We start from the raw sequence: 57,671 nt of genomic DNA, 5'->3' as shown, positions 1-57,671 counted from the left end.
AGTCTGAATCACGCCAGGGGAGGTGCAGCGATACACAAGATATCAGGTGATATCTGCCTGGCGAGGAATAACGGTTTTGCCTGATACCCAGAGCAGTGGATGCCCGGCAAACCCGTCACCCGGTCGGGGAAATGAAGGGGTGAACAGAGGGTGGGGGGGAAAAGCTCCGTCCCTGGAGCTTTTGGCCATTTATGATTACAGCGACTTGGTAAAGGTACGGGTAATCACGTCTTGCTGTTGCTCTTTGGTCAGCGAGTTGAAGCGAACGGCATAACCAGAAACGCGGATGGTCAGTTGCGGATATTTCTCCGGGTGTTCCATCGCATCCAGCAGCATTTCGCGGTTCATGACGTTGACGTTCAGATGCTGGCCGCCCTCAATGGAGGCTTCATGGTGGAAGTAACCATCCATCAGACCTGCCAGGTTGGCCTTGCGTACATCATCATCTTTGCCCAGCGCGTTCGGCACGATGGAGAAGGTATATGAGATCCCATCCTTCGCGTAGGCAAACGGCAGTTTAGCCACCGAGGTCAAGGACGCTACCGCACCTTTCTGGTCACGACCATGCATCGGGTTGGCACCAGGGCCAAACGGCTGGCCAGCACGGCGGCCATCCGGGGTATTGCCGGTTTTTTTGCCGTATACCACGTTGGAGGTGATGGTCAGCACTGACTGGGTCGGCACGGCATGACGATAGGTGCGCAACTTCTGAATTTTCTTCATGAAGCGCTCAACCAGATCGCAGGCGATGTCATCCACGCGCGGATCGTTGTTACCAAATTGCGGGTATTCCCCCTCAATCTTGAAGTCCACGGCCAGGCCATCTTCATCACGGATGGTTGACACCTTGGCATACTTAATCGCTGACAGGGAGTCGGCAGCCACTGACAGACCAGCGATACCACATGCCATGGTACGGTAGACGTCACGATCGTGCAGCGCCATCAATGCGGCTTCGTAGCTGTATTTGTCATGCATGTAATGGATGATGTTCAGCGCAGTAACGTACTGTTTCGCCAACCAATCCATAAAGTGATCCAGGCGCTCCATGACTTTGTCATAGTCCAGCACGTCATCCATCATCGGCGCTTCTTTCGGGCCGACCTGCATTTTCAGCTTCTCATCCATGCCGCCGTTAATTGCATACAGCATGGTTTTCGCCAGGTTGGCGCGGGCGCCAAAGAACTGCATCTGTTTGCCGACAATCATCGGGCTAACACAGCAGGCGATAGCGTAGTCATCGTTATTGAAGTCAGGACGCATCAGGTCATCGTTCTCATACTGTACGGATGAGGTGTCGATGGAGACTTTGGCCGCAAACTTCTTGAAGTTGAGAGGCAGTTTTTCCGACCACAGGATGGTCATGTTAGGTTCCGGCGACGGACCCATGGTGTAGAGCGTGTTCAGGAAGCGGAAGCTGTTTTTGGTGACTAGCGTACGCCCATCCACGCCCATCCCTGCCAGGGATTCGGTGGCCCAGATTGGGTCGCCAGAGAAGAGTTCATCGTACTCCGGCGTACGCAGGAAGCGCACCATACGCAGTTTCATCACCAGATGGTCGATCAGCTCCTGCGCCTGCTGTTCAGTCAGGGTGCCGGCTTTGATGTCACGTTCGATATAGACATCAAGGAAGGTGGAGACACGGCCAAAGGACATGGCGGCGCCGTTCTGCGATTTCACCGCAGCCAGATAGCCAAAGTAGGTCCACTGTACGGCTTCCTGCGCGTTTTTCGCCGGGACAGAGATGTCATAGCCATATTTGGCAGCCATCTCTTTCATCTGCGCCAGCGCGCGGTGTTGCTCCGCGATCTCTTCACGCAGCTGGATAGTCATCTCCAGATCTTCGCCGTTTTCCAGTTTTGCCTGCAGGGATTTGAACTGGGCGAATTTGTCCGCCATCAGGAAATCGATACCATACAGTGCCACACGACGATAATCGCCGATGATGCGGCCACGGCCATAGGCATCTGGCAGGCCAGTCAGCACACCAGATTTACGGCAGCGCAGGATGTCTGGGGTATAGACATCAAATACGCCCTGGTTGTGGGTTTTGCGGTATTCGGTGAAAACTTTTTTCAGCTGCGGATCGAGTTCACGACCATAGACCTTGCAGGAACCCTCCACCATTTTGATGCCGCCAAAGGGAATCAGCGCGCGTTTCAGCGGGGCATCCGTTTGCAGGCCAACAATTTTTTCCAGCCCTTTCTGGATGTAGCCAGCATCGTGTGAGGTGATGGTAGAGGCGACGTGGGTGTCAAAATCAACCGGCGCATGGGTGCGGTTCTCAATTTTGACGCCTTCCATTACCTGTGCCCACAGGGCAGTGGTCGCCTCGGTTGCGCCCGCCAGGAAGGACTCATCGCCTTCATAAGGGGTGTAGTTTTTCTGGATGAAGTCACGGACATTGACGGTATTCTGCCATTCGCCCTGTTGGAAGCCTTCCCATGCACTTGCCAGTTTTTCATTAAGTTCGGACATATTGCACCTACCTTAAAATATGGATTTCTTTGTAAACCCGCAGTGACGTAATCACCGGTCAGTGGTGATTACCGCCACGTAAATAGATTGCCCAGTACGTCAGTCCTACCAGCACCCCGCCGCCGATGATGTTGCCGAGCGTCACTGGGATCAGGTTGTCGACAATAAAGTTGCTGATGGTGAGGTGGGAAAACTGCTCCGGGCTGGCGCCGACGGCTTGCCAGAACTCCGGCGTGGCAAAATTCTTGATGACGATGCCAAAGGGGATGAGGAACATGTTGGCGATGCTGTGCTCAAAACCGCTGGCGACAAACATGCCTACTGGCAGCAACATCGCCAGGCACTTGTCCGTCAGGGTACGGCCAGAGTAGCTCATCCACACCGCCAGACAGACCATCAGGTTCGCCAGAGTGCCGAGACAGACGGCTTCTATGAAGGTATGGTGGACTTTGTGATCGGCCGTCTGGAGCACATTCAGGCCCCACTGCCCATTGGCAACCATATATTCTCCGGAGTACCACATCAGGGCGACGAAGAAGAGGGCGCCCACCAGGTTGCCAAGGTAAACATTGACCCAGTTACGAACCAGTTGCCCCCATGTGATGCGCCGACTGGCCTTGGCGACGACGATCAGCACCGTGGAGGTAAACAGATCCGCACCGCCGACAATCACCAGCATCAGGCCCAAGGAGAAGCAGAGGCCGCCGACCAATTTGGCGAGGCCGTAAGGTACGCCAGCGGTGCCGGTAGTGGCAGTAATATAGAAAACAAACGCAATTGAGATAAACACACCCGCGGTAATCGCTAAATAAAAAGTGGTGAGCGGATGCTTAGTCGCTTTATAGACACCCGCATCTTCGGCAACTTTTGCCATTGCGGGTGGAAGCAGTAAATTGAAAGGGTTGTCAGCGTTCACACTAACTCTCTCTGATAGGTTAAGACAGTGCAAAGAGATACTAACAAAGCCATGATCGATAAAAATTGATTTAGATCATAAACGCACTGAGCGCATCCACATCCGTCATAAGATTTTCTTTATTTTTATAATTAATTCTTTGATTTATATGTATTAAATTTATTTTAACTTTTATATATTTTTTTGATTGGTAGGGGGTGTAAATCAAAGATCAGTTTAACTCTAATAGATAAATGTATTATTTCAAGCCTCTTCCGTGCGATAAATTTAATTTATAATTAACATTTACACGTCATCATTAACGTAGCTGAAGGGTATGAGTCGGGCTGGAAATTAATTTCTCCTAAGGTGTAGAAAAGTGGGATAAATAAAAAGCCCCGGTAATGTTATGCATTACCGGGGCTTGAGAATGGCACCTTAAAGCAGGGGCATCAGCCTGACATTACGCCCAGTGGCGACGCTTAGCCTGTTGTAGCTTCTCATAAGCCGCCAGCAACGCCTGATGGGCTGGCAGGGCCTGAAGCTCAGCATCAATGGCAAACAGCCCATGGAAACGCGCTTCGCCACTCAGGGCGGCGGAAGCCTGATCCACTGCTTCCTGACCATACATCTTCACAAAGGCAGCATAGTACTGTGCTGGCTCGCGCTCTGGCTCCTGCGCCAGCAGCAGCAGGGTTTGCAGGCAACGGTAGTAGTTGCTGCGCTCTGGCGTGAAGACAGAAGCGTTGAACTCCTGTGTCCACTCCGCCCAAATCAGCGCCTGATCCAGATCGCCACCCGCCAGGGCCAGCATGGATTTCAGCTCGCCAATGCGCAGTGTGTACCAGCCATTGTCTTTGCCGGTCGCCAGACCAAGCAGTTCACGCACGCGGGTAAAGTCATCCATACCCTCGTCGTCCAGCTCTTGGATCAGCGCCAGATACTCTTCGCGGCTCCAGTCGCTGTCCGGCAGCGCCAGCAGCTTCTCACGCAGCGGGGCACCCATGCTGTTGTTAGCCAGCAACAGATCTTCTGCCGGGTAGATATCCGACATGCCCGGCACCAGAATACGGCAGGCGTACACGCCCAGGTGCTCATAATCCGCGATATATACCTCGGCATCTTCTTGCTGGAAGATGGCCATCAGGGTTGCGAACTCCTCTTCGGTCGTGCCGCTGAAGTCCCAGTCAGCGAACGCGTAGTCCGCGTCCTGCTTGAACATATCCCAAGAGATCAGGCCGCTGGAGTCGATAAAGTGGGTCTCCAGGTTGGCATGTTCCGCGACCTCTTCGTCATCGAAGGTAGGCGGCGTGAAGACATCCAGATCTTTCAGGCTGCGGCCCTGCAGCAGCTCAGTAACAGTACGCTCCAGTGCCACGCCAAAGTCCGGGTGTGCGCCAAAGGAGGCGAAGCAGGTGCCATTGGTCGGGTTGAACAGCACGACACAAATTACTGGGTACTGGCCGCCCAACGAGGCGTCATAGGCCAGGATCGGGAAACCTTCCTCTTCCAGCTTGGCGATGGCCTCAACCACGCCAGGGTAGCGCGCGAGCACGTCTTCCGGGATGGCCGGCAGGCTGATGGATTCCGCGATGATGCGGTTTTTCACATAGCGCTCGAATACTTCAGAGAGACCCTGTACGCGTGCCTCATTGGCGGTGTTACCGGCGGACATGCCGTTCGACACATAGAGGTTACCGATGATATTCATCGGGATATAAACGGTCTGCTCATCCGACTGGCGGGTGAAGGGCAGGGCGCAGATGCCACGCGCCGCATTGCCGGATTGCAGGTCAATCAGATCGCTGCCAGACAGCGCCTGATCCGGATCGTAGAAGTCATGCAGACGCGCATCCAGAATCCCTTCCGGCAGGCTGTTGTCTTCTGGGATCGGGAACCATTTCTCATTAGGGTAGTGAACGAATTCGCCCTCGGCGATCGCTTTGCCCAGATAGAAGTCGGCGAAGAAATAGTTGGTGGAGAGGCGTTCGAAATACTCGCCCAGCGCCGAGGCCAGCGCGGCTTTCTTGCTGGCGCCCTTGCCGTTAGTGAAGCAGAGCGGGCAGTCGCGATCGCGAATGTGCACCGACCAGACGTGAGGCACCGGATTCAGCCAGGAGGCCTCTTCAATGTTGAAGCCTAAATCGGTCAGCTTTTTCTGGAAACGTGCAATGGAGTCTTCCAGTGCCGCGTCTTTGCCGGGAATAAAGGTTTGGGTCATGGGGATCACTTTTTATCATCGTACTGAAAGGCGCCATGATACGGACTTTTATTCTTCAGCTCCACGGATTGATCATGGCAAAGGGGGCAATAAAAAGATTGTTTTTTCGCCATCCAATAGCCCGTGTGTGATGACGTTGGCGGGAACGGGGCAAAAGATTGCCAAGCAGCCACCGCAGACCGTAGATTGTCGGCATCTGGTCATGGCCTTTTCTAAGGAAAGCAAGATGAAAGCGTTTGATCTTCAACGGATGGCGCTGGACAAGTTCCCGCTGGAGTTCCTGGCGGAAGTCGCGGCTCGTTGCCTGTTCACCTTTGTGCTGGTGTTTCTGTTCCTTAAAGTCAGTGGCCGGCGGGGTGTCAGGCAGATGTCGCTATTTGAGGTGCTGATCATCCTGACCCTCGGCTCGGCGGCAGGAGACGTCACCTTCTATGACGATGTGCCATTACTGCCGGTGTTCATGGTGTTTGCCTCTATCATGGTGTTCTATCGTCTAGCGACCAAGCTGATGTCCTACAACCGGCATGTACAGAACTGGATGGAGGGCAAGCCGCTGATGCTGGTGCGCAACGGTCAGTTTGAGTGGAAGACCATGAAAAAGCGTAACATTACTCACGATGAGTTTTTTATGGAGCTGCGGCTGGCTGGCGTTGAGCATTTGGGGCAGGTACGACTGGCGGTGCTGGAGGTCAACGGCGGCATCAGCGTCTTCTTCTTTGAGCCAGAGGAGGTAAAGCCGGGGCTGCCCGTGATGCCCGCCGATTACATCACCTTTATGACCCGTGCGACAAAAGAGGGTGACTACGCCTGCCATCAGTGCAGCCTGATCCATCACCTGAAAGCCGGCGAGTCATATCAGTGCCCGCAATGTAAAAGTGACAAGTGGGTGGCTGCGTTGACCCACCGCCGGGTAGGCTGAAATCAGCATATCCTGCCAGATTAACGCCCTGCCACGGGGGATCATCAAACCGGGAGCCATCGTGGCAGGCAGAGTATAAGAAGAGGATCTTGTTCTGGTTTCTGCCAGGGTGCCCCGCCGGGAGCGATAACCGTTGCAGGCCGCCGATTCGGATGATAAAACCGAAGGCTGGTGGTCATACATAACAGTTATCTTATCGTGAATGGTGAAGGGAAATGACTCAGGTTTTCAATTTTAGTGCGGGTCCGGCCATGCTGCCGGTCGAAGTTTTGCGTCGTGCCGAGCAGGAGCTCTGCAACTGGCATGGGCTGGGCACCTCCGTGATGGAGATCAGCCACCGCAGTAAAGAGTTTATCCAGGTGGCGGAAGAGTCGGAGCGTGACCTGCGAGACCTGCTGAAGATCCCGGACAACTATAAGGTGCTGTTCTGCCACGGTGGCGCGCGCGCGCAGTTCGCCGCAGTGCCGCTGAACCTGCTGGGTGACCACACCACGGCCGACTATGTTGACGGTGGCTACTGGGCACACAGCGCGGTAAAAGAGGCGCAGAAATATTGCAAGCCAAATGTGCTGGACGTGAAAACGTCTGTCGATGGCCGCCACGCTATCACGCCAATGAGCGAGTGGGCGCTGCGTGATGACGCCGCCTACGTCCACTACTGCCCGAACGAAACCATTGACGGCCTGGCCATTCACGATATGCCCGATTTTGGTGACAAAGTGGTGGTAGCGGACTACTCCTCCTCTATCCTTTCACGTCCAATTGACGTCAGCCGTTTCGGTGTAATTTATGCCGGTGCGCAAAAAAACGTCGGCCCGGCTGGCCTGACGCTAGTGATTGTGCGGGAAGACCTGCTGGGCAAAGCAAAAACCGAGCTGCCCTCCATCCTTGATTACAAGGTGCTGGCTGAGAACGACTCCATGTTCAATACGCCGCCGACCTTTGCCTGGTATCTCTCCGGCATGGTATTTAAGTGGCTGAAAGAGCAGGGCGGCCTGCTGGAGATGGAAAAACGTAACAAAGCCAAGGCGGAATTGCTGTATGGTGTCATCGATCAGAGCGACTTCTACCGCAACGAAGTGGCCCAGGCGAACCGCTCTTGGATGAACGTTCCCTTCCAACTGGCTGACGCGGCGCTGGACAAAGTCTTCCTGGACGAGTCCGTGAAGGCGGGCCTCCACGCTCTGAAGGGCCACCGTGTGGTGGGCGGCATGCGCGCGTCCATCTACAACGCGATGCCGATTGAGGGCGTGAAAGCCCTGACCGAATTCATGGCGGACTTCGAGCGTCGCCACGGCTAATCGCCGGCCCGCACCTGTAAGGCTGCGGGCATGTTCTGATAACCCGTTGATTTTCAGGAACCCCGGCTCAAACCGGGGTTCTTTTATAGCAAAGTATTTGGAGAGTGTGTTTTACATGCAGGACTCGTTAACCCTACAGCCGATTGCCAAAATTGATGGCACCGTCAACCTTCCAGGCTCAAAAAGTGTGTCCAACCGTGCGCTGCTGCTGGCGGCGCTGGCGCAAGGCACCACGACCCTGACCAACCTGCTCGACAGTGATGACGTGCGCCATATGCTCAACGCCCTGGAGAAATTGGGCGTGGCGTTTCGCCTCTCGGCCGATCGCACCCGCTGTGAGGTGGAAGGGCAAGCTGGGCCACTGCGCAGCGCGCAGGCGTTGGAGCTGTTCCTGGGCAATGCGGGAACGGCCATGCGCCCACTGGCGGCGGCGCTTTGTCTCGCGGACGGCGACATCACGTTGACCGGCGAGCCGCGCATGAAAGAGCGGCCAATCGGCCACCTGGTGGAGGCCCTGCGTCAGGGCGGCGCGCAGGTTGACTATCTGGAGCAGGAAAACTATCCGCCGCTGCGACTGCGTGGTGGGTTCAACGGCGGTGATATTGCCGTTGATGGCAGTGTCTCCAGCCAGTTTCTGACGGCCCTGCTGATGACCGCGCCGCTGGCGGCACGTGATACGGCGATCCGCATCAAGGGTGAGCTGGTCTCAAAGCCCTATATCGACATCACGCTCAACATGATGAAGAGCTTTGGCATTGAAGTGGTGAATGATGAGTACCGCGTCTTCCACATCAAGGGCCAGCAGACTTATCAGGCACCCGGCGAATATCTGGTGGAGGGCGATGCCTCTTCCGCCTCCTACTTCCTCGCGGCTGCGGCGATCAAGGGCGGCACCGTGCGCGTGACCGGCATTGGCCGCCACAGTATGCAGGGAGATATCCACTTTGCCGACGTGCTGGAGAAGATGGGCGCGCGCATCACGTGGGGCGACAGCTACATTGAGTGCAGCCGCCACGAGTTACATGGCATCGACATGGATATGAATGCCATCCCGGATGCGGCAATGACCATCGCGACCACCGCGCTCTTTGCCCAAGGGGAGACCACCATCCGCAATATCTACAATTGGCGGGTGAAAGAAACTGACCGTCTGGCGGCGATGGCGACAGAGCTGCGCAAGGTGGGCGCTGAGGTGGAGGAGGGGCATGACTACATCCGCGTAGTGCCGCCGGCGGCACTGCAGTACGCGGAGATTGGCACCTACGACGATCACCGCATGGCGATGTGCTTCTCGCTGGTGGCGCTCTCTGAAACACCGGTGACTATCCTCGATCCAAAATGTACTGCCAAAACCTTCCCAGACTACTTTGACCGCCTGGCTTCACTGAGCCAACCGGCATAATATGAACAAAACGGGCAAATTATGCCCGTTTATTCTCCCTCCCCACAGATTTTGTCTATCTTCTACACTCTCTGACAGTTTATGGGGGTAATTTCAGCAACTGCGCGCGCGAAAGGTAACAGTTATGCGTCAGGCAGCGTATAATGCTGCGGCTGAAGTAGCCTACTGAGTAATAAAGCGGGTTTCCCCGATCTAAAGGAGTGAGATATGACGGTTACAGCCCCGGTGATTACCGTTGATGGGCCAAGTGGTGCCGGTAAAGGTACGCTGTGCAAAGCGCTGGCGGAGTCATTAGGCTGGCATCTGCTGGACTCTGGTGCCATCTACCGCGTGCTGGCGCTGGCTGCGCTGCACCACCAGGTCGATATCCAGTCCGAGGAGGCCTTGGTGCCGCTGGCCGCTCACCTTGACGTGCAGTTCATCTCGCGCAACGGGCAGCTTGAAGTGATCCTGGAAGGTGAGGATGTCAGCAATGAGATCCGCACGGAAACCGTGGGCAATACCGCCTCTCAGGCCGCTGCCTTCCCGCGGGTGCGTGAAGCGCTGCTGCGCCGCCAGCGCGCCTTCCGTGAGGCACCTGGCCTGATTGCCGATGGCCGCGACATGGGCACGGTGGTCTTTCCTGACGCGCCAGTAAAAATATTTTTGGACGCCAGCGCGGAAGAACGTGCACGTCGGCGCATGCTACAGTTGCAGGAAAAGGGCTTTAGTGTTAACTTTGAACGTCTTTTAGCCGAGATAAAAGAGCGTGACGACCGCGATCGCAACCGCGCGATTGCACCGCTGGTGCCTGCTTCTGATGCCCTGTTGCTGGATTCGACCAGCATGTCCATCCATGAAGTGATTGAAAAAGCGTTGGCTTACGCCCATGACGTACTGGCACTGCCACAGAAATAAGCGTCGCGCTCACTGAATTTAGTACCCTGCTGCCAGGAACGGTGGCGGGGCATGTGAAACAACCCCATCCGGCGGGATGCTAGATGGACGTTAAACTTAAGAACCTAAAGATTATCAACATGACTGAATCTTTTGCTCAACTCTTTGAAGAATCCTTAAAAGAAATCGAAACCCGTCCGGGTTCCATCGTTCGTGGCGTTGTTGTTGCTATCGATAAAGACGTAGTGCTGGTTGACGCTGGCCTGAAGTCTGAATCTGCCATCCCGGCTGAGCAATTCAAAAACGCACAGGGCGAGCTGGAAATCCAGGTTGGTGACGAAGTAGACGTGGCTCTGGACGCGGTAGAAGACGGTTTCGGTGAAACCCTGCTGTCCCGCGAGAAAGCGAAACGTCACGAAGCATGGCTGATGCTGGAAAAAGCTTACGAAGAAGCAGCGACTGTTACCGGTGTTATCAACGGTAAAGTGAAAGGCGGCTTCACCGTTGAGCTGAACGGTATCCGTGCGTTCCTGCCAGGTTCCCTGGTTGACGTGCGTCCGGTTCGCGACACGCTGCACCTTGAAGGCAAAGAGCTTGAGTTCAAAGTCATCAAGCTGGACCAGAAGCGCAACAACGTTGTTGTTTCTCGCCGTGCGGTCATCGAATCCGAGAACAGCGCAGAGCGCGATCAGCTGCTGGAAAACCTGCAGGAAGGCATGGAAGTTAAAGGTATCGTTAAGAACCTCACTGACTACGGTGCATTCGTTGATCTGGGCGGCGTTGACGGCCTGCTGCACATCACTGACATGGCGTGGAAACGCGTTAAGCATCCGAGCGAAATCGTCAACGTTGGCGACGAAATCACTGTTAAGGTGCTGAAGTTCGACCGCGAGCGTACCCGTGTCTCCCTGGGCCTGAAACAGCTGGGCGAAGATCCGTGGGTTGCTATCGCTAAGCGCTACCCGGAAGGCACCAAGCTGACCGGCCGTGTAACCAACCTGACTGACTACGGCTGCTTCGTTGAAATCGAAGAAGGCGTTGAAGGCCTGGTACACGTTTCCGAAATGGATTGGACCAACAAAAACATCCACCCGTCCAAAGTTGTTAACGTTGGCGACGTAGTGGAAGTCATGGTTCTGGACATCGACGAAGAGCGTCGTCGTATCTCCCTGGGTCTGAAACAGTGCAAAGCCAACCCGTGGCAGCAGTTTGCAGAAACCCACAACAAGGGCGACCGCGTTGAAGGTAAAATCAAGTCTATCACTGACTTCGGTATCTTCATCGGCCTGGACGGCGGCATCGACGGCCTGGTTCACCTGTCTGACATCTCCTGGAACGTTGCAGGCGAAGAAGCAGTACGTGAATACAAAAAAGGCGACGAAATCGCAGCGGTTGTTCTGCAAGTTGACGCAGAGCGCGAGCGTATCTCCCTGGGCGTTAAGCAGCTGGCGGAAGACCCGTTCAATAACTACCTGTCTATGAACAAGAAAGGTGCTATTGTTACTGGTAAAGTCACTGCAGTAGACGCTAAAGGTGCTACAGTTGAATTAGCGGGCGGCGTAGAAGGCTACCTGCGTGCATCTGAAGCTTCTCGCGACCGCGTTGAAGATGCAACTCTGGTTCTGAATGTAGGCGACGAAGTTGAAGCTAAATTCACCGGCGTTGACCGTAAGAACCGCGTTGTAAGCCTGTCCGTCCGTGCTAAGGACGAAGCTGACGAGAAAGATGCCATCGCTTCTGTTAACAACAAACAGGAAGAAGGTAACTTCTCTAACGCTATGGCTGAAGCTTTCAAAGCGGCTAAAGGCGAGTAATGACGGGGGGCGGCCTTGCCGCCCCGAAACGGTAGTTAAGCTGCAAAGCTTGGAGGAAACATGACCAAGTCTGAACTCATTGAAAGACTTGCTGGCCAGCAATCTCATATTCCGGCGAAAGCCGTTGAAGATGCAGTGAAAGAGATGCTTGAGCATATGGCCGGTACGCTGGCTGAAGGTGAACGCATTGAAATTCGCGGATTCGGCAGTTTTTCACTTCACTACCGTGCGCCGCGTATCGGGCGTAACCCTAAAACTGGTGACAAAGTGGAGTTGGACGGCAAATATGTCCCGCACTTCAAACCAGGTAAAGAGTTGCGCGACCGCGCGAACATTTATGCCTGATATGATGGCATAAAGTTATTGCCTTAGAGATTATGAAACGGCGCCCTTGGGCGCCGTTTTTTTATGTTTGAAAAAAGTATCTTTGGAAAGCCGCTCTCAAAATGAGTTGTAACGCCAGTGCGTGCTTTTTTTCTTTCCCTGCCAGATTCCACCTCTGCTTTTTTCCTCAACTTACCCTGTGCGGCTTGCTGCACACTGCTTCTCCAGTGAAGTCTTTATAGCGGGGTGGGGTATCAAGCTGTCAATTAACCAGATCTCATCAGCCGTTATTATCGGCACCCTGCCTTTGCTGCTGTGGCATACGCTGCCACCATTATGGGTCTGCCCAGCACTGCTCGTCCTGACGCTGGCAGGCAGCTATGTTGCGCCCAAGCCAGCGGTGTGTTGGCTGGGAGTGATGCTGCTGGCGTTAGTCTGGTCACTTATCCACGCCCATCTGTCGCTAAAGCAGGTAGACAGACTTTATCAGCATCAGGTGAATGTGCAGGGTAGGATCACTTCGCTGGTTCTCAATGACGTGCCGGAGGAGCGGTATGCCATCACCCTCCATCAGGTAGAGGGACAGGGGTTGTTCCCACCGATAACGGCATGGGTAGAGTGGCCACCTCAGGATACTGTAAGGTGCGGCGGACAAACCTGGCAGTTGCAGATGGCACTGCGTCCCGTGCATAGCCAGTTAAATGAGGGTGGTTTTGATCGCCAACGCTGGGCAATGGCACGCCACCAGCTGTTGGAGGGCAGGGTCATCACTGCCACGCCATTGGATTTATCATGCGGTTGGCGTCAGCGGGTGATCCAGTATGCCCAGCGTATCCTGCCAGCGACCCACCATCAGGGCATCCTACTGGCACTGGCATTTGGGGAGAGCCGCTTTCTGGATCGCGAAACCAAATTGCTGCTTCAACAGACTGGCGTTGCTCACTTGATGGCGATTTCAGGGTTGCATATTGGCATGGCGGCGCTTTTTGGCTGGGTGCTGGCGCGTGGGCTACAGATTCTGCTGCCAGGGCGCTATATCGGTCATCGCTTTCCACTGCTGTTAAGCGGGGCAGTGGCTCTACTCTATATCATGCTCTCTGGCGTCAATCCGCCGGCGATAAGGAGCGGGATTGCACTTGGCCTGTGGTTGCTATTGCGGCTGTGTGCCATCCGGTGCAGCGGCTGGCAGGTAGGGCTATGGACGATGGCGCTGATTTTGGCGGTGGACCCTTTGATGGTGCTGTCAGACAGTTTCTGGCTCTCCTGTTTTGCCGTCGGCGCGCTGCTGTTCTGGTTTCACTGGTGCCCATTGCCAGTGCGCTATGCCAGAGGTTGGCGATGGCTTGGCCTGCGCTGGCTGCATCTGCAGCTCTGCATGTTTATGTTACTGGTGCCTTTGCAAATCGCCATCTTTCATGGCCTGAGTCTGGCTTCTTTGCCGGCGAACCTATGGGCCGTGCCCTTGGTCTCTTTTCTGGTGGTGCCACTGATCCTGCTCGCCCTCTGTCTGCTGTGGCTGCCGGCCATCGCCGGTACATTGTGGCAGGGGGCGGATGGTGTTCTGGGCTGGGCATTAGCACCACTGACGTTGTTACAGTCAGGCTGGATAGAGTGGGATCAGCGCGCGCTCTACTGGAGTGGGGCAGGCTGGCTGGCCGTCGTGGTCTGGCGCCTTGGCATAGTGAAACAGGCAGTGCCAGTGATAGTGTTAACCGGGGTGATCATTATGCATCTTAATGCCCCACCTGCTGCGCAGTGGCGAGTGGACATGCTGGATATTGGCCACGGACTGGCAGTGTTAATAGAGAAGGAGGGACGGGGCGTGCTCTATGACACCGGCAACCGCTGGCCGGGTGGCAGTAGCGCCGAGCAGACTATCTTGCCTTTTCTACGCTGGCGTCACGTTACCCTTGAAGAGATCATCATCAGCCACGCCCATCTTGATCATCAGGGTGGGCTGGCAGCGCTGCAGAAAGCCTTTCCCCATGCTACCCTCCGTTCATCACAGCGCGGCCTGCCGGGCTTGCCCTGCCAGCAGGGCGAACAGTGGCAGTGGCGCGGGTTGCATTTTCAGGCGCTGTGGCCGAAAAGGCTGGCGGAACAGGCGGGCAATAATGACTCCTGCGTGGTAAAGGTTTCAGATGGCACCCACCATCTGTTGCTGACGGGTGATATTGAACGGGAGGCGGAGCAGCAGCTATTGCGCGAACAGCGCCCGGCACTGGTGGCAACCATCCTGCAAGCGCCACACCATGGCAGCAATACCTCCTCTATTGCGCCGTTCCTGCGGGCAGTCCAGCCCCAGATCGCCATCGCCTCCGCCTCACGCTATAACGCCTGGCGATTGCCCTCCATTCGGGTTCGGCGGCGCTATCAGGCGGCAGGTATTCCGTGGCGTGATACCTCACGATCGGGACAATTGTCTGTACTTTTTTCACCCGATAGTTGGGAATTACAGGGTTTCCGCGAGCAAATAGTGCCACGTTGGTATCACCAGCGGTTTGGCGTACAGAAGGATAATGAGTAGAATGAGCCGCTATTACTTTCGAAGCTGGTTAATTGCATGATGAATGATAAAGATCTCTCCACCTGGCAGACCTTTCGTCGCCTCTGGCCGATGATCGCACCGTTTAAAACAGGCCTGATCGCAGCGGCCATCGCACTGATTCTTAATGCGGCCAGTGATACCTTTATGCTGTCGCTCCTGAAGCCACTGCTCGACAATGGTTTCGGCAAGGCGGACAGCTCCATCCTGCTGTGGATGCCGTTGGCCGTTATTGGATTGATGCTGGTACGCGGCATCACCAGCTTTGTTTCAAGCTACTGTATCTCATGGGTATCGGGCAAAGTGGTCATGCATATGCGTCGTCGCCTGTTCAGCCACATGATGGGAATGCCGGTCTCCTTCTTTGACCAGCAATCCACCGGCACACTGCTCTCACGCATCACCTATGACTCCGAGCAGGTTGCCTCTTCTTCCTCCAGCGCGCTGATTACCGTAGTACGCGAGGGGGCCTCCATCATTGGTCTGTTTACCTTGATGTTCTACTACAGTTGGCAGCTTTCGCTGATCCTGATTGTGATTGCGCCGATTGTCTCAATTGCGATCCGGGTAGTCTCCAAGCGTTTCCGCAACATCAGCAAAAACATGCAGAACACGATGGGGCAGGTGACCACCAGCGCCGAACAGATGTTGAAAGGGCATAAAGAGGTGCTGATCTTTGGTGGCCAGCAAGTGGAAACCGAACGTTTTGATCAGGTAAGCAACCGCATGCGCCAACAAGGCATGAAAATGGTTTCTGCCTCTTCTATCTCCGATCCTATCATCCAGCTGATCGCCTCGCTGGCACTGGCCTTCGTGCTGTATGCCGCCAGTTTCCCGAGCGTGATGGAGACCCTGACGGCCGGCACCATTACCGTGGTCTTCTCCTCAATGATCGCCCTGATGCGCCCGCTGAAATCTTTGACTAACGTCAATGCCCAGTTCCAGCGCGGCATGGCGGCCTGCCAGACGCTGTTCTCTATCCTAGACATGGAACAGGAGAAAGACGAGGGCAGCCGTCAGGTCACGCGTGCTATTGGCGAGATTGAGTTCCGCCACGTCACCTTCAGCTACCCTGGCAAAGATATCCCGGCCCTGCGTGACATCAACCTGCACATTCCGGCTGGCAAAACGGTGGCACTGGTTGGCCGCTCTGGCTCCGGTAAATCCACCATCGCCAGCCTGATGACGCGCTTCTATGACGTCCAGGAAGGCGAGATCCTGATGGATGGGCATGACCTGCGCGAATATACCCTGGCGTCATTGCGCCGGCAGGTGGCGCTGGTGTCGCAGAATGTGCACCTGTTCAATGACACCATTGCCAATAACATTGCCTATGCCAGCCAGGAGCGCTACAGCCGCGAGCAGATTGAGCAGGCAGCGCGCATGGCCTACGCCATGGACTTCATTGAGAAGATGGATAATGGTCTGGATACGGTCATTGGCGAAAACGGCGTGATGCTCTCTGGCGGCCAGCGCCAGCGTATCGCGATTGCCCGTGCGCTGCTGCGTGACTGCCCGGTACTGATTCTGGATGAGGCCACCTCCGCGCTGGATACAGAGTCTGAGCGCGCTATCCAGAAGGCGCTGGATGAGCTGCAAAAAAACCGAACCTCGCTGGTGATTGCTCACCGCCTCTCCACCATTGAGAGCGCCGATGAGATTCTGGTGGTGGAAGATGGTCGAATTGTGGAGCGCGGCAATCACGCTGATTTGCTGGCGCAGAGCGGCGTGTATGCCCAGCTGCACCGGATGCAGTTCGGCCAATGATTGAGAAGATCTGGGCCGGGCGCTCGCCCCTCTATCTGCTGCTGCTGCCGCTCTCCTGGTTGTATGGCGCCATCTCCACGTTGATTCGCCTGAGTTATCGCTGGGGTTGGCGCAAAAGCTGGCAAGCCCCAGTGCCGGTGGTGGTGGTGGGCAACCTGACGGCCGGCGGCAACGGCAAAACGCCGGTGGTGATCTGGCTGGTGGAGCAACTCCAGCAGCGTGGCTTGAAGGTGGGGGTGGTCTCACGTGGTTATGGCGGCAAAGCGGAGCACTATCCGCTGCGTGTGACCGCAGAGACCTCCACCCAGAAGGCAGGGGATGAGCCGGTTCTGATCTTCCAACGTACCGGTGCGCCGGTGGCCGTCGCGCCAAAACGCCGTGAGGCGGTCGAGGCGCTGCTGGCAGAGCAGGTTGACATCGTAGTGACCGATGACGGCCTGCAACACTATGCCCTGCAACGGGACGCAGAGATTGTGGTGGTGGATGGCGTGCGTCGTTTCGGAAATGGCTGGTGGTTACCGGCCGGGCCGATGCGTGAGCGCGCCGGACGCTTGCGCTCAGTGGATGCGGTGATCACCAACGGTGGGCAGGCCCAGCCAGGGGAGATTGCCATGACGCTGCACGCCGGCATGGCCGTAAACCTGCTGACCGGCGAGCGGCGCGCCGCTGCCAGCCTGCCGCACGTGGTAGCAATGGCGGGCATTGGCCATCCGCCACGCTTTTTTGCCACGCTGGAAGCGTTGGGTGTACAGATTAAGCATCGCGTACCCTTTGCCGATCATCAGGCCTACCAGCCAGACCAACTGGCCACATTAACTCCCGCCGGTGAGACGCTATTGATGACGGAAAAAGATGCAGTGAAGTGCCGCGCCTTTGCCCAAGCCTCATGGTGGTATTTGCCGGTCAATGCCGTTATGGAGAGTGCGCAAGCCACCGCGCTACTGGATAAACTGATCGCGCAGATAAAAAAATAGTGCGCCTAAAAGGCAAAGTAACGGGTAATGTCCACCGTGGCGATATAACTTTACATCCCGCGTTGAGGGACGATAGTAAAAAGCGTTGCTAACGCCCTGCGAATATGCGTAAATGATGGCCTGCCTGTGAGCAGGCCTATTTATGCGTTAAGTGATCCAATTAGAGTTAAGCCCTCCCTCCAAGCCATCGTATCGATTTTGCTTCCAGGTTGAACCCCCTCTCGTTGTACCCTCCATAAATGACGTTTCTGCCCTGGCTAATAATGCCGTTACGGTAATGTGATTAAAAATTTAAAGGTAATAAAATGTCCAAGAAAACTGGTCAGGTTAAATGGTTCAACGAGAGCAAAGGTTTTGGTTTTATTGAGCAGCACGATGGCGGAAAAGATGTATTTGTTCACTTCTCTGCGATTGCTTCTGAAGGTTTCAAAACTCTGGCAGAAGGCCAGCGTGTAGAGTACACCATTCAGGATAGCCCGCGTGGGCCAGCTGCTGCCAACGTGGTTGCGCTGTAAGAACCGCATAGTCGGTGCCAAGGCGGGATAAATTCAGATTATTGCTGATTCCCCTGACTCGCAAACTGATCAATTCTGAACCCGCAGCGATGCGGGTTTTTAAAACGGCTCAAAAGAGGTTGTTTATTGAAGACACGATTGAGCAACAGTATCCGGCGCACAGAAAAGCGTCCGTTGATGCTCAACAACAAAGGAATATAAAAATATGATGTTAAAAACCGGACGAGTAAAATGGTATAACCAAGCCAAAGGCTATGGTTTTATTTCCCCGAGTGACGGCGGCAGCGATCTTTATGTGAATCGCATGGCGATTGCCAACAATAAAAATAAGTCACTGCAAGAGGGGCAGCAGGTGGAATTTACCTGTTACCACAGTGTCTACCACGGTCTTTCTGCCGCAGATGTCATTGCATTTCGTTAATTTACCTTGGGTAGCGTGATTTTATCCATAGTCTGAATTGTGCTATCGATTATCCTGTATCATCCCACGATCAATGGATATCGTTATGCCCAGCCCGACCCTATCTCTGGCCGACACCCGCACACTTCACCTCGCTGCCCAAGGCCTGCTCCGCCTACCGACCGGATCGCCGCAACCCCACCAGTTGTTGGATGCCATACGGGCGATGGGGCTGTTGCAGATAGACACCATCAGCGTGGTCGCCCGCAGTCCCTATCTGGTGCTGTTCAGCCGCTTAGGGGCCTATCCGCCTACTTGGTTGGATGAGGCGCTCGCCCAACGCCAGCTGTTTGAGTACTGGGCGCATGAAGCCTGCTTTATCCCAATTGAAGATTTCCGCCTGTTGCGCCACCGGATGCTGGACCCGGCCAAGATGGGCTGGAAGTACAATGCCGCCTGGCATCAGGCGCACCAGCCCGCCATTGAAAAATTGCTGGCGCACATTGAGCAGCATGGGCCAGTGCGCTCGGCGGATTTCTCACGGCCCGCCGGCAGCGGTAATGGCTGGTGGGACTGGAAACCGGAGAAGCGCCACCTGGAGACGCTGTTTACGCTGGGGCAGGTGATGGTGGCGGAGCGGCGTAATTTCCACCGTGTCTACGATGTGACCGCCCGCGTCAAACCCGACTGGTCTGACACACGCGACGCGCTGGATGAGGCCACGGCGCGTCAGGAGATGTTGCGGCGCAGCGCGCGCAGCCTTGGCATCTTCAAGGCGGCATGGTTGCCAGACTACTACCGGCTGAAGCGGGTAGCGCTCAAACCGGCCATCGTCGCGATGCTGGAGGAGGGAAGTCTGCACCCGGTCAGCGTCGAGGGCAGCGATGAGCCTTGGTATTTGCACCACAGCCTGTTGCCGCTCTGCCAGCAGATGCAGCAGCGGCGCATCCGCTCCTCCGTCACTACGCTCCTTTCCCCCTTTGACCCAGTGGTGTGGCACCGCAAGCGCGCCCTGGAGCTGTTCGATTTTGACTACCGCATTGAGTGTTATACGCCGCAGGAGAAGCGCCGCTACGGCTACTTTGTGCTGCCAATTTTGCAGCGTGGGGCGTTGATTGGCCGCACGGATGCCAAGATGCATCGTAAGGAGGGGGTGTTCGAGATCAAGGGGCTATGGCTGGAGCCGGGCGTGCGGCTTGGGGCGCAACGGCTACGTGACCTGACCGAGGCGGTAACGCGCTGTGCACGCTGGCATGGCGCGACGCGCATTGCGGTGGACGCGGTGCCAGAGGCGTTGCGACCGCACTGGGGGCAGGGCTGGGCGTGCGGGCAGGAGATTGGCGGGCAGGCTTAACCGCCGGCAAACGAGTATGGTATCCTGACGGCCTTAGCGCTTTTAACCCCATCCCAGTATGGAGGAAATATGGATCATCGTTTACTGGAAATAGTGGCCTGCCCGGTCTGCAACGGCAAACTCTATTTCAACAAAGAGAATCAGGAACTGGTATGCAAGGCGGACGGCCTGGCCTACCCGGTGCGGGACGGCATCCCGGTGCTGCTGGAGAATGAGGCGCGCGCGCTGTCAGCAGACGAGAGGCACCCATGAGTTTCATCGCCATCATTCCTGCCCGTTACGCCTCCAGCCGCCTGCCGGGCAAGCCGCTGGCGGACATCCACGGCAAGCCAATGGTCGTGCATGTAGTAGAGCGGGCGCGTGAGTCTGGCGCGGATCGCGTGATTGTCGCCACCGATCACCCGGACGTGGCGGCTGCGGTGGAGGCTGCAGGCGGCGAGGTGTGCATGACCCGTCCGGATCACCAGTCTGGCACCGAGCGGTTGGCCGAAGTGATTGACCGCATGGGCTTTGGCGATGACGACATCATCGTCAACGTGCAGGGCGATGAGCCGATGATCCCGCCGGTGATTATCCGTCAGGTGGCGGAGAACCTCGCCAACTGTCAGGCGGGCATGGCGACGCTGGCGGTGCCGATTGAGACGGCGGAAGAGGCGTTCAACCCGAATGCGGTGAAAGTGGTACGTGACGCGCAAGGCTTTGCGCTCTACTTCTCCCGCGCCACCATTCCGTGGGATCGGGAGCGCTTCGCCCAGTCGCGTGACGCCATCGGCGATCACTTCCTGCGCCATCTCGGCATCTACGCCTATCGCGCGGGCTTTGTGCGCCGCTACGTCACCTGGGCACCCAGCACGCTGGAGAACATCGAGCTGCTGGAGCAGTTACGCGTGCTGTGGTATGGCGAAAAGATCCATGTTGACGTCGCGCAGGCCGTACCTGCGGTGGGCGTAGACACCCCAGAGGATCTGGCCCGCGTCCGCGCGGCGCTGGCGAAATAACCCTCCGGCCGGGCACCCCGTTGCCCGGCCGCATATATTCTGTTTTTATCCCGTCGCAAAGAATCCGTGCAATCTTGATCTACATTGAATAATTGACGGAGTAACACCTCCATCATGGACTGAACTTTTCAACTGAGGTCAGTGCCCCATGGAACAGCTCAAAGCCGAACTTAGCCAGGTGCTGGGCGAACCCTTGTCCCGCCTGGAGTGTGTCAGCGAACAGCCCTACGCCCACCTTTTTGCCCTCTACGACGCCCAAGGGCACGCCGTCCCGCTGCTGGCGAAGAGTTATCTCGCCGCCGGCATTGCCCGGCAGGAGGCCTATAAACTCTCAATGCTCGCGCGGGAGGGGCTGGTGCGGATGCCAGCGGTCTACGGGCTGGTGGTGACCCGCCAGTCGCCCTACAAGGATGTGCTGCTGATGGAGCGGCTGCGCGGCGTGCCGGTGGAGGCCCCGACGCGTAACCCGCAGCGCTGGGAGACGCTGAAGGAGCAGATTGTCGAGGGCATTCTGGCGTGGCATCGCATTGACAGCCACGGCTGCGTCGGCACGGTGGACAGCACGCAGGAGAACAACTGGCGCAACTGGTATCGCCAGCGGGTTGAGGTGCTATGGGTGACGCTCAGCCAGATGAAGGCCCCGCAGTTCACGGCGGCGGATCGGGCGTTGCTCTACCGCGCCCGCGCCAACTTGCCGCAACTGTTCCAGGATTTTGATGACTGCGCGGTGCTGGTGCATGGCAACCTAACCCTGCGCAGCATGATGAAGGACGCGCGCAGTGACCAGCTGCTGGCGATGGTCAATCCCGGCGTAGTGCTGTGGGCGCCGCGCGAATATGACCTGTTCCGCCTGAGCGAGGAGGGGGCCGCTGGCGAGCTGCTGGGGGCTTACCTGCAACGCGCGCCGGTGGCGGAAAGCTTTGTCGCGCGCCGCTGGCTCTATGCCCTGTGGGAGGCGGTTGGCCGGCTGCTGCATACTGGCCAGCTTGACCAACCGGCCTTCGCCCATGCCAGCCGTCAGTTGTTGCCCTGGCTATCCTGACTCCCCTGCAGCCGTTGCCACAGGCGGCCCAGCCCCTCATACCACACCCGCTCACTGTGGGCGAGATAGAGCGCCTGCGGGATGGCCTGCTCCCAGCCATTCAGCGGGGAGGTGATCGCCAGCTGGTTGGCCGGCACCGGAATTGGCTGCAACCCGCGCGCGTGGAAGAAACCAATGGCCCGTGGCAGGTGATTAGCAGAGGTAATCAGCAGGAAGGGCTGTTTTCCTACTAGCGTGGCCACCTGTGCCGCCTCCTGTTCGGTGTCGCGCGGCTGATCCAACATGATGATGTCGCCAGCCGGCACCCCCAGACTCTCCGCCACCAGCGCCGCCGTGCGCGCGCTACTGACCGGGTTGGTTGGCGCGGCCGCGCCAGTGAACACCAGTTTCGCGCCGGGGTGGCGCAGGTATTGCCGTACCCCCTCCGTCACGCGCGGCAGGCTGTTGCCAATCAGGTTGGAGCTCGGTGCCCACTCCGGGTTGAAGGTGTAGCCGCCGCCCAGTACCACAATGTAGCCCACCGATGTGGTGCCTTGATAAGTGGGGAAGCGTGCCTCCAGCGGCCTCAGCAAGCGATCGGCGACCGGTTGCAGGCTTAGCAGCAATAAAAACAGCCAGGCGCAGGAAATCAGCACTTTTCCCGTGCGTTGCCACTGGGTACACCAGAGCAGGAGGAGCGCAACGCCCATGATCAACAACAGAAAAGAGAGCGGCATCATCAGGCCACCCACCCACTTTTTCAGGTCAAAAAGCATGAAAACCGGTCCTTCTGGGTGAAAAAACGACATCCGGGCAACTTTGCGCGGCAATAAGATTTATTCTACGTCAGCCTGTGCCAAAATAGCAGGCTCGAAAATCTCCCCCAGCCTGCATGGAGCCTGTCGCCGATGTCGATACCTGGCCGCAATTTTGATGATATTGCTGAGAAATTTGCCCGCAATATTTACGGCACCACCAAGGGCCGGATTCGCGAGGCCGTGCTGTGGCAGGATCTTCACCAGCTGCTGGCCGCGCTCCCGCCACGCCCGTTGCGCATTCTTGATGCCGGCGGTGGCGAGGGAAAAATGGCCTGCGAACTGGCTGCTTTAGGACATCAGGTCTTGTTGTGCGATCTCTCCGGTGAGATGATCCAACGCGCCCAAGCGGCGGCAGAGGCCAAAGGCGTCAGCCATAACATGCAGTTTGTGCAGAGCGCCGCCCAGGATATTGCCAGCCACCTGGATGCGCCGGTGGATCTCATTTTGTTCCACGCGGTGCTGGAGTGGGTGGCGGAGCCGCAGGCAGTGCTGCACGCGCTGCATCACTGTCTGGCACCGGGCGGCGCGCTGTCGCTGATGTTCTTCAACCACCACGGTCTGGTGATGCGCCATATGGTGGTCGGCAACTTCGACTACGTGGACGCGAATATGCCGGTCAAGAAGAAGCGATCGCTGGCCCCGGACTATCCGTTGGTGCCGGCTGAGGTGTATGGCTGGCTGGAGCAGATGGGCATGGAGATCCGCGGCAAGACCGGGGTGCGCGTGTTCCATGACTACCTCAAAAATAAACAGCAGCAGACAGAGGAGTTCGCGGCGCTGCTGGCGCTGGAACAGCGCTACTGCCGGCAGGAACCTTTTGTGAGTTTGGGGCGCTACATCCACGTGATGGCGCACAAACCGAATGTGAAGGACGAATCATGAGTGAAATTTCCCAGACTGTACCCGAACTGGTCGCCTGGGCACGGAAAAATGACTTCTCCATTTCGCTCCCCACGGAGCGGCTGGCCTTTTTACTGGCAATAGCGACCCTCAATGGCGAACGCCTTGACGGTGAAATGAGTGAGGGTGAGTTGGTCGATGCGTTTCGTCACGTCAGCCAGGGCTTTGAGCAGACCAATGAGACCATTAACGTTCGTGCCAACAACGCCATCAATGACATGGTCAAACAGCGGCTAATCAACCGCTTCACCAGCGAACATGCGGATGGCCTCGCCATCTACCGCCTGACGCCGCTGGGCATCGGCATTACCGACTACTACATCCGCCAGCGCGAATTCTCCACGCTGCGCCTCTCCATGCAGCTGTCGATGGTGGCGCAGGAGCTGAAACGTGCCGCCGACGCCGCGGAGGAAAACGGCGATGAGCTGCACTGGCACCGTCAGGTGTTCGCGCCGCTGAAGTACTCGGTGGCGGAGGTGTTTGACAGCATCGACCTGAGCCAGCGCCTGATGGATGAGCAGCAGCAGGGGGTGAAAGAGGATATCGCCGCGCTGCTCAACAAGGATTGGCGCGCCGCCATCTCCAGCTGTGAGCTGCTGCTCTCCGAGACCTCCGGCACGCTGCGCGAGTTGCAGGATACCCTAGAGGCCGCCGGTGACAAATTGCAGGCCAACCTGTTGCGCATTCAGGCGGCAATGCCGATGGAGATGGAGCTGGGCTTTATCGACAAGCTGGTGTTTGACCTGCAAAACAAGCTGGACCGCATCATCAGTTGGGGCCAGCAGGCTATCGATCTCTGGATCGGCTACGACCGCCACGTGCACAAGTTCATCCGTACCGCCATCGATATGGACAAGAACCGCGTCTTCGCCCAGCGCCTGCGGCAGTCGGTGCAGAACTACTTTGACCAGCCCTGGACGCTGACCTACGCCAACGCCGAGCGCCTGATCGACATGCGCGATGAGGAGCTGGCGCTGCGCAACGAAGAGGTCACCGGCGAGTTGCCACCGGATCTGGAGTTCGAGGAGTTCAACGAGATCCGCGAACAGCTGGCGGCCATGATCGAAGCGGCTCTGGCGATCTACCGGGACGAAAACACCCCGCTCAATCTGGGCGCGGTGATGCGCGATTACCTGGCGCAATACCCGCGTGCGCGTCATTTCGATGTGGCACGCATCGTGGTCGACCAGGCGGTACGCCTCGGTGTGGCCGAAGCAGATTTCACCGGATTGCCGGCCGAATGGCAGGCAATCAATGATTACGGAGCCAAGGTACAGGCCCATGTCATCGACAAATATTGAAGCAGTGATGCCAGTCAAACTGGCACAGGCCCTGGCCAACCCGCTCTTCCCGGCACTGGACAGCCAGTTGCGCAGCGGCCGCCACATCGGCATTGAAGAGTTGGACAACCACGCCTTCCTGATGGATTTCCAGGACGAAATGGGCGACTTTTACGCCCGCTACAACGTGGAGCTGATCCGCGCGCCGGAGGGGTTCTTTTACCTGCGCCCGCGCTCCACCACCCTGATCCCGCGCTCGGTGCTCTCCGAGCTGGACATGATGGTCGGCAAGATCCTCTGTTACCTCTACCTCAGCCCGGAGCGGCTGGCCCACGAGGGCATCTTCAGCCAGCAGGAGTTGTATGACGAACTGCTGAGCCTCGCTGACGAGGGCAAGCTGCTGAAGTTCGTCAACCAGCGCTCTTCCGGCTCCGATTTGGACCGGCAGAAGTTGCAGGAGAAGGTGCGCACCTCGCTCAACCGCCTGCGTCGGCTGGGAATGGTCTACTTCATGGGCGGCGACAACAACAAGTTCCGCATCACGGAGGCGGTGTTCCGCTTCGGCGCTGACGTGCGCAGCGGCGATGACCCGCGCGAGGCGCAACTGCGCATGATCCGTGACGGCGAGGCGATGCCGGTCGAGAGCAGCCTCTCCCTGCGGGATGAGAGCGATGAGGGCGAAGGCGAACAGGCCGGTGATGCAGTGCCGGCGCGTGGAGGGGATGAAGAATGATTGAACGCGGTAAATTTCGCTCACTGACGCTGGTCAACTGGAACGGCTTCTTTGCCCGCACCTTTGACCTCGACGAGCTGGTCACCACCCTGTCGGGCGGCAACGGTGCCGGGAAATCCACCACCATGGCGGCCTTTGTCACCGCCCTGATCCCGGATTTGACGCTGCTGCACTTCCGCAACACCACCGAGGCAGGCGCCACCAGCGGCTCGCGTGACAAGGGGCTGCACGGCAAACTGCGCGCTGGCGTCTGCTACTCGGCGCTGGATGTGGTCAACTCCCGCCACCAGCGGGTGATTGTGGGCGTGCGCCTGCAACAGGTTGCCGGGCGCGACCGTAAGGTGGACATCAAGGCATTTACCATCCAGGGGCTGCCGACCGCGCTGCAACCGACGCAGATCCTGACCGAAACGGTCGGGGAGCGTCAGGCGCGCGTGCTGCCGTTGCAGGAGCTGAAAGAGAAAGTTGAGGCGATGGAGGGGGTGCAGTTCAAGCAGTTCAACTCCATCACTGACTACCACTCGCTAATGTTTGATCTGGGCGTTATCCCGCGCCGCCTGCGCTCCTCCTCGGATCGCAGCAAGTTCTACCGTCTGATTGAGGCGTCGCTGTATGGCGGCATCTCCAGCACCATCACCCGCTCGCTGCGCGACTATCTGCTGCCGGAAAACAGCGGCGTGCGCAAGGCGTTTCAGGACATGGAAGCGGCACTGCGCGAGAACCGCATGACGCTGGAGGCGATCCGCGTCACCCAGTCTGACCGCGATCTCTTCAAGCACCTGATCTCCGAAGCGACCTCCTACGTGGCCGCTGACTACATGCGCCACGCCAATGAGCGCCGGGTGCATCTGGATGGCGCGCTGACACTGCGCAATGAGCTGCTCGCCGGCCGCAAGCAGCTGATCCATGAGCAGTACCGCCATGTCGAGATGGCGCGTGAGCTGGGTGAGCACAGCGGCGCGGAGTCAGACCTTGAGACCGACTATCAGGCCGCGAGCGACCACCTGAATCTGGTGCAGACCGCGATGCGCCAGCAGGAGAAAATTGAGCGCTACCAGTCCGATCTGGATGAGCTGACCTACCGGCTGGAGGAGCAGAATGAGGTGGTGGCCGAGGCCGCCGACCTGCACGCCGAGCATGAGGCGCGCGCCGAGGCCGCCGAAGCAGAGGTGGACGAGCTGAAGAGCCAGCTGGCCGACTACCAGCAGGCGCTGGATGTGCAGCAGACGCGCGCCATCCAGTACCAGCAGGCGCTGCACGCGCTCAACCGCGCGCGCGAGTTGTGTGAGTTGCCGGATCTGGAGAGCGCCAACGCCGGGCAGTGGCTGGAGACCTTCAACGCCAGAGAGCAGGAGGCCACCGACACCCTGTTACAGCTTGAGCAGAAGATGAGCGTGGCCGCGGCGGCGCACAGCCAGTTTGAGCACGCCTACCAGCTGGTGGTGAACATCGCTGGCGAGGTGGGGCGCAGCGAGGCGTGGCAAACCGCGCGCGATCTGCTGCGCGAGTGGGGCACCCAGCAGCATCAGGCCGAGCGGGTCGCCCCTCTGCGCCTGCGCCTGAGCGAGCTGGAGCAGCGCCTGCGTGAGCAGCAGGAGGCCGAGCGCCAGTTGCAGGAGTTCTGCAAGCGCAGCGGGCGTGACTGCCCGCCGGAGGAGCTGGAGAGCGCCCAGTATGAGCTGGAGGAGCGCATTGAGACCCTCACCGCCGCCGTGGATGAGGCGGGTGAGCAGCGCATGGCGATGCGTCAGGAGATGGAGCAGCTGCAACAGCGCATCAAGGCGCTGACCGCGCGCGCGCCAGTCTGGCTGGCGGCGCAGGAGGCACTGGATCAGCTGGCCGCCCAGAGTGGCGAGGAGCTGGAGGGCAGCCAGCAGGTCACTGAGTACATGCAGCAGCTGCTGGAGCAGGAGCGCGAAACCACCGTGGAGCGCGACGAGGTGGCGGCGGCCAAGCGGCTGGTGGATGCGCAGATTGAGCGCCTGAGCCAGCCGGGCGGCGCGGAGGATCCGCGTCTGGTGGCGCTGGCCGAGCGCTTCGGTGGCGTGCTGCTCTCCGAGATCTATGATGACGTCACCCTGGATGACGCGCCGTACTTCTCAGCGCTCTATGGCCCGTCGCGCCACGCCATCGTGGTGCCAGATCTCTCGTTGATCCGCGAGCAGCTTAATGGAATGGAGGAGTGCCCAGAGGATCTCTACCTGATCGAGGGCGATCCGCAATCCTTCGACGACAGCGTGCTGGATGTCGAGGAGCTGGAGCGTGCGGTGGTGGTCAAGGTCGCCGATCGCCAGTGGCGCTACTCGCGCTTCCCGTCCGTGCCGCTGTTTGGCCGCGCGGCGCGTGAGAGCCGGCTGGAGACGCTGCATCAGGAGCGCGAGACATTGGCGGAGCGGTACGCGACGCTCTCCTTTGACGTGCAGAAGATCCAGCGCGCCCATCAGGCCTTCAGCCGCTTCATCGGCACCCACCTGGCGGTGGCGTTTGAGGACGATCCTGAGGCGGAGATGCGGGCGCTGGCCACACGCCGCAGCGAACTGGAGCGCGCGCTGGCAGCCCATGAGGCGCAGAACCAGCAGCAGCGCCAGCAGTTTGAGCAGGCGAAAGAGGGCATTGCCCAGCTGAACCGCCTGTTGCCACGGGTGGCGTTGCTGTGTGACGACACCCTGCCAGACCGCGTGGAGGAGATCCGCGAGGAGCTGGAGGAGGCGCAGGAGGCCGCGCGTGCCATCCAGCAGCACGGGGCCGCGCTGGCCAAACTGGAGCCGTTGGTGTCAGTGCTGCAGAGCGACCCGGAGCAGCATGAGCAACTCAAGGCGGATTACGCTGACGCGCAGCACCTGCAACGTCTGGCGAAACAGCAAGCCTTCGCCCTGACCGAAGTGGTGCAGCGTCGCGCCCACTTCAGCTACACCGATTCGGCGGGCATGGTACATGACAACAGCGACCTGAATGACAAGCTGCGCCAGCGGCTGGAGCATGCGGAGGCGGATCGCACCCGTGCGCGCGACCAGTTGCGCCAGCATCAGGCCCAACTGACCCAGTACAGCCAGGTGCTGGCCTCGCTGAAAAGTTCCTATGACGCCAAGCGCGACATGCTGAAGGAGCTGACGCAGGAGTTGCAAGATATTGGCGTCCGGGCGGATGCCGACGCGGAGGCGCGTGCGCGCAGCCGCCGCGATGAGCTGCACGCCGCGCTGAACAATAACCGCGCCCGTCGCAACCAGCTGGAGAAGCAGCTGACCTTCTGCGAAGCGGAAATGGACACCCTACAGAAGCGATTGCGTAAGGTGGAGCGGGATTACCACCAGCTGCGCGAGCAGGTGGTGGCCGCGAAGGCCGGCTGGTGCGCGGTGATGCGGCTGGTGAAAGACAACGGCATGGAGCGTCGCCTGCACCGCCGTGAACTGGCCTACATGGGTGCCGACGAACTGCGCTCCATGTCGGACAAGGCGCTGGGCGCGCTGCGGCTGGCGGTGGCGGACAACGAACACCTGCGCGATGTGCTGCGCCTCTCCGAAGATCCGAAGCGACCGGAGCGCAAGGTGCAGTTCTATATCGCCGTCTACCAGCATCTGCGCGAGCGCATCCGTCAGGACATCATCCGTACTGATGATCCAGTGGAGGCGATTGAGCAGATGGAGATTGAGCTGGGCCGCCTGACGGAGGAGCTGACCGCCCGCGAGCAGAAGCTGGCCATCAGTTCGAAGAGCGTGGCGAACATCATCCGCAAAACCATCCAGCGCGAGCAGAACCGCATCCGGATGCTCAATCAGGGCCTGCAGGCCGTAGCCTTCGGCCAGGTGAAGAGCGTCCGGCTCAACGTCAATGTGCGCGAGGCGCACGCCACGCTGCTAGAGGTACTCTCTGAGCAGCAGGAGCAGCATCAGGATCTGTTCAACAGCAACCGCCTGACCTTCTCTGAGGCACTGGCGAAGCTTTACCAGCGCCTCAACCCGCAGATTGATATGGGCCAGCGCACCCCACAGACCATCGGCGAGGAGTTGCTGGACTACCGCAACTATCTGGAGATGGAGGTGGAGGTCAACCGTGGTTCCGACGGCTGGCTGCGCGCGGAGAGCGGGGCGCTCTCCACCGGCGAGGCGATCGGCACTGGCATGTCGATTCTGGTGATGGTGGTGCAGAGCTGGGAGGAGGAGTCCCGCCGCCTGCGCGGCAAGGACATCTCCCCTTGTCGTTTGCTGTTCCTTGATGAGGCCGCGCGTCTGGATGCCAAGTCCATCGCCACGCTGTTTGAGCTGTGTGAGCGGCTGGAGATGCAGTTGATCATCGCCGCGCCAGAGAACATCAGCCCGGAGAAGGGCACCACCTATAAGCTGGTGCGTAAAGTGGTGCAGAACCATGAGCATGTGCACGTGGTCGGGTTGCGCGGTTTTGCCCCAGCGGAGCCTGTCATAGATAGCAGTGTTGCAGCTGAAGCCTGAAATAATCATGCTGAATAGTTGAGCAAAATAAATGTATCAAGCCGCCTCCGGGCGGCTTTTCATTTTCTGGCCTTTCTGCCACGCTATCCTTGGCGGTAGCTGACATGCCGGCCCCCTCCCTTTAGGGAATTGTGGGGTGGCGAACGCAAAAAATCAGTTCTGCTTTATACTTAGATAACGTTCCACCACAAGTAGATGATTGATATCTATTTGTATTTAACCAGGGGGCAAGGGATGATGCTTACGCGTCCTAGTACACTCAAGAGTTTGGTCGTCAGCTGCGCGCTGGCCTGGGGCACCACGTCACTTCACACCGCCGGCGCGGCGCCTGCGCTGCCTGCCACGGCGGGGAGCATCAGTATCCAGGATGCAGCCAGCCAGATCCGTGCGGCGCTGCCCGGAAAGATAACGCCTTTTTATCTAAATACCCTGACCTCCCTGTATGCGGCCAACTATATGCGGCCCATGTGGCGCGATGAGCAGGCAGTACAGCAGTTCCAGCAGCAGTTGGCGGAACTGGCGATCTCTGGTGTCCAGCCACAATTTACCCAGTGGGTGCGCCAGTTGAGCAATCCTGACCTGGATGGCATGGCGCGCGACATCGTGTTGTCAGATGCCATGCTCGGCTATCTGCAATTTGTCTCGGGCGTGGGCACCCACGGCAGTGACTGGCTTTACACCAGCGTGCCTTATAAGATGTCGCTGCCGGCTGCCACGGTGATCAACCAGTGGCAAATGGTGGTGGCGGGGCAGGCCACCCAGCCGCAGAGCCTGCGGAACTACATCACCTCACTGGCGCCGCAGCACCCGCAGTACGCGCGTATGCATCAGGCGCTGAAAGAGATGCTGGCGGATGGCCGTCCCTGGCCGCAGCTGGTCAATGGCCCCAGCCTGCGCCCCGGCCAACTGAGCGACGACATCCCGGCGCTGCGCGAGATTCTGGCGCGCTCCGGTATGCTGGATGCCAATGTCCAGCCACTGGCGGATGCCGATCCATTGCCAGAGAGCGGCCCCAACAATGGCCCGGTGGTAGACGACGATCTGTCATTGGATGAGGCCGCACCGCAGGAGAGCGCGCCGCCTACTACCGTCAGCCCAGCCGCTGCGCCGGTTGAGGATGTGCCGCCGTCGCCGCAAAGCCCGCCGGCCGCCACGCCGGAAACCGCCACCGAGGTGCAAGATAACCGCTATACCCCCGATCTGGTCGAGGGCGTTAAGCGCTTCCAGAAGTGGCAGGGGCTGGCGGACGATGGCGTGATTGGCCGCCGCACCCGCGACTGGCTGAACGTCTCGCCGCAGACCCGCGCTACCCTGCTGGCACTCAATATCCAGCGGCTGCGCATCCTGCCGGGCAACGTCTCCACCGGCATTATGGTCAACATTCCTAACTATTCGCTGGTCTACTACCGTGATGGCAATGAAGTGCTGGCCTCCCGCGTAATTGTTGGCCGCCCAAGCCGCAAGACTCCGCTGATGAGCAGCGCGCTGAACAACGTGGTGATCAACCCGCCGTGGAATGTGCCAACCACGCTCACCCGTCAGGACATCATTCCCAAGGCGTTGGGTGATGCCAGCTACCTGCAACGGCATGGCTATACGGTGTTGAGCGGCTGGAGCAATGATGCGGAAGTGATCGACCCGTCGATGATTGACTGGAGCATGGTGTCGCCGAACAGCTTCCCCTACCGCCTGCGTCAGGCCCCGGGGCCGACCAACTCGCTGGGGCGCTATAAGTTCAACATGCCAAGCTCGGATGCCATCTACCTGCATGACACGCCGAACCATGCGCTGTTCCAGAAAGATATCCGCGCCCTCAGCTCCGGCTGCGTGCGGGTGAACAAGGCCTCGGTGCTGGCGGACATGCTTTTGAAAGATGCGGGCTGGAACAGCGCCCGTCTCAGCTCCACGCTGGAGGGGCGGAATACCACCTATGTGCCGATTCGTCACCATATCCCGGTGCAGCTCTACTATTTGACTGCCTGGGTGGCAGAGGATGGGAAACCGCAATTCCGAACAGATATTTACAATTATGATAAAACCGTGCGATCCGGTGCACAAATCCTGCCTCAGGCTGAGCGCTTGCTGCAATAAATGTAGAAATTCCCACAAATTAACGGTCTGATTATCGGGCTGAATCCCCACAGTTGCTGCTGGAACGGGGGTTCAGCCCATTTTTTGGTGGGTTGACTCACCTAACGTTGGCAGTTAAGGTTCGGGACAGCACAGCTAATGTGCTTATTTTTTGACTCTCTTGCCGGGTAATCAGACAGTTCATGGACCAAATAGATAAACAGCGCCGAAAGTGGCTGGCGTTAGGCGGCGCCGCTATGGGGATCGCACTGCTTCCAGGGCAGGCGTTCGCAACTCTCTCAACTCCTCGTCCCCGGGTATTGACGCTCAATAACCTGCATACTGGGGAAACGCTCAAAGCTGAATTCTTTGATGGAAGGAATTACAACACGGACGAGTTGACCAGGCTGAATCATTTGTTCCGCGATTTTCGCGCCAATAAGATCAAGACCATTGACCCGAGCCTGTTTGACCAGCTCTATCGCCTCCAGGTGATGCTGGGCAACAACAAACCGGTTCAGCTCATCTCCGGTTACCGCTCGGTAGCCACCAATGACGACTTACGCAAGCACAGCAGCGGGGTAGCGAAGCACAGCTACCACACGCTCGGGCGTGCCATGGATTTCCACATTGAAGGTGTGCAACTGAGCAATATCCGCAAGGCCGCGTTAAAAATGCGTGCCGGTGGTGTAGGATATTACCCACGAAGCAACTTTGTGCACATTGATACTGGCCCGGTGCGTAACTGGTCCTGATAGGTGTGCGTTTACGCCGGTGCGGAAGGCGTTCCGCACCGGCCGTGGAGCCCTATGAACTACGTCACTATCCCCGTCACTGCCTTTGCCCAAAACTGTTCCCTGATCTGGTGCGATGCCAGCCATGAGGCTGCGATTGTCGATCCGGGCGGCGATGCCGACACCATTATTGCCGAAGTGGCCGCCCGGCCTATCACCGTCACCCAGATTTTGCTGACCCACGGCCACCTCGATCACGTTGGGGCGGCGGTTGAACTGGCGCAGCACTTTGGCGTGCCGCTGGTGGGGCCGCAGCAGGAGGATCGCTTCTGGCTGGAGGCGCTGCCGGTGCAGAGCCAGATGTTTGGGCTGGCCGAGTGCGCACCCTTTACCCCTGACCGCTGGTTGGAGGAGGGGGAGATCGTGCAGGTCGGCGAGATGCGGCTGGAGGTGCTGCACTGCCCCGGCCACACGCCGGGGCATATCGTGTTCGTCAACCGCGCCGCGCGCCTGATTATCTCCGGCGACGTGATTTTCCGTGGCGGGGTGGGGCGCACCGACTTCCCACGCGGCAGCCATGAGGCGCTGATTGATGCCATCCGCACCAAGCTACTGCCGCTGGGTGACGAGATGACCTTCCTGCCGGGGCATGGGCCAATCTCTACCCTCGGCCATGAGCGCCTGACCAACCCGTTCCTCCAGTAACGGGCGCGACGCCAATAAAAAAGCCAGCCCGCGGGCTGGCTTTTTTTATGCCGGATGCATCAGAGCACCGCGACAATCGCCTCACACAGCGGCGCCATGTTGTCTGGCGTCAGGCCCGCGACGTTGATGCGGCCAGAGTTGACAGCGTAGACGCCGAACTCGCTGCGCAGGCGCAGCACCTGTTCGGTGGTCAGGCCGCTGAAGGAGAACATGCCGTTCTGCTTGCTGATGAAGCTGAAATCTTGTTGTGCTCCCTTCTCCTGCAAAGTATTGACGAACAGCTGGCGCATACGCTGGATGCGCTGGCGCATGTCGGTCAATTCCTGCTCCCACAGGGCGCGCAGCGCCTCATTGCTGAGGATGGTCGCGACCACGGCCGCGCCGTGGGCTGGCGGGTTGGAGTAGTTGGCGCGGATGGTGGCCTTGATCTGGCTGAAAGCGCGATCGGCGCTCTCTGAATCGGCGGCCACTAGGGTGCAAGCCCCGACGCGCTCATTGTACAGCCCGAAGTTTTTCGAGTAGGAGCTGGCGACAATCAGCTCGGCATGGCTGGCAGCAAAGATGCGCAGGCCCTGTGCATCCTCTTCCAGACCGTTGGCGAAGCCTTGGTAAGCGAAGTCAAACAGCGGCAGCCAGCCCTTGGCCAGCGAGAGATCGGCCAGCTGTTGCCACTGCTCGGCGGTCGGATCGATGCCGGTCGGGTTGTGGCAGCAGCCGTGGAACAGCACCACGTCACCGGCCTGTGCCGCGTCGAGGCTCTTGAGCATACCGTCGAAGTCCAGCGCGTGGTTCTCCGCGTCATAGTAGTGGTAGCTCAGCACTTCCAGCCCAGCGGAACCAAACACGTTGTTGTGGTTCGGCCAGGTGGGGTTGCTAATCCAGACGCGCTTGGCGTCAGTCTGGGTCGCCAGAAAATCAGCGGCGACGCGCAGCGCGCCGGTGCCGCCCGGCGTCTGGGCCGTGCGGGCGCGTTTGTCAGCAATCAGGGCGCTGGCCTGACCAAACAGCAGCGCTTGGGTGCAGCTGGCGAAGGCCGGGATACCATCAATGCTCAGGTAATTTTTGGTGGCCTCATTCTCGAGCAGGTATTGCTCAGCCTTCTTGACGCTGGTCAGCACCGGCGTTTGGCCGGTCTCATCTTTGTAGACGCCAATACCCAGGTTGATTTTGGTCGGGCGGTCATCGGCACGGAACAGATCAGCCAGGCCCAGAATCGGGTCGGCAGGGGCAGCGGTGATTTTCTCAAACATGTAGAAACGTCCATGGCTTGTGATAAGCGGGCAGAAGCATCAGGTTAACGCCATGTCAGGCGTTTGCCAACCGTTTGCGGCAAAAAGAGCGGACAGGCTGGTGGGGGTGTGGCGGGGGCAGAAAAAGAGAAGGCAGGGCCGAAGCCCTGCCTTATTCACACTGGATAAACTAGGAGATCGTGATTAGAACTGGTAAACCAGACCCAGCGCCACGATGTCGTCGCTGTTGATGCCCAGTGCGTTGTCGTCATCAATCTGGTTGATGCGGTAGTCAACGTAAGTGGACATGTTTTTGTTGAAGTAGTAGGTCGCGCCCACATCGAAGTATTTGATCAGGTCAACGTCGCCGATGCCTTCGATGTCTTTACCTTTGGACTGAACGTACGCCAGGGACGGACGCAGGCCGAAGTCGAACTGGTACTGTGCAACCACTTCGAAGTTCTGTGCTTTGTTGGCATAGCCAGTTACGCTGGTGGTAGAACCGTCGCTGTTACCGATCTGCTGGGAGAACGGAGTCGCGTTGCGGGTTTCACCGTACATGGCGGCCAGGTAGACGTTGTTGGCGTCATATTTCAGAGCGGTTGCCCAGCTCTGTGCTTTCTCGCCGTTGCCCAGTACGCCCGGTGCGTTCTGTGCGTTGGTACGGTCAGATTCGCCGTATGCACCCACGATGCCTACACCGATTTCGCTGGTGTAAGAGGTGGACAGTGCCCAACCGTCACCGTTTGCACGGCGGATGTCAGAACGGTCGTTTTTGCCCTGGTACTGGACTGCGAAGTCCCAGCCATCCACCAGGCCGAAGAAGTTGTGGTTACGGTAAGTTGCCACACCGGTAGAACGGCCGCTCAGGAAGCCATCGGAGTAACCGGAGTCACCGCCGAATTCTGGCAGCATATCGGTCCAGGCAATCGCATCGTACAGCAGGCCATAGTTACGACCGTAGTCGAAGGAGCCGTAGTCGCCGAATTTCAGACCCGCGAAGCCCAGACGGGTTTTGTTGCCGTCTTGTGCGTCGGAACCTTCAGAGTTGTTCGCCTGAACGTTGTATTCCCACTGGCCGAAACCGGTCAGTTGGTCAGTAATTTGGGTTTCACCTTTGAAGCCGAAACGAACATAGGTCTGGTCGCCGTCGGAACCGTCGTCATCAGAGAAGTAGTGCAGACCAACAGCTTTACCGTACAGATCCAGCTTGTTGCCATCTTTGTTGTAGATTTCGGCGGCGTTCGCTGCGCCAGCAGCCAACAGAGCCGGGATAACCACTGCAAGAATGTTGCGCTTCATCATTATATTACCCTCATTGGTGTTATTCGGACACCTTGCCACTGCCGTTAATAGTTCTGGGAACTATTGTTGAAAGTTTGGTGTCTTCCTGTGTCTGCACGCAGTGTTCCATTGGTAGTACGGTTAATCTACCGCGAAAATGCTACGAAAGTACTAATGGGGTTTCAGAAAGCAACGATTTGTAACAATGTGTGAATTTTAGGGAACTTTGTGAGCAGGATCGAAGTTTAAAAAATGTAAAAGGCCAGCATTGCTGGCCTCTGATTTGTAACAATTTTGTATTAATAGTGTGAAAGTTAGCCGTTAGAAGCTGGCATTACGCGGCGTACGCGGGAAAGGAATCACATCGCGCACGTTTTGCACACCGGTGACATAGGCGATCAAACGCTCAAAACCAAGGCCAAAACCGGAGTGCGGCACGGTGCCATAGCGGCGCAGGTCACGATACCACCAGTAATCCTCTTTGTTCAGGCCCATCTCCTCAAGGCGCTGATCCAGCACGTCAAGGCGCTCTTCACGCTGCGAACCGCCGATGATTTCGCCAATTCCCGGTGCCAGCACGTCCATCGCGGCCACGGTTTTGCCATCGTCGTTCATGCGCATATAGAAGGCTTTGATGTCTTTCGGGTAGTTCTTCACCACCACTGGGGCCTTGAAGTGTTTCTCGGCCAGGTAACGCTCATGCTCGGAGGAGAGGTCAATGCCCCAGCTCACGTCGTTCTCAAAGGTCTGGCCCGACTTCAGCAGAATCTCGATCGCATCGGTGTAATCGACCTGAGCAAAATCAGAGCTGATGAAGCGCTCAAGGCGAGAAATCGCCTCTTTATCGACACGTTCGGCGAAGAACGCCAAATCGTCAGCGCGCTCATCCAGCACGGCCTGAAACACATATTTCAGCATCTTCTCTGCCAAACCTGCTACGTCATCCAGCGTCGCAAAGGCCACTTCCGGCTCGATCATCCAGAACTCAGCCAGGTGACGGCTGGTGTTGGAGTTCTCCGCACGGAAGGTCGGGCCGAAGGTGTAAACCTTGGAGAGCGCACAGGCGTAGGTTTCGCCATTAAGCTGGCCAGAAACGGTCAAAAACGCCTCTTTGCCAAAGAAATCCTCACTAAAATCAACCCGGCCCTGATCGTCACGCGGCAGGTTTTCCAGATCCAGCGTGGAGACGCGGAACATCTCACCGGCACCTTCCGTGTCAGAGGCGGTGATCAGCGGGGTAGAGACCCAGAAGTAGCCGTTCTCATGGAAGAAGCGATGGATCGCCTGAGCCAGGGTGTGGCGCACGCGCGCCACGGCGCCGATCAGGTTGGTACGCGGGCGCAGGTGTGCCACTTCACGCAGGTACTCGATGCTGTGGCGCTTGGCCGCCATCGGGTAGGTGTCCGGGTCATCAACCCAGCCGACCACCTTGATTGCCGTGGCCTGCAACTCGAAACTCTGGCCTTCGCCCGGCGAGGCGACCACGGTGCCGGTCACTTCCACGGAGCAGCCGGTAGTCAGGTGCAGCACCTCATCCTGGTAATTGGACAGAGAGTTATTCACGACGGCCTGTAACGGATTAAAGCAGGAGCCGTCATATACGGCGAGGAAGGAGATACCAGCTTTAGAATCTCTCCGGGTACGTACCCAACCGCGTACGGTGACTTCGCTGTCGACCGCAGCACGGCCTTGCAGTACGTCGACTACAGGCACAACGCTCATAGATTTCTCTCTTTAATAAGGGTTAATTCAAAATGACGGAACCCGCCGCGGCGGGTTTTGCTATGTTACTTACCGCGTCACAGGACACAAGCAGAAATCATGGGCGCACGGCAACATTCTGGACGAAATGGCCGGGAAAGTGAGCGGAAGTTGATCTTGGGCAGGGAGGGCAGCGGCGCCGCCCCAAGGGCGGCACCGTCAGGGCGCTTAGCTGGCCTTTTTCACCAGCGGCAGGTCGAAGGCTTTACGCAGTGCCTTCACAAACGCCTGATCCTGGCAGATGGTTTTGCCGGGGCTGTCCGAGAGCTTGGCGACCGGCTTGCCATTGCACTCCACCAGTTTGATCACGATATTCAGCGGGCGGACGCCCGGAATGTCGCAGGTGAGGCGGGTGCCGATGCCAAACACCAGATTGATGCGCGTATAGAAGTGGCGGTAGAGCGCCAGCGCCTTGTCCAGATCCAGGTTGTCGGAGAAGACCAGCGTCTTGCTCATTGGGTCGATGCCCAGCTTCTCATAGTGGGCGATGGCTTTCTCACCCCACTCCAGCGGGTCACCGGAGTCGTGGCGCAGCCCCTGATAGCGATGGGCGAAGCCGGGGCCAAAGTCACGCAGGAAGGCATCCATGGTGATGCAGTCGGTCAGGGCGATGCCGAGCTGGTCCGGGTACTCATCCAGCCAGGCCTGCAACGCGGCGCGCTGGCTGTTGGCCAGCACCGGCGAGATCTGCTGGTGCGCCTGGAACCACTCGTGGGCCTGGGTGCCGACCGGTGCCAGGCCAAGCTGGTGCGCCAGATCGTAGTTGCTGGTGCCGACCAGATAGGGGAAGTCGCCCTTCAGTTCGCTGACGATGGCCTGCTGCACGGCGCGCGAGAAGCGGCGGCGGGTGCCGAAGTCCATCAACCGGAAGCGGGAGATGTCGGTGTCGCCAGCCATCTCCTCAAAGCGCGCCAGTTTGCTGCGCAGCTGGCTGACCGCCTGCTCAGGCGTGGCATCCGGCGAGCGGTGGCGGTGCACCACCTCGCTGATCACCGCCAGCAGCGGCACTTCCCACATGATCACCTCACGCCACGGGCCGTTGATGCGGATCTCTAGCCGGCCGTTGCGATTGGTCACCTGCACCTGCTGCGGGTTGAAGCGGAATGCTTTCAGCCAGTCCAGGTAGTCCCGGTGGAAGAAGGGCAGCCCGGCGAGGAACTGGTACTCCGCATCGGTCAGGGCCAGGTCGCTCATCATGGTGATTTGCGCTTGGATCTCGTCACGGTATTCGCCCAGCAACTCATCGCCACGGCAGCGGAACTCCGCGGCCACGGTAATGTCATGATACCGATGGAAAACGGCCTGCTGCATGTGCAACTTATAGGCATCGGTGTCCAGTATTGACGTCAAAATCGGGGAGGCGTATTGAGTCATAGCGCGTTACAGCATCCTCGTAGGAGCATTCCATAGTCGGGATAATCAGCAAAAGTGCGTGAAGTATACCTTGATTATCCGGTTATTGAAGCCTCATCACACCATAAAAGCGAAACGGGGGTCGAGAGGAAAACGTGCCGTCGGGGGAGAGTATGGCCGATAAATGTTAATAAAATGAGATCACAACAAAGTAAAATTGTAAACATTTACAAGGCCCTTGCCGTCGTCAGGGCGTGGTACGCGCGGGCGGTGACCGCTTTTCCCGTAAACTTCTTACATTCTCGGATTTTATCGCAGCTATGATAAAGTCGATGGATCGCCGCAACCGGCCTACGCCGCCACCATGCTGGCAGCCCCGCGCGGGCGGAATACACTTTGTTAACCTCAACTACCGGACGTCAAAGGGCTTCTATGACACAGGTCACCACAGCAACGCAGCCGCAGGCTAAATACCGGCATGACTACCGTGCGCCGGACTATACCATCACTGACATTGACCTCGATTTTGAGCTGGACGCGGACACCACCACCGTCACCGCGACGAGCCGGATCACCCGTCGCGGCGAGGCGGGCGCGCCGCTGGTGCTCAACGGTGAATCCCTGACGCTGGTGAGCGTCGCGATTGACGGCCAGCCGTGGCCGCACTACCGCGAGGAGGCCCACGCGCTGGTGCTGGAGCAACTGCCCGCCACCTTTACCCTGACCATCGTCAACCAGATCTACCCGGCTGGCAACAGCGCGCTGGAGGGGCTGTACCTCTCTGGTGAGGCGCTCTGCACCCAGTGCGAGGCCGAGGGCTTCCGCCACATTACCTACTACCTGGATCGCCCGGACGTGCTGGCGCGTTTCACCACCCGCATCGTCGCGGACAAGGCGCGCTACCCCTTCCTGCTCTCCAACGGCAACCGGCTGGAGCAGGGCGAGCTGGAGGATGGCCGCCACTGGATCAAGTGGGAAGACCCGTTCCCGAAGCCGAGCTATCTGTTTGCGCTGGTGGCGGGCGATTTCGACGTGCTGCGCGACACCTTCACCACCCGCTCTGGCCGCGAAGTGGCGCTGGAGCTGTACGTTGACCGTGGCAACCTGGATCGCGCCGACTGGGCGATGACCTCGCTCAAGCAGTCGATGAAGTGGGATGAGACCCGCTTTGGCCTCGAGTATGACCTCGACATCTATATGATCGTGGCGGTGGACTTCTTCAACATGGGCGCGATGGAGAACAAGGGCCTCAACGTCTTCAACTCCAAATATGTGCTGGCGAAGGCGGAGACTGCCACCGACACCGACTACCTGAACATTGAGCGGGTGATTGGTCATGAGTACTTCCATAACTGGACCGGCAACCGCGTCACCTGCCGTGACTGGTTCCAGCTCAGCCTGAAAGAGGGGCTGACGGTGTTCCGCGATCAGGAGTTCAGCTCTGACCTCGGCTCGCGCCCGGTCAACCGTATTGGCAACGTGCGTTTGATGCGCAGCGCCCAGTTCGCCGAGGATGCCAGCCCGATGGCGCACCCGATCCGCCCGGACATGGTGATCGAGATGAACAACTTCTACACCCTGACGGTGTATGAGAAGGGTTCGGAAGTGATCCGCATGATACACACCCTGCTGGGCGAAGAGAAGTTCCAGGCCGGGATGCAGCTCTACTTTGAGCGCCACGACGGCAGCGCCGCCACCTGTGATGACTTTGTGCAGGCGATGGAGGATGCCTCCAACGTCGATCTCTCGCTGTTCCGCCGCTGGTACAGCCAGTCCGGCACGCCGGTGCTGACGGTACGCGACGAGTACAATGCCGAGCTGCAACAGTACAGCCTGCATGTCAGCCAGATGACGCCGCCGACCGCCGACCGTCAGGAGAAGCTGCCGCTGCATATCCCGCTGGACATCGAGCTTTACCATATGGATGGCAGCGTGATCCCGCTGGTGCGCGAGGGCAGCCCGGTGTCGTCGGTGCTGAACGTCACCGAGGCCGAACAGACCTTTGTGTTTGACAATATCACCCTGCCGCCGGTGCCGTCGCTGCTGCGCCAGTTCTCCGCGCCGGTGAAACTGGACTACCCCTACAGCGACCAGCAGCTGACCTTCCTGATGCAGCACGCCACCGATCCCTTCTCGCGTTGGGATGCCGCCCAGAGCCTGCTGGCGATCTATATCAAGCTGAACGTGGCGCGCCACCAGCAGAAACAGCCGCTCTCCCTGCCGCTGCATGTGGCGGACGCCTTCCGTGGCATCCTGCTGGATGCCTCGCTGGAGCCAGCGCTGGCGGCACAGATCCTGTCATTGCCGAGCGAGAATGAGATGGCGGAGCTGTTCACCACCATTGACCCGGAGGCGATCCACGCGGTGCATCAGGCGTTTGTCGGCTGTCTGGCGACCGAAATGGTGGATGAGTGGCTGGCGGTCTACTACGCCAACCGCACGCCGGAGTACCGGGTGGACCATGCCGACATCGGCAAGCGCAGCCTGAGCAACCTCTGCCTGAGCTATCTGGCGTTCGGCGACCGCACGCTGGCCGATAAGCTGGTGGCGAAGCAGTACCACGAAGCGAACAACATGACCGACGCGCTGGCGGCGCTGTCGGCGGCGGTCTATGCGGAGCTGCCTTGCCGCGACGCGCTGCTGGCGGCCTTTGATGAGCGCTGGCACCAGGATGGGCTGGTGATGGACAAGTGGTTCATCCTGCAAGCCACCAGCCCGGCGGCAGATGTGCTGACGCGGGTGCGCAGCCTGTTGCAGCACCGCGCCTTTAGCCTCAGCAACCCGAACCGGGTACGCTCGCTGATTGGCGCCTTCGCGTCCGGCAACCCGGCGGCGTTCCACGCGGCGGATGGTAGCGGTTACCGCTTCCTGACCGAGATCCTCACCGACCTCAACACCCGCAACCCGCAGGTGGCGTCACGGTTGGTGGATCCGCTGATCCGGCTGCAACGCTACGATGAGGCGCATCAGGCGCTGATGCGCACGGCGCTAGAGGAGCTGAAGGCACTGCCAAACCTCTCTGGCGATCTCTATGAGAAGATCAGCAAGGCACTGCTGGCCTGATCGTGAGCCATGAAAAAGGGCGCGATGATCGCGCCCTTTTTTATTGGTTGTGGGTCAGGCATAGCCGCGTGCTGGCGGCACGGCCTGTAGCGGCACCGGCACCGGAGTCAGGATGCGATCCAGCACCTGGCTCTCCAGCTCCGCCAGTCGCGCGTTGCCGTGGCGGCGCGGGCGCGGCACATCTACCGCCAGATCCAGGCCAATCTGGCCCTCCTCAATCAACAGCACCCGGTCTGCCAGCGCCACCGCCTCGCTGACATCATGGGTCACCAGCAGCACGGTAAAGCCATGCGCCAGCCACAGTGACTCAATCAATCCCTGCATCTCAATGCGCGTCAGCGCATCCAGCGCGCCCAGTGGCTCATCCAGCAGCAACAGGCGGGGACGGTGGATCAATGCCCGCGCCAGTGCCACCCGCTGTTTCTGCCCGCCGGAGAGGGCGGAGGGCCACTCGTTGGCGCGCTCGGCCAGCCGAACGGACGCCAGCGCCGCCTGCGCGGCCGGTCGCCAGTCACCCTTCAGCCCCAGCCCGACGTTATCGATCACCCGCTTCCACGGCAGTAAACGCGCCTCCTGGAACATCAGCCGGGTCTCCTCGCGGGCGTTGGCCAGCGGCGCGTTGCCGCTCAGCAGTTCGCCGTCGCTGGCCTGCTCCAGCCCGGCCAGCAGGCGCAGCAGGGTACTCTTGCCGCAGCCGCTGCGGCCAACCACCGCCACGAACTGGCCGGGGGCGATGCGCAGATCAATGTCTCGCAGCACAGCGCGCGCGCCATACCGTTTGCTGATGCGGTTCAGCGTCAGCGGGGTCCCCTGCGGGATGCGGATAGGCGTGCTCATGCGTTGCCTCCTTGGGACGTCAGTTGGTAGGCGGGATGCCAGCGCAGCCAGACACGTTCCAGCAGTTGCGCGCTCAGGTCGGCCAGCTTGCCGAGGATGGCGTACAGTACAATCGCCACCACCACAATGTCAGTCTGCAAAAATTCACGGGCGTTCATCGCCAGGTAGCCGATGCCAGCGTTGGCCGAGATGGTCTCCGCCACAATCAGCGTCAGCCACATGAAGCCCAGCGCGAAGCGCACGCCCACCATGATGGAGGGCAGGGCGCCCGGCAGCACCACCTGCATAAACAGCGGCAGCCCGGAGAGGCCGTAGCTGCGGGCCATCTCCAGCAGGCCGCGGTCAATGTTGCGGATGCCGTGGTAGGTGTTGAGGTAGATCGGGAACAGCGTCCCGAGCGCCACCAAAAAGATTTTGGCGGACTCATCAATGCCGAACCACAAAATCACCAGCGGGATCAGCGCCAGATGCGGGATATTGCGCAGCATCTGCAACGAGCTGTCGAGCAGCCGCTCGCCCCAGTGGGAGAGGCCGGTGATAAAGCCGAGCAGCAAACCGATGCTGCCGCCAATGGCAAAGCCGATGGCCGCGCGCCAGCTGCTGATCGCCAGGTGGTGCCACAGTTCGCCGCTGGCGCTCAGCGACCAGAAGGCGGTCACCACGGCGCTCGGGGCCGGCAGGATGCGGTTTGACAGCCAGCCGGTCTCCACCGCCAGTTGCCAGAGCAGCACTAACAGCACCGGCACCGCCCAAGGGGCGAGGCAATAGGCCCCGCGTTTGGCAAAGTTTCGCATCGTTCGCTCCTTAGCTCTGGGAGGCTTTAACGGTGTAGAAATCATTGGCGATCACCTCTGACTGCGGGCGCAGCACCCGCAGGTTGGTTTCGCCACCGTCCGGCGTGGCCAGATCGAGGTGCGGGAACAGCAGTTCGCCGACCCGGTAGGCCTCTTCAAGGTGCGGGTAGCCGGAGAGCACGAAGGTGTCGATGCCGAGATCGGCATACTCCTGCATCCGCGCCGCCACGGTCGGCCCGTCGCCCACCAGCGCGGTGCCTGCCCCGCCACGCACCAGCCCGACGCCGGCCCACAGGTTGGGGCTGATCTCTAGGTTATCTTTTTTGCCGCCGTGCAGCGCGGCCATCCGTTGCTGGCCCACCGAGTCAAAGCGGGCGAAGGATTGCTGCGCGCGGGCGATGGTCTCCTCATCGAGGTTGGCGATCAGCCGGTCAGCGGCCTGCCACGCCTCCTCCGTGGTATCGCGCACAATCACATGCAGCCGGATGCCGAAGCGCACCGTGCGCCCCTTGGCAGCGGCCTTGGCGCGCACCTGCTCAAGCTTCTCCTTGACCTGCGCCGGTGGCTCGCCCCAAGTGAGGTACAGCTCCACCTGTTCAGCCGCCAGATCCTGCGCCGCCTCCGAGGAGCCGCCGAAGTAGAGCGGCGGGCGCGGCTGCTGCACCGGCGGCAGCATCAGTTTGGCGTCACGCACCTGGATGTGTTTGCCGTTGAAGGTCACGGTTTCGCCCTCCAGCACCCGCCGCCAGACGTGGGTGAACTCCGCCGACGCCTCATAGCGCGCCTCATGGTCGAGGAACAGCCCTTCACCCGCCAGCTCATCCGGGTCACCGCCGGTCACCAGGTTGAACAGCGCGCGGCCGTTGGAGAGGCGATCCAGCGTCGCGGCCTGCCGTGCCGCCAGCGTTGGGGAGATGATACCGGGGCGCAGCGCCACCAAAAATTTCAGCCGTTGCGTCACTGGAATCATCGACGCCGCCACCAGCCAGGAGTCCTCGCAGGAGCGACCGGTCGGGATCAGCACCCCGCCAAAGCCCATGCGGTCCACCGCTTGGGCAATCTGTTGCAGGTAGGCGTGGTCTACGGTACGGGCGCCGTCATTGGTGCCGAGGTAGCGGCCGTCGCCGTGGGTCGGTAAAAACCAGAATACGTTCAGGCTCATGGTGTGCTCCTTTAGTGCCCGGCATCCGGCCGGGCTGAATCGCGAGAAAAGGTCAGGGTTACTGCGGCGCGCGCCAGACACGGCTGGCAATGTCGAGCCGTTTCGGCAACAGGTGGTTCTCAAAGAACAGGTTGGCGGTGTTCTGCTGCGCCTGCACCGTGCGGTCATCCACCGGCTTAATGATGGTCTCCGGGCGGTGGCTCAGGTAGGTGGCAATCACCGGCTCCGGCAGGCCCATCGCCTGCGCCAGCAGGGTGATGCTCTGGGCGCGGTCGCTGCGCGTCAGGGCATCGGCGGCGGTGAGCTGCGCCAGCACCTCTTTAATGAAGGCCGGGTGCGCCTCGGCATACTGGCGGCTCGCCAAATAGAAGGAGCCGGTCTGGTTGAGGGTGCTGCCATCTTTCAGCACCCGCACGCCACCCTGCAACTGCGCCGCCGAGTAGTAGGGATCCCAGATGGCCCAGGCATCCACGTTGTGCTGCGCAAAGGCCGCCCGTGCGTCCGCCGGGGTCAGGTAGACCGGCGTAATGTCATTGAAGGAGAGGCCGGCCTCCTGCAACGCCCGTAGCACCAGATTGTGCGAGCTGGAGCCGCGCTGGAAGGCCACCTTGCGGCCCTTGAGATCCGCCACCTGTTTAATTGGGCTGTTTTCCGGCACCAGAATCACCTCGGCCTTCGGCTTCGGCGGCTCCTGGCCGACGTAGAGCAGGTCGGCCCCGGCGGCTTGCGCGAACAGTGGCGGCAGGTCGCCGGTGCTGCCCATGTCAATGCTGCCGACGTTCAGCGCCTCCAGCATCTGTGGCCCGGCCGGGAACTCCACCCAGGTGATGTGGGTCTGCGGGTAGCGCGTCTCCAGCATCTGGTGGCTCTTGGCCAGCACCAGACTCACTGAGCCTTTCTGGTAGCCGATGCGGAACTGCGCCGGGTCATCCGCCGCCTGTGCCGCCAGGCTCAGGCTGCCCAGCAGGGCGAACAGCGCCGTGGCGCGTTTCCAGTGTCGTAATAGGGTTGCACTCATCCTTGTCCTCCGGGCCGCTATCAGGCGATATGCCGCAGTAAATGGGAATCAAACGACGAAACCGACGCCCGGCGGCTCAGCGCCAGATGGAAATTGGCGAGCGCCTCCTCCAGACGTTCGGCCAGCGCTGGCGCCAGTTGTGGCTGCGGCTGCGCTTTCATATCCACCTGGCTGTCATCGGCAAAGACGCCGTGCAGCACTTCCTGGGCTTTCAGCGCGGCCAGCACCGGTTTCAGCGCGTAGTCCACCGCCAGCATATGGGCGATGGAGCCGCCGGTGGCCAGCGGCAGCACCACCTTATGCTCCAGCGCACGCTCTGGCAGCAGGTCGAGCAGCGTTTTCAGCGCACCTGAATAGGCGGCCTTGTAGACCGGCGTGGCGATCACCAAGCCGTCGGCCCCGGCCAGATCCGTCGCCAGCGCCTTGATTTGTGGGCTGGCGAAATTGGCGAACAGCAGATCCTCTGCGGCAAAATCATGCAGGCTATAGCTGGTGACCTTGACGTCACGTTGTTGCAGCCACTGCTCGCCAAGGTGCAGCAGCACCGAGGAGCGCGACGGCAGGCGCGGGCTGCCAGCCAGGGATATAACGTGCATAATCACTCCTTATAACCAAAATGAATAATAATTCGGTTTTTCCTAACTAAGTGATAACAAAGCTAACAGCCCGTCCGCTTTTGATGAAATCTTAATTCCGGCATTCCTTTGCCAGAAAACGGATAAACGTGGGTGATGAATGGAGGGGGTAAGAAGAGGAAAAAGGTAAGCAGCCTGTGACGGGCTGGTAAACGATTGCGTAGAGGGCGGGAATCAGTTCCCTTTTGCCCGGCGATGCCGGATAATACGCCCCCGGTTTGCCACCGGGAACTCAGGAGATTTCATGTATTACCCGCTCGTCAGAAAAGCGCTTTTCCAGCTCGACCCCGAACACGCGCACGAATTAACCTTCCGCCAGCTTCGCCGCCTCTCCAGCTCGCCGTTTGAATTCCTTATCCGCCAGTCACTGCCAGCCAAGCCAGTCAGCTGTATGGGCCTCTCATTCCGCAATCCGTTGGGCCTGGCGGCCGGGCTGGACAAGGATGGCGAGTGCATTGACGCCTTTGGTGCGATGGGCTTCGGCTTTGTCGAGGTGGGCACCGTGACGCCGCGCCCGCAGGATGGCAATGAGAAGCCGCGCCTGTTCCGCATTGTGGAGGCGCAGGGACTGATTAACCGCATGGGCTTCAATAACCGCGGTGTCGATAATTTGGTCGAGAACGTGAAGAAGGCCCATTTCGGCGGCATTCTGGGGATTAATATCGGTAAAAATAAAGACACGCCGGTGGAGCAGGGCAAGGATGATTACCTGATCTGCATGGAGAAGGTCTACCCCTATGCCGGCTATATCGCGGTGAATATCTCCTCGCCCAACACCCCCGGTTTGCGCACCTTACAGTATGGCGACGCGCTGGATGAATTGCTGGCCGCCATCAAGAATAAGCAGGCTGAATTGCAGCAGCGCCACCAAAAATATGTGCCGGTGGCGGTGAAAATTGCGCCGGATCTCTCGGAAGAGGAGCTGGTACAAATTGCCGACAGTCTGGTGCGCCATAATATTGACGGCGTGATTGCCACCAATACCACCCTCGACCGCAAACTGGTGCACGGCCTGCCCTATTGCGAGCAGGCGGGTGGGTTGAGCGGCCGACCAGTGCAGCTGCGCAGCACAGAAATTATCCGCCGCCTCAACCAGGAACTGCAGGGCCGCTTACCAATTATTGGCGTGGGCGGCATCGACTCCCTGACCGCCGCGCGCGAGAAAATGCAGGCCGGGGCCTCGCTCATCCAAATTTATTCCGGTTTTATTTACCACGGGCCACGCCTGATTAAAGATATTATTCACTCAATTTGATATTTTTTAGGCAACTTGCTGGGCCGGGGGGTTTATTTCTCTCTCCGGCTCGTCTATATTTTGTCCACTGCCGGGGGTATTAGGCACGGGATGAGAGGCCGTTATCAGCGTAAATAATAAGTCCCGCTCCACTCACCGGTATCATTTATTAGCATGCCGTCACCCTGCACACATTTTCAGGCGGTCTTTTTTCTCTTTTTTTCATTAACAGGCGTTAAAGGGTAACCCATGAGAATCAAACCTGACGATAATTGGCGGTGGTATTTTGATGCCGATCACGATCGGCTGATGTTGGATCTGGCGAATGGGATGATATTTCGCTCACGGTTTCCTGCCAAAATGCTGACGCCGGACGCGTTCGGGGAGTGCGCATTTTCTGTCGATGATGCCGCGCTCTATTTTGATTATGAGGAGCAGTGCCGCCGAATTAAGCTTAAATCCGAGCTGCGGGCGGAACTGGTATTGAACGCGCTGGTGGCCTGCCGCTTCCTGAAGCCGCTGATGCCGAAAAGTTGGCACTTTGCGCAGCAGGCGCGCGCCATGCAACCGAAAAGCGGTGACGTGGTGGCGGTCGAGGTGACCGAGAGCAGCCAGCAGGCTCAACTGCTGGTGGTGGAAGCGGGCGACAATGCCAGCCTCTGCCTGCTGGCCCAGGGCCAGCTGACGCTCTCCGGGCGCACCATGCAGTTTGGCGATGCCATTAAGATCATGCATGACCGGCTGATCCCGGTCGCGGAAGAGGTCGATCTCGCCGCCCTGTACGATCAGGCGGTGTAGCGGGCAGGGCGCGCCCGGTGCGCGCCGCCTGCCTGACGGCGTCCGTTAGCTGAGTGCCACATCCCCAAGCGGTATGCAGCTGCAACTCAGCAGCGTGCCGTCATCTCCCAATGCGTCCTGCACCAGCGGGGCCACCTTTCCTTTCTCCAGCGTCAGGCGGCAACTGCCACACATGCCAGCCCGGCAGGAGTAGGGAATGCGGAACCCCTGCTGCTCCAGCTGATCCAACAGCACCTCTTGCCGGTTGCCGCTGAAACTCTGGCCTTGATAACTGATTTGCACGCTCTGGCCGCCTGCCATCGGCAGCGGTGGGGCCAGCCGCTCCTTTACCTCACCAGCATGGTAAGCGCGCGGCGTACCGGTGGTCAGCACCTCCACCCGATCGCCAACGCGGATAATGCCGCTGTTGTGCGCAATCAGGTTCATGCCGAAATCCACATCGCCATCGTCGGCGGTGCGGAAGGATTGCAGCGTCTTCAGCGGCTCGCCGCTGGGGTGCTTCTCGCCACGCTCAGTGCTGACGGTGGTCAGCACGCAGCGGCTACAGGGCTTGGTCACCTCAAAGGTCACCCCGCCGATACGCAGCGTGCGCCAGCCATCCTCGGCAAAGGCGGTTGCGCCTGCCACTACCAGATTGGGGCGGAACTGTGCCAGCTGTACGCCCGCCGGGCAGCGCTGGCGCAGCGCCTCTAGCGATGCCTCATTGATCAGCAGGAAGGGGAAACCATCCGCGAAGGTCAGCGGGATCTCCGGGCGCGGCTTCACCCGGCGGCTGAGTACCGGCCCCAGCCAGCGCAGTTGCACCTCACGGTTGAGCAGGCCGCTCAGCCACTGGTTGATGGCGTCCGGGGCGATGCGGGCGGTAAAATGGTTGCCCCACACCTCGGTTGGGCTGTCGCTGTCGCTGAACTCTTCGGTGCGCACCACCGCGCTGTCGCCGTTGGGGGCAGTGATGTAAAGGCCGCCCGGCAGCAGGGCCGGGGTGAACTGCACCAGGTGCGGGTACTGGCGCGCGGTAATAAAGGTGCCGTCCGGCTCAGTCAGCATAAAGGCGCGGTCAAATGCCAGACCGGACTCCGCCACGTGGGCTTGCGACAGTTGCAATCCCCGCATCGATTTCACTGGATGAATAAAGAGTTTGGTCAAGGTAATCATTGGTTGCCTCCTTGCTGACAAAAATGGGCGTCAGCAACTTTATGACAAGCGGGTGGGATTAGCTATAATGCGCAACAATTTTCTATTTGGTGATAAGTCGATATGAACTCTCTGTTTGCAAGCACGGCGCGTGGCTTGGAAGAACTGTTAAAAAGCGAACTGGAAGCGCTGGGCGCCCACGCCTGCAAAGTGGTGCAGGGTGGGGTACATTTTCAGGGTGACGATCGTCTTCTGTACCAAAGCCTGCTCTGGAGCCGTTTGGCCTCCCGTATCCTGCTGCCGCTGAATGAGTTCAAGGTGCACAGCGACCTTGATCTCTACCTTGGCGTGATGGCGATTGACTGGCCCTCCGTGTTTGGCGTGGACAAAACCTTCGCCGTGCACTTCAGCGGCCTGAATGATGAGATCCGTAACAGCCAGTATGGCGCACTCAAGGTAAAAGACGCGATCGTTGACAGCTTCGTGCGCAAAATTGACCAGCGTCCGAACGTGGCGAAGCAGCAGCCTGACATCCGCGTCAACGTCTTCCTGCAACGTGATACCGCCAGCGTGGCGCTTGACCTGAGCGGCGAGGGCCTGCACCAGCGCGGCTACCGTGACCTGACCGGCCTGGCACCGCTGAAGGAGAACCTGGCCGCCGCCATCGTGATGCGTTCCGGCTGGGCGGCCGGCACGCCGCTGCTCGACCCGATGTGCGGCTCCGGTACTTTGCTGATTGAGGGGGCGATGATCGCCGCCGACCGCGCGCCCGGCCTGCATCGCCAGCACTGGGGCTTTACCGCCTGGAGCGGCTTCAACGCCGAGCTGTGGCGCGAGGTGACCACCGAGGCGCAGGTACGTGCGCGCCGCGGCCTGCAAGAGACCACCTCCCGCTTCTTTGGCTCGGACATCGATCGCCGGGTAATTGAGATGGCGCGCGCCAACGCCCGCCGCGCTGGCGTGGCGGAGCTGATCACCTTCAACGCCGCTGATGTCAGCAAGCTGACTAACCCGCTGCCGGATGGCCCGCGCGGCACGGTCATCAGCAACCCGCCCTACGGCGAGCGTCTGGAGAGCGAGCCGGCCTTGATCGCCCTGCACAACCTGCTGGGCCGCATCATGAAGAGTCAATTCGGCGGCTGGCAGCTCTCGCTGTTCAGCGCCTCGCCGGAGCTGCTGAGCTGCCTGCAACTGCGCGCCGAGCGCCAGTTCAAGGCGAAAAACGGCCCGCTCGACTGCGTGCAGAAAAACTACCAGCTGGCGGAGAACGCCAACGGCGCGGCCGCGCCGCAGATTGCCGAGGATTTCGCCAACCGCCTGCGCAAAAACCTGCGCAAGCTGGAGAAGTGGGCGAAGCAGCAAGGCATTGAGTGCTACCGCCTGTATGACGCCGACCTGCCGGAGTACAACGTCGCCGTGGATCGCTATGGCAGCAAAGTGGTGGTGCAGGAGTACGCGCCACCGAAAACCGTCGATCCGCAGAAAGCGCGCCAGCGCCTGTTCGATGTGATCAACGCCACGCTGGCGGTGCTCGACCTGCCGTCCAACCAGTTGGTGCTGAAGACGCGTGAGCGTCAGAAGGGCAAGAGCCAGTATGAGAAGCTGGCGCAGAAGGGCGAGTTCCTGCTGGTGGAAGAGTACAACGCCAAGCTGTGGGTCAACCTCACCGACTATCTGGACACCGGCCTGTTCCTTGACCACCGCATCGCCCGCCGGATGCTGGGCGAGATGAGCCAGGGCAAGGACTTCCTCAACCTGTTTGCCTACACCGGCACCGCCAGCGTCCACGCTGGCCTGGGCGGCGCGCGCAGCACCACCACCGTGGACATGTCGCGCACCTATCTGGAGTGGGCGGAGAAGAACCTGCGCGCCAACGGCCTGACCGGCCGCCAGCACCGCCTGATTCAGGCCGACTGCCTCTCTTGGTTGCAAGAGGCGAATGAGCAGTTCGACGTGATCTTCATCGATCCGCCGACTTTCTCCAACTCCAAGCGCATGGCCGACACCTTCGACGTGCAGCGCGACCACCTGGCGCTGATGAAGCACTTGACGCGCCTGCTGCGCCGCAACGGCACCATCATGTTCTCCAACAACAAGCGCGGCTTCCAGATGGATATGGCTGGCCTTGCCGAGCTGGGGCTGGAGGCGAAAGAGATCACCGCCCAGACGCTGTCGCAGGATTTCGCCCGTAACCGTCAGATTCACAACTGCTGGCTGCTGAAACGCGCCGGCGAGGAAAAGTAACTGCTATGTCTTTAATCAGTATGTCCGGTGCCTGGCTCTCCTTCAGTGATGCACCGCTGTTAGATAACACCGAACTGCATATCGAGCCGAACGAGCGCGTCTGTCTGGTGGGCCGCAACGGCGCGGGCAAATCCACCCTGATGAAGATCCTCAACCGTGAGGTGCCGCTGGATGATGGCCGCATCGTCTACGAACAGGATCTGATTGTGGCGCGCCTGCAACAGGATCCGCCGCGCAACATCGGCGGCACGGTATTTGACTTCGTCGCCGAGGGCGTGGCGGAGCAGGCCGAGCACCTGAAGGCTTACCACGCCATCTCCCATCAGGTGGAGCTGGACCCGAGCGAGAAGAATCTGGCGCGCATGGCGCAGATCATGGAAGTGCTCGACCATCAGGGGCTGTGGCAACTCGACAGCCGCATCCAGGAGGTGCTGGCCCAGCTGTCGCTGAATGGCAATGCCGAGCTGTCGTCGCTCTCCGGCGGCTGGCTGCGCAAGGCGGCGCTGGGGCGCGCGCTGGTCAGCGCCCCGCAGGTGCTGCTGCTCGATGAGCCAACCAACCACCTGGACATTGAGACCATCAACTGGCTCGAAGGCTTCCTGAAGGAGTTCCAGGGCAGCATCATCTTCATCTCCCACGACCGTTCGTTCATCCGCAACATGGCGACGCGCATCGTGGATCTCGACCGCGGCAAGCTGGTCTCCTATCCCGGCAACTATGACCTCTACCTGACGACCAAAGAGGAAGCCTTGCGGGTGGAGGAGCTGCAAAACGCTGAGTTCGACCGCAAGCTGGCGCAGGAAGAGGTGTGGATCCGTCAGGGCATCAAGGCGCGCCGTACCCGTAACGAGGGCCGCGTGCGGGCGCTGAAGGCGCTGCGCCGCGAGCGCGCCGATCGCCGTGAGGTGATGGGCAGCGCCAAGATGCAGGTCGAGGAGGCGTCGCGCTCCGGCAAGATCGTCTTTGAGCTGGAGAACGTCAACTACCGGTTGGCTGACAAGGTGCTGGTGAAGGATTTCACCGCCCAGGTGCAGCGCGGCGACAAGATCGCGCTGGTAGGCCCCAACGGCTGCGGCAAGACCACGCTGCTGAAACTGATGCTCGGTCAGCTGAAAGCGGACAGTGGCCGCGTCCACTGCGGCACCAAGCTGGAGATCGCCTACTTCGACCAGCACCGTGCGGAGCTGGACCCGGAGCGCACGGTGATGGACAACCTGGCGGAGGGCAAGCAGGAGGTAATGGTCAATGGCCGGCCGCGCCACGTGTTGGGCTATTTGCAGGACTTCCTGTTCCACCCGAAACGCGCCATGACGCCAGTGAAGGCGCTCTCCGGCGGCGAGCGCAACCGCCTGCTGCTGGCGCGCCTGTTCCTGCGCCCCAGCAACCTGCTGATTCTCGATGAACCGACCAACGACCTGGACGTGGAAACGCTGGAGCTGCTGGAGGAGTTGATCGACAGCTATCAGGGCACCGTGCTGCTGGTCAGCCACGACCGTGAGTTCGTCGACAACTGCGTGACAGAGTGCTGGATCTTCGAAGGGCAGGGGAGCATCAACAGCTTTGTGGGCGGTTACCATGACGCCCACCAGCAGCGTGCGGCCTCCCGTAGCCTGCGCCAGCCTGCGGCCACGGCTCGCCCGGCGGAGTCAGCACCGAAAACCGACGCCCCCAAACGCGCGGCAAACAAGCTAAGCTATAACCTGCAACGCGAGCTGGAGCAGTTGCCGCAGCGCATCGAGGCGCTGGAGATTGAGATTGCCTCACTCCAGGAGACCATGAGCGATGCGGCCTTCTTCAGCCGTCCGCATGAGGAGACCCAGCGCGTGATTGATGCGCTGGCCAAGGCGGAGAGCGAGCTGGAAGTGGCGTTTGAGCGTTGGGAAAGCCTTGAGGCGCAAAAGAACGGATAACTGAGGTGGCGGCCGCGAGGCCGCCCTGTTGTCTGAGGAGACCTATGCCGTTGAAGAGTGAGGCTGTGCACGTGCATCGCCCGGAAGATCAGATGTTATGTCCGCAATGCGACCTGATGGTGGCCTTGCCGCCCCTCTCCCCCGGCAACCGGGCCAACTGCCCGCGCTGCCATACCACGTTGCACACGGCCTGGTCTGAGCCTCGCCACCGTCCTACTGTATTTGCCGCCAGTGCGCTGCTGATGCTGCTGCTGGCCAACCTGTTCCCCTTCATCAACATCCATGTGCGCGGGCTGAGCAGCGAGATTTCGCTGCACCAAATTCCGCAGGTGATGATGTCAGAAAACTACGCCAGCATGGCTGGCATGTTCATCCTGTTTGTGCAGCTGGTGCCGGCGTTCTGCATGGTCGCCATCATTTTGCTTTGCCAGCGGGTACGGATGCCACAGACGCTGAAAGTGCGGATGGCGCGCCTGCTGTTCATGCTGAAGGCGTGGAGCATGGTAGAGATCTTCCTTGCCGGGGTGCTGGTCAGCTTCGTCAAGCTGATGGCCTATGGCAACATTGGCGTGAACCTCAGTTTCTACGCCTTTGTGCTGTTCTGCCTGTTGCAGGTACGCGCCTTCCAATGTCTGGATCGGCGCTGGCTGTGGCATGACATCGCGCCAGCGCCGGTTATCCGGCAGGCAGTGCGGATCGGCGAGAGCGGCCTGCAACAGGGGCTGCGCGCCTGCCCCTGCTGTACGGCGGTGCTGCCAGCCGATGAGACGCTCTGCCCGCGCTGCCATACCGTTGGGCATCTGCGTAAAAAGCACAGCTTGCAGTGGACGATGGCACTGCTGATCACCTCGGCGATGCTCTACGTCCCGGCCAACATCCTGCCGATCATGAATACCGAGCTGCTGGGCAATGCCGCGCCCTCGACCATCATGGCCGGGGTGATTGTGCTCTGGAGCGACGGCGACTACCCGGTGGCGCTGGTGATCTTCATCGCCAGCATCATGGTGCCGACGCTGAAGATGATGGCGATCGCCTGGCTCTGCTGGGACGCGCGCCACCCACACCGCCAGCGTGACAGCGAGCGGATGCACCTGATCTATGAGGTGGTGGAGTTTGTTGGCCGCTGGTCAATGATAGACGTGTTCGTGATCGCCGTGCTCTCTTCCTTGGTCAGGATTGGGCAGTTGATGAATGTCTATCCGCAGATCGCTGCGGTACTGTTTGCCATGGTGGTGATTTTGACCATGATCGCCGCCATGACCTTTGATCCCAGGTTGAGCTGGGATGGCCTGAATAGAAAAAACCAGAAGGAGCTGCACCTTGACAGCAAATGAAGGCACCCACGCCAAGGTTGAGAAGATCAAACGCTGGTCGCCGGTGTGGATTGTGCCGATTGTGACGGCACTGATTGGCGCCTGGATCCTGTTCTACCACTTCAGCCACCAAGGGCCAGAGGTGACGCTGATCACCACCAGCGCTGAGGGCATTGAGGGGGGCAAAACCACCATCAAGAGCCGCAACGTGGACGTTGGCCGGGTGGAGAGCGTGACGTTGAGTGATGACCTCAACCACGTCATCCTGAAGGCACGCCTGAACCCGGAGATGGAGAAGCTGCTGAAGGGCGACTCCGCTTTCTGGGTGGTGAAGCCACAGATTGGCCGCGAAGGCGTGTCCGGGTTGGGCACGCTGCTCTCCGGCGCTTACATTGAGTTGCAGCCGGGGCGCAAGGGGGAGGCACCGGCCGAGTACCAGTTGCTTGACTCGCCGCCGCTGGCCGCACCCGATGCCAAGGGGATTCGCGTAGTGCTCGACAGTGAGCGCTCCGGCCAGCTTACGCCGGGCGACCCGGTGCTATTCCGTGGCTATCGCGTTGGATCGGTGGAGACCGCGAAATTCGATACCCAGTCGCGCTCAATGCACTACCAGCTGTTCATCAATGCTCCCTATGATTCGCTGGTGACCACCAACGTGCGCTTCTGGAAGGACAGCGGCGTCAACTTCGACATGTCCGCGCAGGGGATGCGGGTGGAGATGGGTTCCCTGACCACGTTGTTCAGCGGCGGTGTCAGCTTTGACGTGCCGAGCGGCTGGGAGCGCGGCGATGAGGCGCAGGAGCACGCGGAGTACGCGCTGTTTGATGACCAGCGCAGTATCCAGGATTCGCTCTACACCAAGCACCGCGACTTCGTGATGTTCTTCTCCGACTCCATCCGTGGCCTGACGGTGGGCGCGCCGGTGGAGTTCCGTGGCATCCGCCTTGGGACCGTAGCCGAAGTGCCGTTTGTGATGCGTGGCGTGGAGCAGCAGATTGACAACGACTACCGCATCCCGGTGCTGATCCGCATTGAGCCGGATCGCTTTGTCAAACAGCTGGGCGAGCACTTTGACATGGACACGGCATTGAAGGATGCGCTGAAGCGTGGCCTGCGTGCCTCACTGAAGTCTGGCAACCTGCTCACTGGGGCGCTCTACATCGACCTGGACTTCTACCCGAACGAGAAGCCGTGGAGCACACCGCGCGAACTGGCGGGCTATCCGTTGTTGCCCACCACCAGCGGCGGCCTGGCGCAGATCCAGCAGAAAGTGATGATGACGCTGGACAAGATCAACGCCTTGCCACTCAACCCGCTGATCAATGAGGCCACCCAGACGCTGGCACAGAGCAAGCGCACCCTGGCGGAGACGCAGCGCACCATGGCGTCGCTGAACAAAATCGTCAACAGCAAGGAGATGCAGGACTTGCCAGCGGACATGCAGCAGACGCTACGTGAACTGAACCGCAGCATGAAGGGCTTCCAGCCCGGCTCACCGGCCTATAACAAGATGGTCGCCGACATGCAGCGTTTGGATCAGGTGATGCGTGAGCTGCAACCGGTGTTGCGCACCATCAATGACAAGAGCAACGCGCTGGTGTTTGAAGCATCTGACAGCCCCGATCCTCAGCCGAAGAAGGCCAAAAAATGATGAAATGGATACTTCCCATGACGCTGGCGGCGCTGCTGGCCGCCTGTAGCAGCAGTGACGACAACAAAGCCTACTATCAGTTGCCGGATCTGCCGTCCAGCGCCGCCCCTGTCGCAACGGGCGCGCAGGTGGCGCAGCGCCAGCTGTGGATTGAGCAGGTGGAAGTGGCGGACTACCTGAATGGCACCGGCGTGGCCTACCAGACCAGCGCGGTGAAATACCACATCGCCAAGGACAACCTGTGGGCCAGCCCGCTGGAGCAGCAGTTGCAGCAGACACTGGCGGCCCAGCTGGGGCGCGAATTGCCGGGCTGGCTGGTCTCTTCCCGCGCCATGAGCGGCGAGCAGGCGGTACTGAATGTGACCGTGACCGGTTTCCACGGCCGCTACGATGGCAAAGCCATCATCAGCGGCCAGTGGACATTGAACCGTGACAACCAGATCATCAGTCAGCCCTTCAACCTGCAACTGGAGCAGGGTGAGGATGGCTATGATGCGCTGGTGAGCACATTGGCGCAGGGCTGGCAGCAGCAGGCAAAGGTTATTGCCACTTATCTAAAATAGGCTAACAAAAAAAGTCAAAGCCCGGTGGGCCAGCCGCACTCTGCGCTGACCCACCGGGCTTTTTTTATTATTATCAGGTAATTACGCTATCATCATTTACATCAGTGAGTTACCTGAATCGCCTAACATACCTCACAAATGTGACATTGGCGTGAATTTTGCGCATTGATCTTCCGCTTTATTCGGTCTATTGATCACA

General features: G+C 59.4%; 44 protein-coding genes. 30 read left to right on the top strand and 14 right to left on the bottom strand.

Annotation, left to right across the window (positions count from 1 at the left end; all coding sequences use genetic code 11):
* Positions 1-195 precede the first annotated feature (195 nt).
* From pflB to ycaO, 3 genes are all read right to left on the bottom strand, one after another.
* Positions 196-2,478, bottom strand: coding sequence for a formate C-acetyltransferase (gene pflB, locus ACK3SD_RS11415; protein WP_481125559.1), 2,283 nt, complete (start codon positions 2,476-2,478; stop codon positions 196-198).
* A 58-nt stretch (positions 2,479-2,536) separates the two neighbouring features.
* The gene (gene focA / locus ACK3SD_RS11410) at positions 2,537-3,394 is read right to left on the bottom strand and encodes a formate transporter FocA (protein ID WP_481125558.1); all 858 of its coding nucleotides are present in this window, start codon (positions 3,392-3,394) and stop codon (positions 2,537-2,539) included.
* A 442-nt stretch (positions 3,395-3,836) separates the two neighbouring features.
* A complete protein-coding gene (gene ycaO / locus ACK3SD_RS11405) occupies positions 3,837-5,594 on the bottom strand; it encodes a 30S ribosomal protein S12 methylthiotransferase accessory factor YcaO (protein ID WP_481125557.1) in 1,758 nt (585 codons plus the stop codon).
* A 226-nt stretch (positions 5,595-5,820) separates the two neighbouring features.
* Between ycaO and ACK3SD_RS11400 the strand changes: the two genes are divergently transcribed.
* The 15 genes from ACK3SD_RS11400 to ACK3SD_RS11330 all read left to right on the top strand — a co-directional run bounded on the left by ACK3SD_RS11400 (position 5,821) and on the right by ACK3SD_RS11330 (position 21,825).
* Positions 5,821-6,513, top strand: a complete 693-nt coding sequence (locus ACK3SD_RS11400) for a DUF421 domain-containing protein (protein WP_137763659.1) — start codon at positions 5,821-5,823, stop codon at positions 6,511-6,513.
* 215 nt (positions 6,514-6,728) lie between these two features.
* Positions 6,729-7,814, top strand: a complete 1,086-nt coding sequence (gene serC / locus ACK3SD_RS11395; protein WP_481125556.1) for a 3-phosphoserine/phosphohydroxythreonine transaminase — start codon at positions 6,729-6,731, stop codon at positions 7,812-7,814.
* 115 nt (positions 7,815-7,929) lie between these two features.
* Complete coding sequence (aroA, locus tag ACK3SD_RS11390) at positions 7,930-9,216, top strand: 3-phosphoshikimate 1-carboxyvinyltransferase (protein ID WP_481125555.1); 1,287 nt, start codon at positions 7,930-7,932, stop codon at positions 9,214-9,216.
* 207 nt (positions 9,217-9,423) lie between these two features.
* Positions 9,424-10,113, top strand: coding sequence for a (d)CMP kinase (gene cmk / locus ACK3SD_RS11385; RefSeq protein ID WP_137763656.1), 690 nt, complete (start codon positions 9,424-9,426; stop codon positions 10,111-10,113).
* Positions 10,114-10,232: 119 nt separating this feature from the next.
* Entirely contained in the window at positions 10,233-11,906 is a 1,674-nt protein-coding gene (gene rpsA / locus ACK3SD_RS11380; protein ID WP_481127539.1) for a 30S ribosomal protein S1, read from the top strand.
* 60 nt (positions 11,907-11,966) lie between these two features.
* A complete protein-coding gene (gene ihfB / locus ACK3SD_RS11375; protein ID WP_137763655.1) occupies positions 11,967-12,251 on the top strand; it encodes an integration host factor subunit beta in 285 nt (94 codons plus the stop codon).
* A gap of 286 nt (positions 12,252-12,537) precedes the next feature.
* Entirely contained in the window at positions 12,538-14,757 is a 2,220-nt protein-coding gene (locus ACK3SD_RS11370; RefSeq protein WP_481125554.1) for a ComEC family protein, read from the top strand.
* 36 nt (positions 14,758-14,793) lie between these two features.
* A complete protein-coding gene (msbA, locus tag ACK3SD_RS11365; protein ID WP_481125553.1) occupies positions 14,794-16,542 on the top strand; it encodes a lipid A ABC transporter ATP-binding protein/permease MsbA in 1,749 nt (582 codons plus the stop codon).
* Positions 16,539-17,516, top strand: coding sequence for a tetraacyldisaccharide 4'-kinase (lpxK, locus tag ACK3SD_RS11360; RefSeq protein ID WP_481125552.1), 978 nt, complete (start codon positions 16,539-16,541; stop codon positions 17,514-17,516). The genes msbA and lpxK overlap by 4 nt, the downstream gene beginning before the upstream one ends.
* Positions 17,517-17,821: 305 nt before the next feature.
* Positions 17,822-18,031: a transcription antiterminator/RNA stability regulator CspE gene (cspE, locus tag ACK3SD_RS11355; RefSeq protein ID WP_137763652.1), complete on the top strand. Its 210-nt coding sequence runs from the start codon at positions 17,822-17,824 to the stop codon at positions 18,029-18,031.
* Positions 18,032-18,236: 205 nt separating this feature from the next.
* Positions 18,237-18,452, top strand: coding sequence for a cold-shock protein (locus ACK3SD_RS11350; RefSeq protein WP_137763651.1), 216 nt, complete (start codon positions 18,237-18,239; stop codon positions 18,450-18,452).
* 85 nt (positions 18,453-18,537) lie between these two features.
* On the top strand, positions 18,538-19,785 hold the full coding sequence (locus ACK3SD_RS11345) for a winged helix-turn-helix domain-containing protein (protein ID WP_481125551.1): 1,248 nt from the start codon (positions 18,538-18,540) through the stop codon (positions 19,783-19,785).
* Between the two features lie 69 nt (positions 19,786-19,854).
* Entirely contained in the window at positions 19,855-20,037 is a 183-nt protein-coding gene (locus tag ACK3SD_RS11340) for a Trm112 family protein (RefSeq protein WP_137763649.1), read from the top strand.
* A complete protein-coding gene (gene kdsB, locus ACK3SD_RS11335) occupies positions 20,034-20,783 on the top strand; it encodes a 3-deoxy-manno-octulosonate cytidylyltransferase (RefSeq protein WP_481125550.1) in 750 nt (249 codons plus the stop codon). Before ACK3SD_RS11340 ends, kdsB begins: the two co-directional genes overlap by 4 nt.
* Before the next feature lie 148 nt (positions 20,784-20,931).
* Positions 20,932-21,825 carry a YcbJ family phosphotransferase gene (locus ACK3SD_RS11330; RefSeq protein WP_481125549.1) on the top strand — a complete coding sequence of 298 codons (894 nt, stop codon included), beginning with the start codon at positions 20,932-20,934 and terminating at the stop codon, positions 21,823-21,825.
* Here ACK3SD_RS11330 and elyC read toward each other — a convergent pair.
* The gene (elyC, locus tag ACK3SD_RS11325) at positions 21,801-22,580 is read right to left on the bottom strand and encodes an envelope biogenesis factor ElyC (RefSeq protein ID WP_481125548.1); all 780 of its coding nucleotides are present in this window, start codon (positions 22,578-22,580) and stop codon (positions 21,801-21,803) included. The two genes, ACK3SD_RS11330 and elyC, sit on opposite strands and share 25 nt — an antisense overlap.
* Positions 22,581-22,718: 138 nt before the next feature.
* Between elyC and cmoM the strand changes: the two genes are divergently transcribed.
* The 7 genes from cmoM to ACK3SD_RS11290 all read left to right on the top strand — a co-directional run bounded on the left by cmoM (position 22,719) and on the right by ACK3SD_RS11290 (position 33,489).
* Positions 22,719-23,504, top strand: coding sequence for a tRNA uridine 5-oxyacetic acid(34) methyltransferase CmoM (gene cmoM / locus ACK3SD_RS11320; RefSeq protein ID WP_481127538.1), 786 nt, complete (start codon positions 22,719-22,721; stop codon positions 23,502-23,504).
* Positions 23,501-24,823, top strand: a complete 1,323-nt coding sequence (gene mukF, locus ACK3SD_RS11315) for a chromosome partition protein MukF (RefSeq protein WP_481125547.1) — start codon at positions 23,501-23,503, stop codon at positions 24,821-24,823. The genes cmoM and mukF overlap by 4 nt, the downstream gene beginning before the upstream one ends.
* Positions 24,804-25,535 carry a chromosome partition protein MukE gene (gene mukE, locus ACK3SD_RS11310; protein WP_481125546.1) on the top strand — a complete coding sequence of 244 codons (732 nt, stop codon included), beginning with the start codon at positions 24,804-24,806 and terminating at the stop codon, positions 25,533-25,535. Before mukF ends, mukE begins: the two co-directional genes overlap by 20 nt.
* The gene (mukB, locus tag ACK3SD_RS11305; protein WP_481125545.1) at positions 25,532-29,980 is read left to right on the top strand and encodes a chromosome partition protein MukB; all 4,449 of its coding nucleotides are present in this window, start codon (positions 25,532-25,534) and stop codon (positions 29,978-29,980) included. The genes mukE and mukB overlap by 4 nt, the downstream gene beginning before the upstream one ends.
* Before the next feature lie 234 nt (positions 29,981-30,214).
* A complete protein-coding gene (gene ldtD / locus ACK3SD_RS11300) occupies positions 30,215-32,071 on the top strand; it encodes a L,D-transpeptidase (protein ID WP_481125544.1) in 1,857 nt (618 codons plus the stop codon).
* Positions 32,072-32,253: 182 nt separating this feature from the next.
* Positions 32,254-32,805 (top strand): peptidoglycan L,D-endopeptidase MepK, encoded by a 552-nt coding sequence (mepK, locus tag ACK3SD_RS11295; protein WP_137763641.1) that lies wholly within the window; start codon positions 32,254-32,256, stop codon positions 32,803-32,805.
* 54 nt (positions 32,806-32,859) lie between these two features.
* Complete coding sequence (locus ACK3SD_RS11290) at positions 32,860-33,489, top strand: MBL fold metallo-hydrolase (RefSeq protein ID WP_481125543.1); 630 nt, start codon at positions 32,860-32,862, stop codon at positions 33,487-33,489.
* Positions 33,490-33,548: 59 nt separating this feature from the next.
* Here ACK3SD_RS11290 and ACK3SD_RS11285 read toward each other — a convergent pair whose 3' ends face one another.
* The 4 genes from ACK3SD_RS11285 to pncB form a co-directional block, all read right to left on the bottom strand.
* A complete protein-coding gene (locus tag ACK3SD_RS11285; RefSeq protein ID WP_481125542.1) occupies positions 33,549-34,739 on the bottom strand; it encodes an amino acid aminotransferase in 1,191 nt (396 codons plus the stop codon).
* A 183-nt stretch (positions 34,740-34,922) separates the two neighbouring features.
* Positions 34,923-36,023: a porin OmpF gene (ompF, locus tag ACK3SD_RS11280; RefSeq protein ID WP_481125541.1), complete on the bottom strand. Its 1,101-nt coding sequence runs from the start codon at positions 36,021-36,023 to the stop codon at positions 34,923-34,925.
* 300 nt (positions 36,024-36,323) lie between these two features.
* Positions 36,324-37,724, bottom strand: coding sequence for an asparagine--tRNA ligase (asnS, locus tag ACK3SD_RS11275; protein ID WP_481125540.1), 1,401 nt, complete (start codon positions 37,722-37,724; stop codon positions 36,324-36,326).
* Positions 37,725-37,931: 207 nt separating this feature from the next.
* Positions 37,932-39,137 carry a nicotinate phosphoribosyltransferase gene (gene pncB / locus ACK3SD_RS11270; protein ID WP_137763637.1) on the bottom strand — a complete coding sequence of 402 codons (1,206 nt, stop codon included), beginning with the start codon at positions 39,135-39,137 and terminating at the stop codon, positions 37,932-37,934.
* A 411-nt stretch (positions 39,138-39,548) separates the two neighbouring features.
* Between pncB and pepN the strand changes: the two genes are divergently transcribed.
* Positions 39,549-42,179: an aminopeptidase N gene (gene pepN / locus ACK3SD_RS11265; protein ID WP_481125539.1), complete on the top strand. Its 2,631-nt coding sequence runs from the start codon at positions 39,549-39,551 to the stop codon at positions 42,177-42,179.
* 54 nt (positions 42,180-42,233) lie between these two features.
* On the opposite strand, the gene ssuB is transcribed toward pepN, so the two are convergent.
* Genes ssuB through ssuE form a run of 5 tightly spaced genes read right to left on the bottom strand, consistent with a single transcriptional unit; the run spans position 42,234 to position 46,586 of the window.
* A complete protein-coding gene (ssuB, locus tag ACK3SD_RS11260) occupies positions 42,234-43,016 on the bottom strand; it encodes an aliphatic sulfonates ABC transporter ATP-binding protein (RefSeq protein ID WP_481125538.1) in 783 nt (260 codons plus the stop codon).
* Positions 43,013-43,810, bottom strand: coding sequence for an aliphatic sulfonate ABC transporter permease SsuC (ssuC, locus tag ACK3SD_RS11255; RefSeq protein WP_481125537.1), 798 nt, complete (start codon positions 43,808-43,810; stop codon positions 43,013-43,015). The genes ssuB and ssuC overlap by 4 nt, the downstream gene beginning before the upstream one ends.
* A gap of 10 nt (positions 43,811-43,820) precedes the next feature.
* Positions 43,821-44,972: an FMNH2-dependent alkanesulfonate monooxygenase gene (gene ssuD, locus ACK3SD_RS11250; protein WP_481125536.1), complete on the bottom strand. Its 1,152-nt coding sequence runs from the start codon at positions 44,970-44,972 to the stop codon at positions 43,821-43,823.
* Positions 44,973-45,030: 58 nt separating this feature from the next.
* On the bottom strand, positions 45,031-45,990 hold the full coding sequence (locus ACK3SD_RS11245; RefSeq protein ID WP_481125535.1) for an aliphatic sulfonate ABC transporter substrate-binding protein: 960 nt from the start codon (positions 45,988-45,990) through the stop codon (positions 45,031-45,033).
* 20 nt (positions 45,991-46,010) lie between these two features.
* A complete protein-coding gene (gene ssuE, locus ACK3SD_RS11240) occupies positions 46,011-46,586 on the bottom strand; it encodes an NADPH-dependent FMN reductase (RefSeq protein ID WP_481125534.1) in 576 nt (191 codons plus the stop codon).
* 283 nt (positions 46,587-46,869) lie between these two features.
* On the opposite strand from ssuE, the gene pyrD reads away from it, so the two are divergent.
* Both pyrD and ACK3SD_RS11230 read left to right on the top strand, forming a co-directional pair.
* On the top strand, positions 46,870-47,880 hold the full coding sequence (gene pyrD, locus ACK3SD_RS11235) for a quinone-dependent dihydroorotate dehydrogenase (RefSeq protein WP_481125533.1): 1,011 nt from the start codon (positions 46,870-46,872) through the stop codon (positions 47,878-47,880).
* Between the two features lie 228 nt (positions 47,881-48,108).
* Complete coding sequence (locus ACK3SD_RS11230) at positions 48,109-48,657, top strand: cell division protein ZapC (RefSeq protein WP_137763629.1); 549 nt, start codon at positions 48,109-48,111, stop codon at positions 48,655-48,657.
* 45 nt (positions 48,658-48,702) lie between these two features.
* On the opposite strand, the gene ACK3SD_RS11225 is transcribed toward ACK3SD_RS11230, so the two are convergent.
* Positions 48,703-49,812 (bottom strand): YcbX family protein, encoded by a 1,110-nt coding sequence (locus tag ACK3SD_RS11225; RefSeq protein WP_137763628.1) that lies wholly within the window; start codon positions 49,810-49,812, stop codon positions 48,703-48,705.
* Positions 49,813-49,914: 102 nt separating this feature from the next.
* Here ACK3SD_RS11225 and rlmKL point away from each other — a divergent pair, with 102 nt between their 5' ends.
* From rlmKL to pqiC, 5 genes are all read left to right on the top strand, one after another.
* Complete coding sequence (rlmKL, locus tag ACK3SD_RS11220; protein ID WP_481125532.1) at positions 49,915-52,035, top strand: bifunctional 23S rRNA (guanine(2069)-N(7))-methyltransferase RlmK/23S rRNA (guanine(2445)-N(2))-methyltransferase RlmL; 2,121 nt, start codon at positions 49,915-49,917, stop codon at positions 52,033-52,035.
* A gap of 5 nt (positions 52,036-52,040) precedes the next feature.
* Positions 52,041-53,945, top strand: coding sequence for an ABC transporter ATP-binding protein (locus tag ACK3SD_RS11215; protein ID WP_481125531.1), 1,905 nt, complete (start codon positions 52,041-52,043; stop codon positions 53,943-53,945).
* Positions 53,946-54,037: 92 nt separating this feature from the next.
* The gene (gene pqiA / locus ACK3SD_RS11210) at positions 54,038-55,279 is read left to right on the top strand and encodes a membrane integrity-associated transporter subunit PqiA (protein WP_481125530.1); all 1,242 of its coding nucleotides are present in this window, start codon (positions 54,038-54,040) and stop codon (positions 55,277-55,279) included.
* Complete coding sequence (pqiB, locus tag ACK3SD_RS11205) at positions 55,266-56,909, top strand: intermembrane transport protein PqiB (RefSeq protein WP_481125529.1); 1,644 nt, start codon at positions 55,266-55,268, stop codon at positions 56,907-56,909. The genes pqiA and pqiB overlap by 14 nt, the downstream gene beginning before the upstream one ends.
* Positions 56,906-57,472, top strand: a complete 567-nt coding sequence (gene pqiC, locus ACK3SD_RS11200; RefSeq protein ID WP_481125528.1) for a membrane integrity-associated transporter subunit PqiC — start codon at positions 56,906-56,908, stop codon at positions 57,470-57,472. Before pqiB ends, pqiC begins: the two co-directional genes overlap by 4 nt.
* The last annotated feature ends 199 nt before the right edge of the window (positions 57,473-57,671 follow it).

The organism is Chimaeribacter sp. YP20170169 (genome assembly GCF_056739715.1).
This window is presented reverse-complemented; position numbering and strand designations above follow the sequence as displayed.

Bases quoted from the DNA above. Each gene is read 5' to 3' on its own strand.
- pflB (WP_481125559.1), bottom strand. From the start codon at position 2,478: ATGTCCGAACTTAATGAAAAACTGGCAAGTGCATGGGAAGGCTTCCAA.
- ycaO (WP_481125557.1), bottom strand. From the start codon at position 5,594: ATGACCCAAACCTTTATTCCCGGCAAAGACGCGGCACTGGAAGACTCC.
- ACK3SD_RS11400 (WP_137763659.1), top strand. From the start codon at position 5,821: ATGAAAGCGTTTGATCTTCAACGGATGGCGCTGGACAAGTTCCCGCTG.
- serC (WP_481125556.1), top strand. From the start codon at position 6,729: ATGACTCAGGTTTTCAATTTTAGTGCGGGTCCGGCCATGCTGCCGGTC.
- aroA (WP_481125555.1), top strand. From the start codon at position 7,930: ATGCAGGACTCGTTAACCCTACAGCCGATTGCCAAAATTGATGGCACC.
- cmk (WP_137763656.1), top strand. From the start codon at position 9,424: ATGACGGTTACAGCCCCGGTGATTACCGTTGATGGGCCAAGTGGTGCC.
- rpsA (WP_481127539.1), top strand. From the start codon at position 10,233: ATGACTGAATCTTTTGCTCAACTCTTTGAAGAATCCTTAAAAGAAATC.
- ihfB (WP_137763655.1), top strand. From the start codon at position 11,967: ATGACCAAGTCTGAACTCATTGAAAGACTTGCTGGCCAGCAATCTCAT.
- msbA (WP_481125553.1), top strand. From the start codon at position 14,794: ATGATGAATGATAAAGATCTCTCCACCTGGCAGACCTTTCGTCGCCTC.
- lpxK (WP_481125552.1), top strand. From the start codon at position 16,539: ATGATTGAGAAGATCTGGGCCGGGCGCTCGCCCCTCTATCTGCTGCTG.
- cspE (WP_137763652.1), top strand. From the start codon at position 17,822: ATGTCCAAGAAAACTGGTCAGGTTAAATGGTTCAACGAGAGCAAAGGT.
- ACK3SD_RS11350 (WP_137763651.1), top strand. From the start codon at position 18,237: ATGATGTTAAAAACCGGACGAGTAAAATGGTATAACCAAGCCAAAGGC.
- ACK3SD_RS11345 (WP_481125551.1), top strand. From the start codon at position 18,538: ATGCCCAGCCCGACCCTATCTCTGGCCGACACCCGCACACTTCACCTC.
- ACK3SD_RS11340 (WP_137763649.1), top strand. From the start codon at position 19,855: ATGGATCATCGTTTACTGGAAATAGTGGCCTGCCCGGTCTGCAACGGC.
- kdsB (WP_481125550.1), top strand. From the start codon at position 20,034: ATGAGTTTCATCGCCATCATTCCTGCCCGTTACGCCTCCAGCCGCCTG.
- ACK3SD_RS11330 (WP_481125549.1), top strand. From the start codon at position 20,932: ATGGAACAGCTCAAAGCCGAACTTAGCCAGGTGCTGGGCGAACCCTTG.
- elyC (WP_481125548.1), bottom strand. From the start codon at position 22,580: ATGCTTTTTGACCTGAAAAAGTGGGTGGGTGGCCTGATGATGCCGCTC.
- mukF (WP_481125547.1), top strand. From the start codon at position 23,501: ATGAGTGAAATTTCCCAGACTGTACCCGAACTGGTCGCCTGGGCACGG.
- mukE (WP_481125546.1), top strand. From the start codon at position 24,804: ATGTCATCGACAAATATTGAAGCAGTGATGCCAGTCAAACTGGCACAG.
- mukB (WP_481125545.1), top strand. From the start codon at position 25,532: ATGATTGAACGCGGTAAATTTCGCTCACTGACGCTGGTCAACTGGAAC.
- ldtD (WP_481125544.1), top strand. From the start codon at position 30,215: ATGATGCTTACGCGTCCTAGTACACTCAAGAGTTTGGTCGTCAGCTGC.
- mepK (WP_137763641.1), top strand. From the start codon at position 32,254: ATGGACCAAATAGATAAACAGCGCCGAAAGTGGCTGGCGTTAGGCGGC.
- ACK3SD_RS11290 (WP_481125543.1), top strand. From the start codon at position 32,860: ATGAACTACGTCACTATCCCCGTCACTGCCTTTGCCCAAAACTGTTCC.
- ACK3SD_RS11285 (WP_481125542.1), bottom strand. From the start codon at position 34,739: ATGTTTGAGAAAATCACCGCTGCCCCTGCCGACCCGATTCTGGGCCTG.
- ompF (WP_481125541.1), bottom strand. From the start codon at position 36,023: ATGATGAAGCGCAACATTCTTGCAGTGGTTATCCCGGCTCTGTTGGCT.
- asnS (WP_481125540.1), bottom strand. From the start codon at position 37,724: ATGAGCGTTGTGCCTGTAGTCGACGTACTGCAAGGCCGTGCTGCGGTC.
- pncB (WP_137763637.1), bottom strand. From the start codon at position 39,137: ATGACTCAATACGCCTCCCCGATTTTGACGTCAATACTGGACACCGAT.
- pepN (WP_481125539.1), top strand. From the start codon at position 39,549: ATGACACAGGTCACCACAGCAACGCAGCCGCAGGCTAAATACCGGCAT.
- ssuB (WP_481125538.1), bottom strand. From the start codon at position 43,016: ATGAGCACGCCTATCCGCATCCCGCAGGGGACCCCGCTGACGCTGAAC.
- ssuC (WP_481125537.1), bottom strand. From the start codon at position 43,810: ATGCGAAACTTTGCCAAACGCGGGGCCTATTGCCTCGCCCCTTGGGCG.
- ssuD (WP_481125536.1), bottom strand. From the start codon at position 44,972: ATGAGCCTGAACGTATTCTGGTTTTTACCGACCCACGGCGACGGCCGC.
- ACK3SD_RS11245 (WP_481125535.1), bottom strand. From the start codon at position 45,990: ATGAGTGCAACCCTATTACGACACTGGAAACGCGCCACGGCGCTGTTC.
- ssuE (WP_481125534.1), bottom strand. From the start codon at position 46,586: ATGCACGTTATATCCCTGGCTGGCAGCCCGCGCCTGCCGTCGCGCTCC.
- pyrD (WP_481125533.1), top strand. From the start codon at position 46,870: ATGTATTACCCGCTCGTCAGAAAAGCGCTTTTCCAGCTCGACCCCGAA.
- ACK3SD_RS11230 (WP_137763629.1), top strand. From the start codon at position 48,109: ATGAGAATCAAACCTGACGATAATTGGCGGTGGTATTTTGATGCCGAT.
- ACK3SD_RS11225 (WP_137763628.1), bottom strand. From the start codon at position 49,812: ATGATTACCTTGACCAAACTCTTTATTCATCCAGTGAAATCGATGCGG.
- rlmKL (WP_481125532.1), top strand. From the start codon at position 49,915: ATGAACTCTCTGTTTGCAAGCACGGCGCGTGGCTTGGAAGAACTGTTA.
- ACK3SD_RS11215 (WP_481125531.1), top strand. From the start codon at position 52,041: ATGTCTTTAATCAGTATGTCCGGTGCCTGGCTCTCCTTCAGTGATGCA.
- pqiA (WP_481125530.1), top strand. From the start codon at position 54,038: ATGTTATGTCCGCAATGCGACCTGATGGTGGCCTTGCCGCCCCTCTCC.
- pqiC (WP_481125528.1), top strand. From the start codon at position 56,906: ATGATGAAATGGATACTTCCCATGACGCTGGCGGCGCTGCTGGCCGCC.